The organism is Methylobacterium sp. E-005 (assembly GCF_022829725.1).
Taxonomy (GTDB): Bacteria; Pseudomonadota; Alphaproteobacteria; order Rhizobiales; family Beijerinckiaceae; genus Methylobacterium.
Map to the genome: position 1 here is coordinate 1 of NZ_JAKSYG010000099.1, position 57,671 is coordinate 57,671.

Genomic DNA, 57,671 nt, shown 5'->3' on the forward strand with positions numbered 1-57,671 from the left:
TGTCGGGATCGAGACGATCGGGGCGGCCCTCTCGGAGCCGCGGGACGCGATCGAGGACATCATCGAGCCCTACCTGATCCAGCGCGGCTTCGTGCAGCGCACCCCCCGCGGACGCGTCCTCACCCGCCACGCCTACAAGCATCTGGGGCTGGCCATGCCGGATCGGGACGAGGCCGCTGCAGCGGCGTGAGGCTAGGCGCCCCCGGTTTCGGCCTCCCGGAAGGGCTGGGACAGGTGGGGCGGCAGGCCGCTGAGGCGCAGCGACCGGGACAGGGCGTCGACCAGCGCGGTCAGGAGCGCCGTGGCGACGATCCGCAGCACGGCGACGTCCAGGCGCAACTCCGAGATCGCCGCATCGACGGAGAAGCCGAGGGTCGCCACGCCCAGGATGCCGAAGATGGCGCTCTCGCGCAGGATCAGCCCTCAGCGATCCAGCAGGGTGGTTTCGAAAGGTCGAGACCCAGCGCTCTTCGTCATCGCGAGCGCAGCGAAGCGACCCAGGGCAGCTCGACCGTGGTCGACGTGGCGCTGACCGGATGGCTTCGCATACGCTCGCAAAGACGGCGGCCGCGCGCGTGGTCCGATCAGTCGCGACCGATGTGAAGTCAAAATCAATCTGGCGGGTCTGAGAGGCCCCTTGACGGGGTTGGATTCAGCTTTCGAAAGTTTAGAATTATCGGTTTGACACGCGTTCCGATACGGAAAATCTTCGCGTTGCTTCGGCGGTCGCCTCCGGACGGCGCAAGAGCTTGACAAAATCTTGGGGCTTCATTCATTGGGCGCCTGATCGGGAAGGCGGAGGGCGCTGGGATTCCGCCGGGACGGGGGGAGCGACACGCATGGCTTTCGTGGCGCTCACGTCCTGTTCCTCGGCCGCTGTTCAGAATCGCGCCGCCACCCGCTGAACCGCCAGCCACCGGAGCTTTCATCCGTGTCCCTGTCCCCCGCAACGCGTGCGATCTACCCGAGCCTCCGCGACCGGCGGGTCCTGGTGACCGGCGGTGCCTCGGGCATCGGCGAGGGGCTGGTCGAGGCCTTCGTGTCCCAGGGCGCGCGCGTCGTGTTCTGCGACATCGCCGACGAGGCCGCCGCCGGCCTGATCGCGCGCCTCACCCCCTGCGCGGTGCACGCGCCGCTCTACCGGCACTGCGACCTGACCGACGTGGAGGCCGTCCGCGCCCTGGTGGCCGGGACCGAGACGGCGCTGGGGGGCATCGACGTCCTCGTCAACAACGCCGGCAACGACGACCGCCACACGGTCGACGCGGTGACGCCCGCCTACTGGGACGATCGCATGGCGGTGAACCTGCGCCATATGTTCTTCGCCGCGCAGGCGGCGGTGCCGGGCATGCGGCGGGCCGGCGGCGGCGTCATCCTGAACTTCGGATCGATCAGCTGGCATCTCGGCGCGCGCGACATGCCGATCTACCAGACCGCCAAGGCAGCGATCGAGGGGATGACCCGGGCGCTCGCCCGGGACCTCGGCCGCGACGGCATCCGTGTGGCGACGGTGGTTCCGGGCAACGTCCAGACCCCGCGCCAGGAGAGGTGGTACACGCCGGAGGGCGCGGCCGAGATCGTGGCGTCCCAGTGCCTCGACGGGCGGATCCAGCCGGCGGACGTCGCCGCGCTGGTGCTGTTCCTGGCCTCGGACGACGCCCGGATGTGCACGGGGCACAATTACTTCATCGACGCGGGCTGGCGCTGAGCCCTACGATCCGCGGATCGGCGGCCGTTGCAACCCAGGGGGCCGGCGGACGACGTGTCATCCGTCGCGCGATTGCCGGCGGACAGCGGCGACACTCCGCGACTCCATGACCAAGGTTCTGAGCCGATCAATTCTCGGTCTTCGTCACGTCGCTCAGGGGCAAAGCGGCCTCGCCGTCCCCATATGGATGCGAACGTGACGTTACGGACGAGGAATGACGATGCAAACCGAAAGGGCAGTGCTGGCGGGCGGATGCTTCTGGGGCATGCAGGACCTCGTCCGGCGCCAGGAGGGGGTGGTCTCCACGCGCGTCGGCTACACCGGCGGCGACGTGCCGAACGCGACCTACCGCAACCACGGCACCCATGCCGAGGGGATCGAGATCCTTTACGATCCGAGCCGGACGAGCTTCCGGCGCCTGCTGGAGTTCTTCTTCCAGATCCACGATCCGACGACCCCCAACCGCCAGGGCAACGACCGGGGCCTGAGCTATCGCTCGGCGATCTTCTACACCGATGACGAGCAGCGCCGGGTCGCCGAGGAGACCATCGCGGACGTCGATGCCTCCGGCCTGTGGCCCGGGAAGGTCGTGACCGAGCTGGCCCCGGTCGGCCCGTTCTGGGAGGCGGAGCCGGAGCACCAGGATTACCTGGAACGCCGGCCGGACGGGTATACCTGCCACTTCGTCCGGCCGGGCTGGGTCTTGCCCGCGCGATCCGCCGCCACGCAGGACGCCTAGGCGGCACGTTCCGGGTAACCCGGCGCCGGGTTTGGCCGCGTCGGATCGGCTTCGTATTGGTCCGGGCCCCGGTCAGATCGTCCAGCCGCCGTCGATGGTGACGGCCTGGCCGGTCGTGTAGGTCGCCCCCGCGAGGTACACGGCGAGGTCGGCAATCTCGTCCGGGGTGCCGAGCCGCCCGATCGGCTGGCGGGCGATGAAGGCCGCCCGGGTCTGCTCGTAATCGCCCTGCGCCCGGATGCGCTCCTGCAGCGACGGGCTCTCCACGGTGCCGGGGCAGATCGCGTTGCAGCGGATGTTGTGGGCGACGTAATCGGCGGCCACCGATTTGGTCAGCCCGATCACCGCCGCCTTGGTCACCCCGTAAGCGAAGCGGTTCGGCACGCCCTTCACCGAGGAGGCGACCGAGGCCATGTTGATGATCGCGCCGTCGCGCCGTTCGACCATGCCGGGCAACACGGCGCGGATCGTGCGGATCATCGCCTTGAGGTCGAGGGCGAAGTCGAGATCGGCATCGAGCATCTCTAGGATGGTCCCGCCATGGACCACGCCGGCGCAGTTGAACAGGATGTCCACGGCGCCGATCCGCGCGACCAGGGCCTTGACGGCGGCTTCGTCCCGCACGTCGAGGGGGGTGGTGCTGAGGTTGTCGGCGTGCAGGTCCTCCAGCGCCGCCGCGTTGATGTCGGTGGCGTGCACCGTCGCCCCGGCGCGCGCGAAGGCGAGCGCGCTCGCGCGCCCGATGCCCTGGCCGGCCGCCGTGATCAGGACCGACTTCCCAGAGAGATCTGCCATTCCTTGCTCCTTGAAGCGCATGGTCCGGTGCGGGGATGGTCGCGTCAATCGCAATGGAGGATCTCGATTGCGCCTGATGAAAGTCATCGACGATGCGCCGGACCTCGCCGCCGGGGCCGCCTGCGGCCGCGCGGTTCAGACGGCGGCTTGCATCGGACGTCTGGTCACGCAGGGCGGGCCGTCGCCCGACTCCTCAGGCCTCCATCCGCAGCCCTGACGCTTGGTCGAAGACGTGGAGATGCGCGGCGGGGAAGGCGACCCGGATCGTGTCGCCCATCGGAGCGCCGTTCGCGAGCTTGAGCGTCAGCGCCGCCTCGCCCGGACGTCCGGCATGGACCAGCATCTCGGACCCGAGCAGTTCCACCACCTCGACCGGCCACGCCATGCCCGATGCGTCGAGCACGACATGCTCCGGGCGGATGCCCAGGACCACGGGGAACCCATCGGGCCGGTCGAACCGCCGGGATCCGAGGTCGATGTCGGCACCCGCGACCGTCACCATCGTGCCGTTCCGCCCGAGCCGGCCGGGCAGCAGGTTCATCGCGGGTGAGCCGATGAACCCCGCCACGTAGGTGTCGGCGGGGCGCTCGAAGACCTCCGTCGGCGTCGCCAGCTGCACCGGCACGCCCCGGTGCATCACGAGCAGCCGGTCGCCCAGCGTCATCGCCTCGACCTGATCGTGCGTGACGTAGAGGCTCGTCACCTTCAGCCGGCGCTGCAGGCGGCGGATCTCGCCGCGCATCTGCACCCTCAGCTTGGCGTCGAGGTTCGACAGGGGCTCGTCGAAGAGGAAGAGCTTCGGGTCGCGGACGATGGCGCGCCCCATGGCGACCCGTTGGCGCTGGCCGCCGGACAGCTGACGCGGCTTGCGCTCGAGCAGCGCCTCCAGGCCCAGCAGGGACGAGGCCGCATCGACCTTGGCGCGGATCTCGGCCCGGGGCAGGCCGCGGATCTTCAGCCCGTACGCCATGTTGTCGAACACGCTCATGTGCGGGTAGAGCGCGTAGTTCTGGAACACCATGGCGATGTCGCGCGCCGACGGGTCGAGATCCGTGACGTCGCGCCCGTCGATCCGGACACGGCCCATGGTCGGCGTCTCCAGACCCGCCACGATGCGCAGCAGGGTGGATTTTCCGCAGCCCGACGCGCCGACGATCACCAGCATCTCGCCATCCGCCAGGGCGAGGTCGACCCCCTTCAGGATCTCGGTGGTGCCGAAGCTCTTGCGCAGGCCGTCGAGTTCCAGGCCCGCCATCACTTGTCGCCCTCCGTCAGGCCCTTCACGAACCACCGCTGCATCAGAAGCACCACCGCCACCGGCGGGATCAGCGCCAGCACCGCCGTCGCCATGACCTTGTTCCATTCAGTGGCGGTGTCGACGCCGATCATCTTCACGATGCTGATCACCACCGTGTCGAGCTTGGGATCGGTCGCGACGAGCAGCGGCCACAGGTACTGGTTCCAGCCGTAGACGAACAGGATCACGAACAACGCCGCGATGTTGGCGCCCGAGACCGGGATCAGGATGTCCCGCAGGAAGCGCAGGGGGCCGGCCCCGTCGATCCGCGCCGCCTCGACGAGCTCGTCCGGGACCGCGAGGAAGGTCTGGCGGAACAGCAGCGTCGCCGTCGCGGAGGCGATGAGGGGAATCGTCAGCCCCGTGAAGCTGTTGATCAGATCCAGCGACGACATGACCTGGAAGGTGGGGATCAGCCGCACCTCGACCGGCAGCATCAGGGTCAGGAAGATCAGCCAGAAGGCCGCCATGCGGAACGGGAAGCGGAAGAAGGTGACCGCGTAGGCCGAGGGCAGCGACAGGGCGATCTTGCCGAACGCGATGGCGAGCGCCATCCCGGCCGAGACCAGCAGCGCGCGCCAGACCGGCCCGGCCCCCGCCGAGCCGTCCATCAGCACGTCGCGATAGACGCCCAGGCCGGAGAGGTTCGGGACGAGCGAGACCTCGCCGCGGGCGATCACGGCCGAATCCTGCGTCGAGCCGGCGATCGCGATCCAGATCGGCAGGGCGAAGAGCAGGATCGCCAGGATCAGGACGGCGTGGGGGATGAGATTCAGCGCTCTCCGGGACATCAGGTGACGGCCTTCCGCCCGAGGAACCGGAACTGCAGGGCGCAGAGGATGATGACGCCGGCCATCAGCACCACGGATTGCGCCGAGGACGCGCCGACATTCGCGTTGACGACGCCGTCGAGATAGACCTTGAGGACGAGCGTCTGGGTCGACTGGCCCGGCCCGCCGCCGTTCACCGCGTAGACCGTCGCGAAGGTGTCGAAGGCCGCGTAGACGAGATCGACGACGAGCAGGAAGTAGACCGTCGGCATCAGCAGCGGCAGGATGATGGTGCGGAACCGGCGCAGGCCCCGGGCCCCGTCGATGCGGGCCGCCTCGATGATCGTCTTCGGGATGGCCTGGAGGCCCGCCAGGAAGAAGATGAAGTTGTAGCTGATCTGCTTCCAGGCGGCCGCCAGGATCACCAGCGCCATGGCCTGGGTGCCGTCGAGCTTGTAGTCCCAGGCGATCCCGATCCGGTTCAGCCACGCGCCGACGAGGCCGATCTGCGGGTGGAACATCAGCACCCACAGCACCGCCGCCATGGCGGGCGCCACCGCGTAGGGCCAGATCAGCATCGTGCGGTAGAAGGCGCGGCCCCGGATCTCGGTATCGGCCAGGACCGCGAGCACCAGCGCCACGCCCATCGAGAGAGCGGTCACGCAGGCACAGAACACCACCGTCCGCCCGATCGCCGCGAGGTAGAGCGGATCCGCGAACAGGTCGGTGAAGTTGTCGAGCCCGACGAACTCCGTGCTGGTGCCGAAGGCGTCCTCGCGCTCCAGGCTCGACCGGATCGCCTGGACGGCCGGCCACAGGAAGAACACCACCGTCAGCACGAGCTGCGGCAGGATCAGCAGGGCCGGCAGCAGCCGGCCCGGGAACAGCGTCCGTCGTTCCATGCTTGGGGAAGCCTTCCGGTCCGCCGCGTCAGCCGCGCGCGGATTTCTGGAAGTCGCGCAGCACGCGGTTGCCGCGCGCGGTGGCGCTGTCCATCGCGGCCTGCGCGGTCTGCTGGCCCTGGAGCGCCTTCTCGATCTCCTCGTAGAGGATCGCCCGGATCTCCGGCAGGCGGCCGAGGCGCAGGCCCCGCGAGTTCGGGGTCAGTTCCCCCCGGGAGAGCTGCCGCGCCGGCACGTCGGTGCCGGGGTTCCTGTCGAAATAGCCCGCCTGCTTGGTGGCCTCGTAGCCCGCGAGCGTCACCGGGACGTAGCCGGTGTTCTGGGCGTAGAGGGCGACCTGCTCGGGCTTCGCGATGAAGGCGTAGAAGGCCGCGACGCCCTTGTACTCGGCCTCGCTGCGCTTCGGCGCCGTCATCGCCCAGAGGCTGGCGCCGCCGATGATCGAGTTGTTCGGCCGCGGGTTCAGGGCCGGCTCGGTCGGCAGGAAGGCCTCGGCGTAGCGGAACTTGGCGTTCTTGACGATGTCGGCGCGGCCCGAGGACGAGCCGAACCCGATCGCGGCCTGGCCGGAGTAGAAGACCGCGTCCGGCGCTCCGTCGCGGCCGGTATACTTGAAGGCTCCGTCCTTCGACAGGTCGAGGAAACGCTGGAGCTGGTCGACGAAGGGCTTGGTGCTGATGAGCAGTTCCGCCCCGAGGCCGTCATAGCCGTCATTCTCGGTGGCGTAGGCGAGGTTCTGGATCGCCGCGTATTCCTCGAACTGGATCCAGGTCATCCAGGCCGACGTGCTCGCGATCGGCGTGGGCGCCTTCGACGCGAGGGTGCGGGCCGCCTTGGCGTAGTCGTCGTAGGTGGCCGGCGGCGTGTCGGGGTCGAGCCCCGCCTTCTCGAAGGCGTCGCGGTTGTACCACATCACCGCCGTCGAGGAGTTGAACGGCATCGAGGCGAGCTTGCCGTCCGGCAGGCTGTAATAGCCGCGCACGCCGGGGATGTAGGCCTTGGGATCGAGGCCGAATCCGGTCTCCTCCGCGAGCTTCCAGGCCTGCTTGATGGCGGGGCCGGCCTGCAGCATCGTGCCCGTGCCGACCTCGAAGATCTGGACGATGTGCGGCGCCTTGCCGGCCCGGTAGGCGGCGATCGCCGCCGTCAGCGTCTCGGGATAGGAGCCCTTGTAGACCGCCTCCAGCGTGACCTCGGACTGGCTCGCGTTGAAGGCGCGCGTCAGCCGCTCGACCTCCTCGCCGTTCGCGCCCGACATCGCGTGCCAGAGCACGATGGGCGTCCTGTCGCCGGCCGCGGTGGAGATTGACGGGCGAAGCGCAGTCCATGCGGCGAGACCGCCGACGCCGGCCAACAGGACGCGACGATCCATCCAAAATCCTCCCTGCGACGGGATCGACGCGCCCGTTGATATCGGGTTTGCGACGAGAGCCCGCGGAAGCACCTCGTCCGAGGACACGATGCTCATTCTTCCATCATGCACGGACGTGACAGCGGAATAAAGCAGTCGGCGAAAGGACGCTGTGGCCAGTCCCCGCCTGGGACGGAAAACGCGGTTCCTGCGCGCCAACCGCGTCGGCGTTCACGCGGCGGATCGCTCGCCCTTCCCGGGACGCTTCAGATCGCCCTGAGCCAGAGCCCATCGGAGGCCGATTCGATCGCGAACAGGCGAAGGGCACGAAACGACCAGCCCGGTGAGACGGTGCCATCGCCAAGGTCGAAGGAGGCGAAATGCCTCGGCCAGGGCAGCCCTCACGGGCGCATCGGCCGAGACCCAGGTCCGCCCCTCGCGGGGGCAGGCCCGCTCGGCGGCTGGGATCCGCCTCCCGTCGCGCACGAGTAGCCGGTGGTGTCCGCCCACGGTGATCGGCACCAGGTTGAGGACGACGATGCGGTCGGGGACCTCCCTTATCATCGGCATGTCGTGCTCGACGAGCAGGAGGGGGACGCCGCTCGCCCGGATCTGCCGGATCAGACGTACGAAGACCCGTATCCCGGAGGCGTTTAGCTCCGAGGCCGGCTCGTCGAGGGGCCGCATGGTGGGCTCGGTAGCGGGCGCCAGCGCTACCCCGACACGAGGCGCTCCCCGTCGGCGATCCGCCGACCTTCTTGTGCGCCCGGCCGGCGCGCCCAACCCCGTCGGGCGCGCTTCGGCTTGGGCACGCAACGACCTGTCGCCGGCCGCCGCGCGGCCGAGAAGAACGACGAGAACCGGCCCGCGGCCCGCCGCGGCGCCCATCTTGGGGGCCATTCCACAGACGGGACCGGGGAGCGCGCCGTCCGACGATGCCGTTGAGCACGCGCCGGTCGCACACCCGCTTCTTAGCCTCCCACGCCCGTCGGCAGGACCAGCGCGATCGCTGTCCGCTCCGCATCGGTCAGGTCAAACCGTGCCATCCGAGATCCGCCCGTTCCCAGGGACCAAGGCCGACGCGACCCACCTGTACCAAATTTCATGAGGTCACGATTTGATCTGTAAAACATCTCGGCGGACAATAATGATTCTGCCAAAAGCCAGTTTTATTTTTGATATGATAATTTATAACATGATATATTTTTATATTGTATCAAATGATTGGGGGACTTTGTCTTTGCTTTGATGAACTAATGGGCGGATTATGGAAGTGGCCAAATTTAATGGTGTAATGGCAGTTTATGATGTGGACGTAGGTAATATCACACGCTTGGATTCCGAACGAACAGGCATTTTGTCGAGTTTTTCGCCGATATCGGCCCTTTTTATTTTATCCTCCTTGATAAATTCGAAGCACGTCCGTCGGTCAAGAGCTGGATAAAGCATAGCGGCGCATATCCCGCCCATGGATCCGCCAATGAAATAAACATCGACTAGATACATCACGCCGAAATCCATCGCGTGACCCAGGGCGAAGAGTAAAAATCCCATGCCGAGTGTGCTGCCGATACAAGTCATGAGTAAGATGCGGCACATGTTTTCCTCCCTTTGTGGCACAATGCCGCACAATCCAATATTGGGCAACTGGCAACAGAAGAGACGACGGACTAGGTCTTACGGACTAAGCATTCCCTTTCCGATCTAGGCCAGAGCGGGCAGGGATATAACCCGCGCGTTCGCGACGAGCGCGTGAGAGAGCAGCATTGCCGTCGGCTCCGGTACTTGAACCTCTGACAAACGAAGGGACGGCAAACCACCCGTCTGAGACACTCAGGTGAGCGCTCGGTGGTCACATAGGTTCGCCGGCAGCGGATCATCGACGTCGAGGCCGCGGACGTCGAAGCGCAGGCGTTCAGAGCAACGCATGAGCGTAAAGCAAGCTATTCTCTCGTATGCCGGATGTTTCGACCCTCGGAGGCGTTCTGCAACCGCGTCGACGCGCTTGGCGGGTCGCCAGATCGTCAGCAGCTTCGGCCCATGAGGGACCGGAGAGACGGCGCGCAGAAGTGACGGCCGCAATCCGGACGGATTTCCGGCCTGTCGGCCCCCATCGGAACGATGGTGTCACTGGTGCCGGCTCGCCTCAGCGCCAACGCCGGTCGGCCCATCAAGCAAGTGTCTCACGCGCCGGGCAAGCTCGACCCGTCCATAGGGCTTGTCGATGACGTCGAACCCTGGGTTGCCGATGGTGGGGCCGCCCGGTGAGGCTTCGGCCGAGCCTGTCGTCAGCAGAATCTTGATCGTCGGGCGACGCGCCTGCGCCGCCCGCGCCAGCATTGCGCCGTCCATGGCGCCGGGCATGATCAAGTCGGTGAATAACAGGTCGATCGACTCATTGCCCTCGAGCAGGTCCATCGCTTCCCTGGGATCACTCACCACGAGGACGCGGTAGCCGAACCCCGACAGGATGGCTTCCGCCGTCGCCGCGACGTCTCGCCTGTCATCCACGACGAGGATGGTCTCGCCGCCGCCGAGGGTGAAGGACCCTCCGGCCGGTTCCCCGTCCTCGACCGCCATTCGATCCGAGGCGGGGAACAGGAGGCGGATGGTGGTGCCGCGGCCCACCTCCGAAGAGATCCTGACGGTGCCGCCCGACTGCTCCACGAAGCCATAAACCATCGCGAGCCCGAGGCCGGTGCCCTTGCCTTCGCCCTTCGTGGTGAAGAACGGCTCCATCACCCGTGCCGCCATCCCCGGCGGCATGCCGGTGCCGGTATCCGTGACCGACACCATGACGTAGGCCCCCGGGGCGATGCCCTCGGACAGGGGCTCGTGGCCCGCCTCGACCATCACGTTGCCCGTCGCCAGCGTCACCGTGCCCCCGGACGGCATCGCGTCCCGTGCGTTGATCAGCACGTTGAGAAGGGCGACCTCGGTCTGGGTCGGGTCGATGCGTGCCAGCCAGAGGTCGGGCGCGAGATCCGTGCGAAGCTCGACGGCATCGCCAAGCGCATGCCCCGTCATCTCACCCATATTCGCCACGAGGCTGTTGAGGCTCAGGACGCGTCCCCCGAGGCGCTGCTTGCGCGAGAAGGCGAGCAGTTGGTGTGTGAGCTTGGCGGCGCGGTCGGAGGCGGTCCTGACTGCCTCTCCGGCCCTGCGCACGCGGGCGATGTCGATCGAGGATTGTTCGATCAGGGAGAGCATCACCTCCGTGTAGCCCGAGATGACCTGGAGCAGGTTGTTGAAGTCGTGGGCGATGCCGCCGGTCAATTGCCCCAGGCTCTCCATCTTCTGTGCTTGATGAAGCCCCTCCTCGGCCTCGCGACGGCGCGACACGTCGAGTTGGGAGGCGAAGAAGTAGACGAGCCGCCCCCGCCGGTCGAACACGGGCGAGACGAACAGGGCATTCCAGAACGAGGAACCGTCCTTGCGGTAGTTCAAGATCTCCGTCGACACCTCGCGCGGCCCGGCGATGGCGGAACGGATCGCGTCGATGGTGCCGGCATCCGTGCCGGCCCCCTGGAGGAACCGGCAATTCCTGCCGACGACCTCGTCGCCCGCATACCCGGTCATCTTGAGGAATGCGCGGTTCGCGAAGACGATGGGGTTGTCCGGCTGGTGCGGGTCTGTGACGATCATCGGCATGCGGGTCGTCTCGACCGCGGCGAAGAAGATGTCGTGGTGCCTGTCCTCGACCCCCGATAGGCCTCCACTGTCGACGGCCATAGGCGGTCCGCCGAGATCCGGCTTCTCGGGTGCGGTCATCGCTGCCGCGGCCCGGAGCCCTTCCGATGCGGAGGCGCTCCGTGTCCGCAGGGAATCGCGACCGACGCCCCCGTCCGCAGGAGCCCCGTACCGCTCACGCGTCGGTCCCCGGCGACCCCGAAATGGGTGACCGCGACAGGTCGTGGAGCCGCTCGCGAGCCCGGCTTACCCTGCTCTTGACCGGGCCGACCCGGCCGCCGAGCCGCTGGGCCGCCGCCTCGTGGGTGTATCCCTCGACCCCGACCATGAGCGGCGCCTCGCAGTGCGGCTCGGGTATCGGGGCCGGTCTGGCACGAAGACCGGTGCGTGCGACCACGCCCTCCTGCGCCGGTCGCTCGGCTGATTGGCTGGCGTGCTCGCCGTCCGCGTCCTCGACCTCGCGCGTGTGCCTGCGCATCGCGGTGTGGAACTGGTTGCGCAGGATCGTGGACAGCCACGCACCCAGGTTTGTCCCCGGCCTGAAACGCTGGCCGTTCGCCCACGCCCTGAGCAGGGTCTCCTGAACGAGATCGTCCGTGCGCGCGACGTCCCCGCACAGCGCCATCGCGAAGGCACGCAAGGCCGGAACGGAGGCGAGCAGGTCCTGGCGGAAGGTGGCATCCGGCAGCCATTGCCCGCTTCCGCTGGCCCAACCCGGGACCGGGTCGGCTGGGGCGGGGATGTCAGCGTCGTGAGGCTCCGGGCGTCCCCTCGACATCTCCGGAGACGGGTCCATGATGGCTGTGGCCGACATGGTGCGGGTCCGTCATTGCGCCGAGGATGCCGTGGACAGCACACCGTCCCTGCTCACGTAGATGCGTGCACCGACGAATGCCGCGACGTCATCGATCCGCGTCTCCCGGACGTAGCTCCAACTCGCCCCCTCGGGAACGGAACCATCGACCCAGCCGCTCCCGAACCACTCCGCGATGTGCAGGCAAGCCTCCACGAACCTGTCGCCGCAGGCATCGACGATGGTCCGGGGAGCCCCGAACAGCACCCTGCCCCGCATGTCGATGACGAAGAGGTCAGGATCCTCTCCACGCCCTGCAGCATGCCATTTGTCGAGTAGGGCGAAGGCCCCCCGCCCCCGCTGCATGAGGACCTCGGCGATCCTGTCGACGAGGTCCTCGACCGCCGCCGGGTGAAGGGGCACCGTAGCGATGTCGTGCCCCGTGGGAGGCACGTTGCCGACCGCCGCCATGACGGCGAGACAGACAGGGACCATCTTGACCATCGCACGCTCTCCCGGTGGTGCCGCCCTTCGAGGATGCGCGAACCGCGCGTCAAACGGCGCGGCCGTCGCTGTTGGAGACCCTCACGTGAATTCGATTCGGCCCGTGCCTCGGCCGGCGGGATCCTCGGTTTGAAGACCCTTGCGCGCCGGACACGCCGGGGGTGGCTCGGTTCCAGGGAAGCGGCCTGTGCGCCGCGATCCGGCCGCGCAGGCGCTTCAGCGCCTTGACGTACATCGCTGCCCGCAGCTGACGCATAGGGGGCGACCCCGCCGTCGCCGGGTCGCGAAGCGCGCCCTCCGCGCCGTGGACGTACTGGTCCGCCTCATGGGGGTCCCTGCCCAACATCCCGTCGTCACCCATCGTCCCGACCTCCGACGATCCAGGGAAATCGTGATTCTGCCCTCCTGACCCATCGTGGCGGCGGCCGGGTGCCGCGGGGCCGAAGGGATCCCCGACACGTGTCTTGCCCCGCACGTCTTGCCCGACACGTCTTGCCCGACACGTTTTGGCGCCTCCGCAGAACGCCTCGGCGCACGCCTGGGATGCCCCGTTGCGAGAGACGCTGTCGTTCGGCAGGATGATCCCCGGTCTCGCCCCCAGGTCTCGTCCGGCTCGGTGACGCGTCCGGTTCGCCCTCCTGGTTCGACGCCGGCAAGCTAGGACGAAGGCGGCCGTGGCGCCATTAGACCGGCTGTCAGAGTTCCATGGTTGACGGACGTCATAGGCCGATCAAACGAGAGGTGACGCGCGATATGCCAACGGCCAACGTGACTTGGAGCGAGGCTATCGTCGCCGACGACGACCCCTTCTTTCGCTTGGCACTGGCCAGCGTGCTCGCCGATCATTTCGGCGTCCGCCGGGTGCATCAGGTCGGCTCGCTCGACGACGCCCTGGAAGTCCTGGCGGAGAATCCCGCGGTCGACCTCGCCCTGTTCGACCTCGCAATGCCGGGCATGGCGAGCCCTGCAAACCTCGCCGCCGTGCGCGAATGCCATCCCGATACGACCACGGTGGTGGTCTCCGCCTCGATCCTGCGCGATGACGTCTTCCAGGCGCTGTACGCGGGCGTGCATGGCTTCATCCCGAAGGCCACAAGCGTCGAGGCACTCGTCCAAGCCCTCGGCATGGTCCGGGAGGGTTTCGTTTTCGTCCCATCCTTCGTCACGCGGACCGAGGCCATTCCGGCAGGCGGCCCCGGCGTCGGGATGGCCGGGCGGGTGACGACCGGCACCCTCACGCAGCGTCAGCGCCAGGTGCTCGACCTGATCGCGGCGGGCCAGTCCAACAAGGCGATCGCCCGCTCGCTCTCGCTCGGCGAGGGGACCGTGAAAGTCCATGTCACCGCTGTGCTGAGGGTTCTCGGCGTGCCGAACCGTGCCGCCGCCGCCGCCTGGGCCATCACCAACGGGGCCACTGCCCTGTCGCCGACATAGGTCGATCGGTCTATCGGGGCAGTTTTCACCTCGTCCGTTCGGACGACCGCCCTGTGGACGAAGTGACACGCCTTCGCGGCCATGGCGTAGTGTGACGATTGTCCTTGCGGGGGTGGGGCGGGACCCCGCACCAGCTCCGCCCCTCGGAAGCACCCGAGAGGGTGTCGAAGCCTCCTCTGCCCTCGATCCACGTTTTGCCCATCAGGCCGTCGCCGGCGCTGCCGCAAAGGACCGTCGCCGCGCCCGGCGAAAACCTCGACCGGATCCGTCGCGTGCGTGATGAAGTCCTGGCCGCCGCCGAACAGGATGTCGAGGCGGGGGCCGCTGGAGCGGGCATCGTTGCCCCGCCGCCCCGGATGAACGCGTCGCCGAACGGATCCTCGATCACGTCGTCGCCCCCGCAGATCTGGTCCGACTCGATCCCACCGCTGAGAGTGTCGCCACCGTCGCCCCAGAGGGTATCGATGCCCTTGTCGCCGCACGGGCGGTCGCTGCCCGCGGTGCCACCGAGCACGACGTGCTCGCCGCGTTGGCATGCCGCTCGGTTCGAGGGAGTCGCTGATCGATGGCCCATTGAGCATGTCCTGGACATGAGCAGAGGGGCGACTTCGCCCGTCCGAGCGTCCGGTCACGGGCAAAGACATCATGCCCGGGTCAAGGCGCAACAGCGGAGAAATCAGCTGACGATACCCTGAAAAACATCTGCGCCTGTAGATTTTTTCTGCGCCTCTGAGCCGGAATCACAGTCTCAAACCCGTCGACGCTGTCTCCGGACCGACTTTCGGAGCAGGTATCCCGTCATGGCGGACGTCTCGCGCCCGCAATAGAAAAAATGAATCTCTGCGGCTGGCTGGAGATGCGTCAATAATAGCACTTCGTCGGCGCTACTCTTGTTGAGTAGTATATCGGAGAATGTCGGCCCGGAGGCCGTAACCCGGTACCACTACGGTGGCTCGGGGAAGCGGTCCGGCGATGGGGATCAACCCCTCTCGGATGCCCCCGGAGCGTTGGGAGGAGCGATGACCGGGCGCTTCCGTCGCGAGGTCAAGACCGCGGGACTTCGGACAGCTGGGTTCAGGCAGCGGCCCGTCCTGACGGTGATAGCCGTCGCCATCGCGGGGATGCTGGCGGCGGCAGGTGCGGCCGAGCTGATGACGGTCCGCAACGACGGCATCGCACGCGCGCGACACGCACAGGCATCCGCGCGTGTCGCGACACTCATCACGGAGCGTATGGCGATCTACGAGAAGGCGTTGCGGGGGTTGCGCGGCGCCATCGCGGCAGTCGGTCCGAACGCGGTAACCCGCGACGCGTTCGAGCGGTACGCGCAGACGCGTGACCTCAACACCGAGTTTCCCGGGATGCGGGGCTACGGGTTCATCCGGCGGGTCGCCCAGGTGGACGAGGCGGCCTTCGTCGGGCGGGCCCGGTCGGAGAGCGAACCCGGCTTCACGTTCCGGCAACTGACACCGTGGGACGGCGAGCGCTACGTCATCGAGTTCGTGACGCCGTCGGACCGCAACGCGGCTGCGGTCGGCCTGGATGTCGCCTCGGAAGCCCACCGGCGCGAGGCCGCCGAGACGGCCATGGATACCGGGCGGGCGACCCTGTCGGCTCCGGTCACGCTGGTACAGGCCACCGGGATGCAGGGTCGAGGCTTCCTGCTCTTCCTGCCGGTGCTGAAACCGGGCGCGCCGCAGGGGACGTCTGCCGACCGACGCGCCGCCACCGTCGGCTGGACCTACGCGCCTCTCGTCATCGATGAGATCCTGGCCGGTGTGGACCTCGGCGGCGAGGGTCTGGAGGTGATCCTCCGCGACACCGCGTCGGGCGAGGGCGACGTCTTCGTCAGGCAGGCGGTGGACGAGGGCTCCGGACCGGTCCTGTCGCGGACCACAACGCTCCCGGTCTACGGGCGGGAATGGCAGGTCGAAACGCGGGCGGGGCCGGCCTTCGTCGCCGACCTCGGATTGCAGCGGCCTGCCACCGTCGCGCTCGTCGCCTTCGCCCTGGCCGGCCTGATCGCATCGCTCCTCGCGATCCGGTCATCCGCGGACCGTCTTCAACGCGAGGCCGCGGCCGAGAACGGGCGGCTGGCCGCCATCGTGGCCAGCGCGCAGGACGCCATCATCGGCAAAACCCTCGACGGGGTCATCACCGAGTTCAACCCGGCGGCGGAACGTCTGTTCGGCATCCCGGCGGACGAGGCGCTCGGTCGAAGGGCGGCCGGTCTGATGATCCCGGAGCATCGCTGGGCCGAGGAGCGGTGGTCCCTGGCACGGGCTGGGCTCGGCGAGCCGACGCCGCCGCAGGCGTCCTGGCGGAAGAAGGCCGACGGCAGCGAATTCCCCGTGCAGGTCAGCGTGGCACCGATCCGCTCACCCGGTGGCCAGGTCACGGGCGTCGCGACGGTGATCCGGGACGCGACCGAGCAGGTTGCCGCCGACAAGCGCATCCATGCCCTGAACGTTTCGCTGGAGGGTCAGGTTGCGGAGCGGACGGCCGCCCTCCAGGCCAGCTCCGCCCTGCAGCGGGCCGTCATCGCCAATGCCGGCTACTCGGTCATCGCGACGGACCTCGAGGGAACCGTCACCCTGTTCAATCCCGCTGCTGGACAGCTGCTCGGCTACACGGAGGCGGAGGTCGTCGGCCGAATGACCCCCGCGACGTTCCATGATCCCGATGAAGTCGCCCTCCGGGCCGAAAGCCTGTCGGCGGAGATCGGGCGGCCGGTGGAGCCGGGAATCGACGTCTTCGTCACCTGGCCAAGGCGCGGCCGACCCGAGACCCGCGAGTGGACCTATATCACCCAGGGCGGCCGGCGGCTGCCGGTGCTGCTGAGCGTCAGCCTTCTGCGCTCCGACGACGGTCGGGACCTCGGGTATCTCGGCATCGCCATCGACCTGAGCGAACGCTATCGCCATCGGGCCGAGATGCGGGCGGCCGAGGCCGGGACCTGGAGCTACGACGTGGCCACCGGACGGGTGCTGTTCTCGGCCGAGTGCGCCCGCCAGCACGGGCTGCCCGAGCGGGAGATCGAACTCGACGTCGAGCGCGACTGGCGGCCGCTCGCCCATCCGGACGATGTGCCCCACGTGCTGGCGGACCTCGCGCACGCCGTCGCGCACGGCGGCAGCTACACGACCGAGTTCCGCGTGCCCCTGCCGGACGGGGGCGTTCGATGGATCAACGCGCGTGGTCGCGTGGAGTCCGATGCCGCCGGCCGGACGGTCCGCGTCCTCGGGCTGACCCTCGACACCACCGCGCGCAAGGAAGCCGAGATCGCCCTGACGAAGGCCAAGGCCGAGGCGGAGCGGGCGAACCGTGCCAAGACGGATTTCCTGGCCTCCATGAGCCACGAGATCCGCACCCCGCTCAACGCGGTCCTCGGCTTCACCGACCTGATGCTCAGTTCGGGACGGCTCGATCCCGGCACCCGACGGCAGGCGAACCACGTGCGCTCCTCGGGGGCCGCCCTGCTGACTGTCGTCAACGACATCCTCGACTTCTCGAAGGTTGAGGCTGGGGCGGTGGAGCTTGTCGAGGGGCCCTTCGCCCTGCCCGCGCTCCTCGACAATTGTGTCGCCATCGTGCGGGGGGCCGCCGACACGAAGGGGCTCGAATTACGATTGCGGCTCGACCCAGCGCTCCCGCGGTGGGTCAGGGGCGACGAGAGCCGGTTGCGGCAGGTGCTCCTCAACCTCCTCAACAATGCGGTGAAGTTCACAGCGGTTGGCTCGGTCACGCTCGACGTGGCGCCCGGCCTCGCGGACGACGCGGTTCGGATTCAGGTCATCGACACAGGCGTCGGGATCCCGGCCGACAAGCGCGATCGGCTGTTCCGCCATTTCAGCCAGGTCGATGGCTCGATCCAGCGGGACTACGGCGGCACGGGGCTTGGCCTCGCCATCTGCAGCCGGCTCGTCGGCCTCATGGGCGCCGCGGTCGAGGTGTCGTCCGAAGCCGGTATTGGCTCGACCTTCGCCTTCACCGTACGCCTGCCGCCGGCCGAACCAGTCTTGGAAGGACCGACCGTCGTACCGGCGCGGCCCGGCAGCCGCGGACGGATCCTCCTCGTCGACGATTCCGGCGTCAATCGGGAGCTCGCCGAGGCCGTGCTGACCGGCGCCGGGCACCGCGTGCAGACCGCCATCGACGGGCAGACGGCGGTCGAGGCGGTCAAGGCCCGGCGTTTCGATCTGGTGCTGATGGACGTTCAGATGCCGGGCATGGACGGGATGGCGGCCACGCGCGCGATCCGCGCGCTCGGACCGCCCGTCGCGGCTGTCCCTGTGCTGGCGATGACGGCGAACGTCCTGCCCGAGCAGATCGATGCGTACCACGCCGCGGGGATGAACGGCTATTTGGCCAAGCCCTTCGACCGCGCGGTTCTGCTCGCGACCGTGGCACGCCTGCTGCCGGCCACCGGCGCCGAAGATACCGTGCTGCATCCCGGCCTCGACGAGACGGTGTACCTCGCGACGCAAAGGGGCCTTTCGCCAACGCATCTGCGCCAGGTGCTGGGCATCTTCGCGACCGAGCTGAAATCGAGCTTCCATGGGGACTCAGACGACCCGGTATCCCGAAGGGACCACCGCCACCGCGCCCATACCCTCTGCGCGTCCTCGGCAATGATCGGGTTCACCGGATTGTCCATCGCCTGCCGTGAGGTCGAGGGCTTCGACGAGGCGCGGGTCGAGCGTGAAGGCGTGACCGCCTTCGCGACGAAGATCGCGGAGGCGCGCCAGTTGGCCTTGAGCGCGCACAGCACCGTCGAGGATCTGTGCGCCGAGGTGGGGCCAGGACAGGCCGACAAGGCCAGGCTGACCGAGCGAGGCCTTGCCGGGTGACTGCTTTCGAGCCCCTCCTGCCGTCAGCCCGAGGCTGCCGAGCGGCCAGAGCCTGTCACAGATCGTCGAAAGATTGGCGCAGGCAGCGTCTTCCCGGTCGAAGTGTCTGCCCTTTCATCTCTGACTCTCGAAATGCACCAGATTCTGGCAGGTACTATGTCACTCGACGTCAAAAGCCAGTTCGACGCGGTGGCCCATCGTTGCCGATCGCCTGAGCGGGGTCTTCGAGACGCGCGAATGCCGAAGAGGCAATGACTGGTCAAGTGCATCGCTTTTGGGGCCAGCAGTATAGGGGGAACCAGTCTTTTAAGTACTGAAAACAAGGTTTATGACATGGGACTTGCCATGACCGATGCGCCATTGCCGGAGTGGGAGGAAGAACGGGATGCCCACACGCGCGCTGATGCGTCCGCAGGCGATGCGGGAGGAGGGCTTGGTCGCGCGCGCCTTCTCCTCGCGCCACTTCCTCAAGCTCATCGAGGACACCGGCAAGGTCGGCTTCTGGTCGGCGGACCTTCGTGCCGAGCGTCTCGATGCCTCGCCGGGCCTGTATCGCATCCTGGGATTGGACCCCGCTTCCGAGGTCACCTTCGCGCTCGGCCTCGCCATGATCCACCCGGAGGACCGCGCCGAACATGGCGACCAGATCGCGCTGCTGCGCAGCGGCCAGCCGATCAACCGCGAGTTTCGCATCGTCCGGCCTGACCGGACCCAGCGGTGGGTCCTCCACCAAGCCGAGGTGATCATCGGGACGAACGGACGTCCGGATCACGGCATGGGGGTGGTCTTCGACGTCACGATGCAGCACGAGGCCATGAATGCGCTGATGCAGCGCCACGACCGCCTGAACGCCTTGATCGCCGCAACGGCCGCCGTCCTATGGGGGACCCAGGCCAACGGCGAGCCCACCGAGATGGCTCAGTGGATGGCTTTGACAGGCCAGAGTTTCGCCGACATCCAGGGTCTTGGCTGGATGAACGCCATCCATCCGGAGAATCGTCCGCGCACACGGGCAGCCTGGACGACCGCGGTCGAGCATTCGGCAGCCTACAACACGGATTACCGCATTCTGTGCAAGGATGGCATCTACCGGTGGTTCAATGCCCGGGGCGTACCCGTCTTGAACAGAGACGGCTCGGTGCGCGAGTGGATCGGGGTCTGCCTGACCATCCCGGGCCGCAGCCGCTTCGGCGCCCTTGCGCCCGAGCCGTCCCGGCCGGCGCCGGCGGCCGCGCGGCCGGAGCCGGTTGAGGATGTCCTGATCCCGAGCCAGATCCGGGCCGCGCGCGCGATCGTGGGCCTGTCGAAGGATGAACTCGCCAAATTGTCAGACGTCTCGGTTTCCACCTTGAACCGGCTGGAGGACGATCGCTCCGCCATCCGCCCACGACACGACACGCTTCTTACCGTGCGTCGTGCCCTGGAGCAGGCGGGTGTGGAATTCACGTTCGAGGCCGGAGCCAAGCCCGGCGTGCGCGAAGCCTGAAAGCGCACCCGATGGCGCGTTCCCTGTCGCTCCATCGGCACCGTTTTGCCGTCAGGCCTCCGGCAGAGCGCGCGGCGATGCGTCTGCGAACCGCAACACGATCTGAGCAGCCCGTCTGACCCTTGCGACGGCATCGAGAAGCCGCAACGCCGTCGGGTCGTCCCCCGATAAATGTGCCGCGGCACACGGGAGCACGTCCTCAAGCTCCCGCACCGAACGAAGCAGCGCGTCCGACAGGCACGAGATCTGTGCCTGTCGCGGGCCGAGGTCGATACCGCTTCGGGACGCGGTCTCCAGGGCCAGATAGAGGCGCCGGACACCGTCAGGCGAAAACTTGAGGGGTAGGACGAAGATGTCTGCCATCGTCACAGCCTACGCGGCGCGTATCTTGGACAGGAAGCGGGCGACCTCGCCGCCGAGGTGCTCGGATTGCTGCGACAGGTCCGAGGCTGCAGTCAGCACCTGCGAGGCTGCAGCACCCGTCTCTTCGGCTGCGGTCGCCACGCCGGCAACGTTGCTCGTGACTTCCTCGGTCCCCATCGCGGCCTCCGTCACGTTGCGCACGATCTCCTGCGTCGCCGCGCCCTGCTGCTGGACCGCAATGGCAATCGAGGACGCGACGCTGTTGATCTCCTGGATGCGGCGTCGAATGCTGTCGATCGCGCCGACGGCGCTGCCGGTCGCGCCTTGGATGCGCCCGATCTGATTCGTGATGTCCTCCGTCGCCCGGGCGGTCTGGCCCGCCAGTTCCTTCACCTCGGCGGCCACAACCGCGAAGCCGCGCCCTGCCTCGCCGGCCCGGGCTGCCTCGATGGTGGCATTTAGCGCCAGCAGGTTCGTCTGGCTCGCGATAGCCGAGATCATCGCGACCACATCCCCGATCTTGCGCACAGCCTCGCTGAGCTCCTGGACCAGCGCCGCCGTCTCGTCGGCCTCTTGCACCGCTTGACCGGCCAGATCCTCGGACCCGGAGACCTGCCGGCCGATCTCGCTGACCGAGGCCCCCAGTTCCTCTGCCGCTGCCGCCACAGTGGCAACGTTGGCGGCGGCCTGATTGGCGGCCGCCGCGACTGTCGTGGATTGCCGCGCGGTCTCGGTCGCGATGCCCGACATGCTCGAGGCGGTCGCTTGCAATTCAGTCGCCGCGGACGCCACAGAGCCCAGGACCGCGCCGACCGTCTGCTCGAAACTGTCCGCCAAACGCGCGAGCTCGGCCTTGTGCCGTGCCTCGGCCTCGGCCCTCTCCCGGGCGGCCTCCTCCTCGATGCGGCGGACCCGCTCGCGCTGCTCGACCTGCGCGGTGACGTCGATGGCGAACTTCGTGACCTGAACGGGCCGGCCGTCCGCGTCCAGGACCGGATTGTAGCTTGCCTCAATCCAAACTTCCCGGCCGCCCTTGCCGAGGCGGCGAAACTGCCCGGCTTGGTATTCGCCCCGCCGCAGCGCTTCCCAAAAACGCGCGTACTCCGCGCTTGCACGGTATGCGGGGTCGACGAACAGGCCGTGGTGCTGCCCAACGACCTCCGCGGCCGTATAGCCGACCGCGTTCAGGAAGTTCGCGTTGGCCTCCAAGACACGCCCATCGAGGTCGAAGCTGATCACCGCCTGCGATTTGCGGATGGCGTCGACCTGGCCTCTGAGCGCGGCGGTCTCGACGGTCTGGGCGGTGATGTCGGTGGCGTACTTGATGACCTTGGCGACCTGTCCGGACTCGTCGCGGATCGGATTGTAGGAGCCTTTGATCCAGACCGACTTGCCGCTCTTGGTGATGCGCTTGAAAGCGGCGATCTCGGCTCGGCCGGCGCGTAGCCCGTCCCAGAAGGCGGCGTAGTCGCGGCTGTCACGGTAGGCGGGCTCGACGAAGATGCCGTGGTGGCGCCCCCGCAGATCGTCCAGACGATAGCCCATGAGGTCGAGGAAGGTTGCATTGGCCGACACGATGGTGCCGTCGGGCAGGAATTCGATAAATGCCTGCACGGCCTCGACCGCGGCAAGGCGGCGTCCTTGCTCCTCGCGTTCCAGACGCGCAGCGGCGTCAGCCCATTCCAGGATGTAGCCGGCGAGCCTGTCGCCGCTGAGGAGGGGCGTCACGACAACGTCGACGCGGTATTCGCCAAGTAATGCGGTCACGGCGTGGCGCAGTCCGGATTGCGGCACAAGGCTTCGGTTTCCCGCATCGCGGCAGAGGTGATCGATGTGGCGATGCCCATGGCTTCCCCGGGCTGCGGGGAGAACGCAGGCGCACCGCTCCAGCAACTCGCTCATGGCCCGGTTCGTCGCGGTGATGAGCCCGCAGGCGTCGAGTGTCATCACCGGCGTGCTGAGGGCTTCAAGGGTCGTCGCGGCGGCTTTGACCTTGTGACGGTCGCGCCAGAGATCGAGCATGAGTGTCTCCGTTCAGTCTCAGGGGGGCACGGAGCCGAGATAACTTGTCATGGCGCCCGAGCGAGTTCCATAGCTTGGGCTCTGCCACTTGCGATTGTCTGAATTCAACCAGTGGCCTGCTCGATGAAAAGCGTCATTCGCTCTCTTAATTGGTTAATATTGGCTGATTTATTGATATAAACCTGGGAAATGGAATGAAATATGGCATGGTGCTTGTCGACACAGTGAGGGTGTTCGCCGAGCCGCTCGATCCGGCGATCGCCGGGACATGGCGGCGCTCACCCGGGCGAGGGCGTAGGTCGATGCGGCGATGCGCCAAGTTCGTGAGGCGGTCCGCGCTGCCGGCGGAACACGCGCCGGGCCTGTCGAACCAAGACCGGATGCATCACGGCTGGAGCTGCGATCACGGTCCTGTCCGCTCGATGTCTCGGCTGCTCAGAAGCCGGGAGTCTCAAGCCGACCCCGAGCAGGCATCCCGCTTCCGACCCGACGCAGCCGCCCGGATCGCCATCGGCGCTTCTCCGAAGCGGTCATTCGTCAGCCCTCCGGCAACAGCGGCGCGGGGCGGGTATCGGCCTTGCTCAGCGACAGATCCGATGTCTGTTTCGCGGATGAGAGGCGACACTGCGCGACCCGACGCGGCAGCTCCCGCAGGAGGGCGGAGCGTCGGTAGGGCGAGAGCGTCCGCCACGCCTTGATCTCCGGGACGGTCCGACCGCAGCCCACGCACCATCCCGTTCGCCCATCCCACCGACACACCCCGACGCAGGGGTCATCCTTCTTCATGGTAGGAGGCCTTTCCAGCTCTGCGGCGATACCCGCACTGGACGAAATATAGGGTACCCCCCTATATGATCAAAAGCGGAAGGACCCGCGATGTCTCACACCGTTAAGGACAAGACCAAGCTGCTGGCGCGGGTGCGCCGGATCAAGGGGCAGGCTGAAGCCGTCGAGCGGGCCCTGGAGGCCGAGATCGGCTGCACGGATGTTCTGATGCTGGTCGCCTCGATGCGTGGGGCCATCAACGGACTGACCGCCGAGCTGATGGAAGACCACATCCGCCACCACGTCGTGAACCCGGACGCCGAGCCGGACGCCGACCGCGCCAAGGGTGCTGCCGAGCTGATCGAGGTGGTGCGGACCTATCTCAAGTGACGAGACCAGATGACCTCATTGCCCGACCTGCTCGCGCAGGGCTCCGCGCACGCTTGGCTGTTCGTGCCGACCGCGATCCTGCTCGGTGCCCTGCACGGGCTTGAGCCCGGCCACTCCAAGACGATGATGGCTGCGTTCATCATCGCCGTGCGTGGGACCGTCACACAGGCGGTGCTGCTGGGGTTGGCGGCGACCTTCTCGCACACGGCGGTCGTGTGGCTTATCGCGCTGGGGGGGCAGTATGTCGGCCGGGCGTATGCAGGCGAGGCGTTCGAGCCCTACTTCCAGCTCGCCTCCGCGGTCCTCATCGTCGGCATCGCAGCGTGGATGCTCTGGCACACATGGCGCGAGCAGCATGCCGGGCAGGACCCGCATCATCACGACCACGACGCGGTGAAGCACGTCGCCACGCGGGACGGGATCTTCCAGCTTACGGTGTTCGAGGACGGCGTGCCGCCGCACTGGCGGCTGAGCCGGGAGAAGGGTGTGCTGCCGCCGCCGCAGCAGGTCATGCTTGAAACGGTGCGCCCCGACGGTTCACGTCAGACCTTCGGCTTTGTGCGCGACGGCGACTTCCTCGCAAGCCGGGAGGCCATCCCGGAGCCGCACGCCTTCACCGCACATCTGCGCATCGCCGGCACGAACGGTCCGGAGACCCACGCCGTCGTGTTCGAGGAGCACGACCACGATCATATGAACCTCGGCGACGCGGATGACGCGCACGCCCGGGCGCATGCGGCCGACATCCGCAAGCGCTTCACGGGGCGCACCGTCACCACGGGGCAGATCGTCCTGTTCGGCCTGACCGGCGGCCTGATCCCGTGTCCGGCGGCGATCACAGTCCTGCTTCTGTGCATCCAGCTCAAGCAGCTCTCGCTCGGGTTCGTGCTGGTTGTCTGCTTCTCGATCGGGCTGGCGCTGACGATGGTCTCGGCCGGTGTTTTGGCCGCGCTGAGCATTCGCCATGTGCAGACGCGCTGGTCCGGGTTCAGCGACTTCGCCCGGCGCGCACCCTACATCTCAGGCCTGCTGATCGTGCTCGTCGGCCTCTACACGGGGTGGCTCGGCTATCAGGGCATCCAGCGCGGCTCAGGCGAACACGCGGCTGATGCGGCTGTGCAGGACGGCTCTATGATCGCTTCTGCGAAGTGAGAGCGGTCATTCGATGATCGAACCGCGTGGGAACGCCCGGGGTCCGGAGCGTGCGGAGCAGCCACGTCGTCCCACGTAAGCGGATGGACTGACATCGACTCGGTGCGGTCGTCGGCCTCTGCATCGTGGATAGCGCGGAGGCGGGCCTTTGGAGGTCCTGCACGGTCGCGGCGTCTCTGATCGCCCCGTCACCGGCCGGATGCTACCGGAAGGTGCTGTCGAGACTGCTCGGGTCAATCGACATGTGATCGGCCCCGGGTGGCGTCCGGGGGGCGTCATACGATCGGTAAAGGCTGCCAGGACGGGCCCTTGCAGGGCCGTACGTTGCTGTCCTGGTCAGCGGTCGTACCCAAGCGGCAAGACGTTCGCCGACCTTCTTGTCGTTTGGGTGAGCCGCGCAGCCACCGCGAGCCCGCGCCGGATCATAGGATAGCGGACGCTGGCCCCTTGAAATCGCGACGGCCGGGAAGCCCTGTGCAACGAGATCCGGATACAGGGGAAGGACCTGAATTCACCCCAGTTGACCTGCGGCTGCCGTATGCGCAAAGGCTGATTTTAAATGTGCCGGGAACCAATTGGAACCAGGATTCCTGATCGTTTCCCGATGAGCGTCCGTAGGACACCCTTCGCTCTCTGCACTTCCAGTAATAAACTCGAAATTGAAACGCACGATTTTTAGTATCGAAGATATTGATCCAAATTTGGCAAATTTTATACCATGAGACGCGATTCTGTTTCTTGCAAACACCACGCGCCATGAAGGAATGGCAATCGATACCGCTTCATCGGCCTTCTGTAAACGCCAGGGCCTTGATGAAGGACTGAATTTCTGCCCGTAGGGAGGTATGGCGCTGAAGCGTCAAACTGATCTTTGCGGATCGAAAGGCTTTTGGGTCGGCGCGAGATGGCCGGGCGCACGCGCTATCGCGTCGAGTGCGCTGCGCTCGGCCGTTTTGAAGTCCACGAACATGCCCGAGGTCCTTGTGTTCGAAACAGCGCCGATCAGTGCGCGATATTTGTGTTTGCGCACGAGACAGAAGGGGACGGCCGGCAAAGGAACTAAACAGGCTCTGAGCCGCGGCGCGAACTCGCACGCACCACCCCATGCGTGAATCCTCCTCCGCGTCAGTGCACTGGGATGGGCGCCAAGCCGAATGTCCGGTTCTGCACGCGATGGCGATCCAGCATGACGTAGTTTGGCCGGGAGCTGCCGCGCCGCTTCAGGGCGGTGCTGCCGGAAAAACGGACAAGCTCCTTCCGATTCGATCCAGCTGATTAGGCCGCCGTCGGCACGTCTTCATCGCGGACCTCCGTAAAGCAGTCCGGCAACGTCGGTTTCGGCCAGGGGCGGTCCTTAGGCGGCCAGCGCAGAGCAAAGCGTGCGGCGAGCGTCTGGCATCCGCGCTACCCTTGGCGCTGGCCCGGAGACCTTGCACGGACATCCTTCAAAGCCGCATCGCCTCAAAAGTTTTAAGCCACAAAGTGTCTTGAGAAAGACGCAAATCCTAAGTTAAAAAACAGCTTATAGCGGACTTTTGAGGCTGAATATCGTACGGTCGACTATTTAAATCATGCAGAGCCTACTAACCTTCTCGTCGAGAAACTTGAGATCGGAGGGCGCGATCCTGCACATTTGCCACTAGCAACGGTCGTTTGGTTATTGACATATTTTCTCTGGAAGTAACCATCAATCAGCTGCGGCAGTGGTCGCATCACGCGCTTTAATCAGTCAAAGTTGTGGAAATTTAACATCAGGTGCGGATGCGAGGCCAATAAGGGGCCGGGCATGACATCGGTAGGAACGTTCAGAGTTTGCGAGCCGGGAAGGTTTCCGATCTGGGAAGCGTTCGCCGAGGCGATCGCCCTACCATCCGTGCTCGCCACGATGCTGCGCAGCCTGATCGAGGCATAGCCGGATGCCGTCTACGCGCAGCCTCTCGTTACCACGCGCTTTCTCGGCCGACGGACGACCTGTGTCTGCGATCCGCGCCACATGCACAGCCTGCTCGTCGATCACGCCGGGTCGCTGGAGCGGGAGCCGTTCATGCTCCGCGCCCTCGGCCCCGCCCTCGGGGTCGGGATCCTGACCGCCGATGGACACACTGGCGCGGGCAGCGCAGAACATCGGCCCCGATGTTTCGGCCCGATCGCGTGCGCGGCTTTGTGCCGGCCATCGCCGAGGCCGCGCGGGCCACGCGCGAGCGCTGGCTTGGGGGGCGGCCTGCCGGGAGCACGACATCCTGCCGGAGATGATGCGGACGACCTTCGACACCATCGTGGCCCCGATGGTGTCGGGGGACAGCGATCTGAAGGTGGAGCCCTTCGGGCGCGCGATCGACACGTATCGCGGGCAGACGAGCGGGAAGATCGCGCTCGCAATGCTGAACGGCCCCGACTGGGTGCCCCATCCCGGCGCCCGTGCCGGCGCCGTGGCGGTGCGCTATCTGCGCGGCGAGGTGGCCCGCACGGTGGCGCGCGCGGGGGGAGTCAGGCAATGACTGGCTCGGCCTGCTGCTGCAGGCGAAGGATCCGGAGACGGATCAGGCTCTATCGGACGACGGCCTCATCGACAATCTGCTGACGTTCGTTGCCGCCGGCCACGAGACCACAGCCCTCGCGCTCACGTGAACGTTGCGGATGCTGGCGGAGCATCCGGACGTCGAGCGACGGGTTCTGGAGGAAATCTCCGGCCTCGACACGGATCTGGCCGCCTCCCCAGAGGCCGTCGACCGGCTCGTCTACACGCGACAGGTCGTGCTCGAGGTGATGCGCCTGTACCCACCGGCACCGCTGATCGTTCGGCGGGCAACAGCTGACATTCGCCTGGGCGACCGGGTTGTGAAGGCCGGCGAGTCTGTTCACGTCCCGGTCTGCGCGGTTCACCGGCACGTGCTGCTGTGGGATCGGCCGCAGTTGCTCAATCCCGACCGCTTCGACCCGGAGGCCGCCGCGTCCCGCGACCGATACGCCTTCCTGCCCTTTGGGGCCGGTCCGCGCGTCTGTATCGGCATGGGCCTCGCGCTGACGGAATGCCTCGTGATCCTTGCCAGGCTCCTGCCGGCATTCCGCTTCGTGCCCGCGACGGTCGAGATGCCGACCGCACCGTTCCGCGTCACGCTCCGCCCGAAGGGCGGCATGCGCATGAAGATCGTCCCGCGATATGGGCTCTGAACGTCTCTCCGAATGACCGGACGTGATCGGGGCTCTCAACAAACCGACCGGCAAGGCCACCTCTCTCCTAGACAGCGTACGGCACATGGACGCGGTCGACGGCTTGCCAACCCGCTACCGCCTTCAAGTGCGCGCGGGTCTTCTCGACGAGACCTTGAAGCTCGTGAACTATTCGGCCGTGACGCACCTGATCATCGCCGAGGCGGTCACGTGGTTCTTCTGGAGCTCGGCATCGCACGTCTATCTCGTCGGTCTCCTCGCGGTGATCGCAGTCACGATCGGCGCGACGATCCATACACACTGGCTCTATCGCCCTGCCTGCGCGGAGGCGGTCTCGGAAAAAGGCGTCTCGCGGAGCTACAGGGTCGCCGGGCTGCTGGCGCTCGTCTTGGGACTGGCCTGGGCGACCATGCCCATCGTGCTGTTTGTCCGCCGTCAGCACACCTGAGACAGATTGAGGGCCTTCACGAACGGAGGATGTCTGGTTCATCGTAGCCCCCAGGAGCGAAGATGAACCAGACATCCGGGCCGGCGCGGAAGCCGGCCGAAGCCGTGATCAAGGACATCCGTCGCGCCACGCGCCGGCAATTCTCGGCCGAGGAGAAGATCCGCATCGTGTTGGAAGGCCTGCGCGGTGAGGACAGCATCGCCGAGCTGTGCCGACGCGAGGGTATCGCCAGCTCGATGGACTGCGGCTGGTCCAAGGCGTTTCTGGAGGCTGGCACGAAGCGCCTGGCCGGCGACAGGGCCCGTGCGGCCACCGCGGATGAGGTCAAGGAGCTGCGCCGCGAAGCAGGCGCGCTGAAGGAGGTCGTGGCCGATCTCGTGCTGAAGAACTGCCTGGTCAAAGAAAGCATGAGCGGGCTGTACAGATCTTTCTGTAGATGAATGATTTCCATGCTTTTTAAGCCCAAAAATGAAGTATTAATCTAAAAAATCTGTGCCTGGATAAGTTTTCTTCTAGACTTCGTTCGCGGAACGAGCATCCGTTCCTCACAGGAATCTAGCTCGTCTGCGCTTGAAAGCACAGGTTGAAAATTTATTGGTAAGCCAGTGGCCCGACTTTCATGCTTGGTATGCGCCGCGCCGGGCTGACCCACGTTTGCCGACGGCGACGCGTTGCGCCTCCATCGAAGCAACGGCACCGCCTAGGGCTCTCCGGCGACCGGCCGCGTCCATTGAGGCGCGGCCGGTCGCCGGCACGTTCAACCCTTGGCGATCAGGTCCTTGATGCGGGTAGCGAGCGTCTCCAGCACGAAGGGTTTCGTCAGCACCTGCATGCCCGGGTGCAGGTAGCCGTTCCCGAGCACGGCGTTCTCGGCGTAGCCGGTGATGAACAGTACCTTGAGGTCGGGCCGCCGCTCGCGGCCGGCATCCGCCATCTGGCGCCCGTTCATGCCCCCCGGCAGGCCGACGTCGGTCACGAGCAGGTCGATACGAACGTCCGACTGGAGCACCTTCAGCCCGGAGACGCTGTCGGCGGCCTCGATGGCGGTGTAGCCGAGATCCTCCAGCACCTCGGTGACCAGCATGCGCACCGAGGGTTCGTCGTCGACGATCAGCACCGTCTCGCCCTGGCCCGCTTGTTCCACCTCGGCGAGCCTGCGCGCGACCTCGTCCTCGTCCGCCTCTCCGTAGTGGCGCGGCAGGTACAGGCAGACCATCGTGCCCTCGCTGACCTCGGAGTAGATCCGGACCTGCCCGCCGGACTGCTTGGCGAAGCCGTAGACCATGGACAGGCCGAGGCCGGTGCCCTCGCCGGTGGGCTTGGTCGTGAAGAAGGGCTCGAACACCTTCTCGATGAGGTCCGGCGCCATTCCGGTGCCGGTGTCAGTCACGCAGACGCTCAGGTACTGGCCGGGGGCGAGATCGTGCAGGCGGCCGCCGGCCTCGTCGATCCATCGGTTGGCGGTCTTGATGGTGATACGGCCACCGTCCGGCATCGCGTCCCGCGCGTTGATGCACAGGTTGAGCAGCGCGTTCTCCAACTGGCCCGCATCGATCAGCGCCGGCCACAGCCCGGCAAGGCCGACGAACTCCAACTGGACGGCCGGACCCACGGTGCGCCGGATCAACTCCTCCATGTCCTTGACCAAGCGGTTCACGTTGGTCGGCTTGGGGTCGAGGGTCTGGCGGCGGGAGAAGGCGAGCAGGCGGTGGGTAAGCGCTGCGGCGCGCTTGGCCGCCCCTTGCGCAACCGTCATGTACCGGTCGAGGTCGCCCACGCGGCCTTGCGACATGCGGGTCTGCATCAATTCCAGCGACCCCGAGATGCCGGCGAGCAGGTTGTTGAAGTCATGCGCGAGGCCGCCGGTCAATTGGCCGACCGCTTCCATCTTCTGGGACTGCCTTAGGGCCTCCTCGGTCCTGGCCAGGACCTCGGCCTGCCGCTTGATCTCGCTCACGTCGCGCACGGACGAGTAAATGAGCCCGTCCCGCGGCACGGCGTTCCAGGACAGCCAGACGTAGCTGCCGTCCTTGCGGCGGTAGCGGTTCTCGAACGTGAGCTGGGCCTCCCCGCGCGACAGCCCACCCGCCGCCGCCATGGTCGACGCGACGTCGTCGGGGTGGACGAAGTCGAGGAACGGCCGCGCCTTCATCTCCGCGTCGGTCCACCCGAGGGTTTGCGACCAGGCCGGGTTGAGGCCGACGAAGTAGCCGTCGAGGTTGGCCACGCAGAGCAGGTCGGACGAAGCCTGCCAGATCTGGTCGCGCTCGGCGGTCCGGGCGGCGACCTGGCGGGCGAGGTCGGCCTCCGTCTGCACCCGGACGGTCACGTCCTGCACGAAGACGTGGAAGCCGTCGACGCGGCCGTCAGCGTCCCGGCGGGGCAGGTAGCGGATCTCGGCGACGCGGTGGCGGCCGTCGCGGTGCGGCCAGTCCGTCTCGAAGGTGACGGGCTCGCCCCTGAGCGCCCGGTCGATGAAGGGCCGCCGCACCGCGTAGGAGGCCGGGCCCAGGAGCTCGCGGACGTCGCGCCCGACGACCTCGCCCGGCGCGTCCGAGAACCAATCCCCGTAGGCATCGTTGGCGAAGCGGTAGATGTGGCCGGCGTCGATGAACGCGATCAGCACCGGCAGCGCGTCGGTGATCAGCCGTAGCTCGCGCGCGCTTTCCTCCGCCCGCAACTCGGCGTTCCTGCGCGCGGTGATGTCGCCGAAGAAGACCGCGACGCGGTGGTCGCGCGGGTCCCCGACCCGGTGCGCACGCACGTCGAACCACCGCCCGAACACGGCGGCATAATTCTCGAAATGGGCGGGCTCCCCGGTCAGGGCGACGTGGCCGTAGCGGTCGAACCAGTGCCGTTCGAGGTCGGGCGCGAACGTGCGGACCCACCGGCCGGCGAGGTCGGCGCCGGTCTGCCGGGTGAAGGCCGGGTTGGCCTCCTCGATCAGGTAGTCGACCGCCCGTCCCTCCGCGTCGAACCGCATCCGGATGATGCAGAACCCGACCTCGACCGTCTCGAACAGGGTCCGGTACCGCGTCTCGCTCTCCTGCAGCGCCTCCTCGGCCAGGCGGCGGTCGTCGATGTCCTCGACCACCCCGTACCACGCGACGATGCCGCCGGCCTCGTCGCGGCGGGGCTGCGCCCTGGCCCGCATCCAGCGGTACGTGCCGGTCGCCGCGATGTTGATGCGGTAGTCCACGTCCACCGGATCGCCCGAGGCCAGGCAACGGGAGAACACCGCGACAGTGTGCGGGACGTCGTCCGGATGCAGGGCCTTCATCCACCCCGCGCCGTCGGGCTCCCCTGGGGCCTGTCCCGTCAGTTCGAGCCAGCGGTTCGAGTACGAGGTGATGTTGCCGACAGGGTCGCAGGTCCACGGGACCTGGGGGTTGAGTTCGACCGTATGCCGGAAATGATCCTCGCTCTCGCGGAGCTTCGCCTCATTCTCCCTCAGCGCCTTCCCGGCCTCGTGCTCGGCCGTGCGGTCGCGGGCGATCTTGGTGAACCCGATATGCTCACCGACTTCATCGAGCAGCGGCATCATCTCGCCGGACGTCCAAAACCGGGGGCCGTCCTTGCGAACGTGCCAGCGCTCGTCGGAGGCCCGTCCTTCGTCCCGCGCCAGCCGCATTTCGGTCGCTGGCCGCCCTGCCGCACGGTCCTCGGGCGTGAAGACCCGGTCGACGGTATTCCCGCGCATCTCCTCGGCCGTCCAGCCGAAGATCCGCTCCGCGCCGGTGTTCCAGTCGGTGACGAGGCCGTCGCAGTCGGTAACCACGATGGCGAAATCCACGGCGCTGTCGAAGACGGCCCGCTGGCGCCGCTCGGTCGCGGCGAGCCGCCGCCCGGCGTCGCGGTACCGCGAGACGTCGACCTGGCTGCCGAAATGGTAGAGGACCCGCCCTTCCCGATCCAGGATCGGGCTGATGAAGAGCTCGTTGAGGAAGGGCGTGCCGTCCCGCCTGTAGTTCAGGATGTCGATGGCGGTGTCGCGCCTTTCCGCGAGGGCGTCGCGGATGCCCTGGACCTGTGCGGGGTCGGTGCCCGGCCCTTGCAGGAAGCGGCAGTTGCGACCCAGCAGTTCTTCGGCCCCGTAGCCCGAAAGCTCTTGAAACGCTCGGTTGGCGAAGACGATGGGATCGTCCGGCAGGTTCGGGTCGGTGAGGATCATCGGCAGGCGGGTCTTCTCGACCGCGGCGAACAGCCAGTCCCAACCCGCGGTCGTTGAGCGCGATTCCAGACCGACCGCCTTGCCTTCTGCCTCCGGCGGCCGCGACCGCAGGCGCATCACCTCCGCTTCGAGTTCCTCCCGCGACAACGCCTTGACGTCAAACTCGACCAAAACCAACGTCTCGCGATTGGCCGAGGTCAGGCCTCGACGTTGTGCATCCCGGGGGGCCAAAGCCATCGGAACTCGGCCGGTTCCGCCGCTGCGCGCTCACGTCCGTGCTTGGCCAGGGCCGCGGTGACCGCGGGCAGTCCCGTCAGGTGGTGAACTGGAACTCGGGAAGGCGGGTCCTGAATGCGCAGCGCAAACCCTGCGGCGCATGGTCCATGGCAGCGTTTCGCCGTCCTGGGCGGTCAGGCTGCCACCTCGTCCGCGCCCCTCTCCTGCATCGCGGCAAGGGGCGCTTCCAGCCGGCAGGTGAGCCCCGTCGGCGCGTAGGTCAGCCGGACGTCGCCGCCGACCTCGGCGGCGAAGCTGCGCTCGATCAGGCGGGAGCCGAACCCGCGCCGGGTTGGCTGCGCCAGGATCGGCGGGCCGCCCTGCTCCAACCAAGTGAGGGTGAACCGTGGCGCCCCGTCCTCGTGCACGACGTGCCAGCGCAGGTCGACCGTCCCGGCATCGTTCGAGAGTGCCCCGTACTTTGCCGCGTTGGTGGCGAGCTCGTGCAGGGCGAGCGCCAGCGCGAGGGCAGGCTTGGCCGCCAGGGGCACATTCGGGCCGCTGTCGCGGATGCGGGACGCCGTCCCGTCCCGGTGGACCGAGAGCGCGCCGTCAACGACCTCGGCGATGGGGGCCTGCGTCCAGCTCGACTGGGTCAGGATGTCGTGCGCCCGCCCGAGCGAGATCAAGCGCGCGGAAAAGGCCTCGCTCGCGGCTTCCACATCGGTGACGTTGCGGAACGTCTGGGCCGAGATGGCCTGCACCATCGCCAAGGTGTTCTTCACCCGGTGCTGCAGCTCGCCCGTGAGCAGGCGCTGATGCTCCTCAGCCCGCTTGCGCTCGCTGATGTCGAACATGGCACCGATCATCCTGACCGCGCGACCTTCCGCATCCCGAATGACGTTGCCCCTGTCCAGGATGTCGGCATAGGTGCCGTCGGCCCGGCGGAAGCGGTACTCGTCGCTCCAGGCCGTCCCGGTCCCGTCGATGACCGCATGGATCGAGCGGTCGATGCGGGCGCGGTCGTCGGGATGGATGTGGTCGATCCACCAGTCCCCGGTCGGCTCGACCGCGTCCGGGGCATGCCCGTGGGCAGTGTGGAGCGCCTCGTTCCACCGAACGTGGTTCGTTGCGAGATCCCAGTCCCAGATGGCGTCATTGGTGGCCCGTGCGGCCAGCCTGTAGCGTTCCTCGGTCTCGCGCAGGGCCTGCTCGGCGTGTCGGTTCTCGGTGACGTCGCGCGTCGTGCCGATGAACCGGACGGTGCGGCCATCCTCGAAGTAGGCCTGGCCTTTGGCTGCGACCCAGCGCTCTATGCCGTCCTGTAGGCCGATCACGCGGAACGTGATGTCGTAGGTGCCGGGCCCGGTCGGGTCGATGGCGGCCCGGACCGCCGCATCCACCCAGCCGCGGTCGTCCGGATTGAGGCCGGCCAGGAAGGTGTCGTAATCCACCGGCGCGTCCGGCGGCAGCCCGAACAGGGCGCGGGTGCGGGCGTCCCAGACCAGGCTGTCGGCGACGAGGTCGTAGTCGAAGATGCCGGTCCCGGTCGATTCGACGGCCAGGCGCAGTTGCTCGCGCGCCTGCCGCAGGTCGTCCTCGGCTTGGCGGCGGTCTTGGATGTCGCTGTCGCTGCCAAGCCAACCGACGACGCGCCCGGCTCCGTCGCGCATCGGCTCGGCCCGGATCAGGAACCAGCGGTATTCCCCGTCGTGCCGGCGCAGGCGGGCCTCGGTGTCGTACAGGGTCGCGCTGGTCCGGGCATGCTCCCAGGCCCGCAGCAGGCCGGGCAGGTCGTCCGGGTGGATGACGTCGCCCCAACCGAGCGGCAGCGCCTGCTCCGGGGTCTGCCCCGTGTAGGCGTACCAACGGTCGTTGAGGTAGCTGAGGCTGCCGTCCGGATTTCCTGTCCAGACGATGGCCGGCGCCAGTTCGGTCAGCGTCTGGAACCGCTCCTCGGCGACCTTGCGCTCATGGATGTCGATGGAGGTGCCGATCCAGCTCGTCAGCGTCCCGGCCCCGTCCCGGACGGGACGCGCCCGGGACAGAAACCAGCGGTATTGCCCGTCGGCCCGGCGCAGGGGGAACTCGACCTCGTAGGGCTGCTCGGACCGCGACGCGGCCAACCACGCCGCGCGGGTAGGCTCGCGGTGATCCGGATGGATCACCCCCATCCAGCTCGCCTCGCCGGTCTCACCCGCCGGCAGGCCGGTGAAGTCGTACCAGTAGGCGTTGCAGTAGGTGACCTCGCCCGCGGCGTTGCCGAACCAGACCACCTGCGGGCTGACCTCGACCAGGGACCGGTAGCGCAACTCGCTGGCTTCCAGCGCGGCGCCGACCTCGCGCTGGTCGGTGCGGTCGCGCAGGATCTTGAGGAAGCCGACCGTCTCGCCGTCCTCTGTCCGGAGCGGCATCATCTCGCCCGAAGCCCAGAACCGGCTGCCGTCCTTGCGCAGATGCCATCGCTCGGCCGGCGCGCTGCCGTGCTCCACTGCGAGCCGCATCTCCGTCCGGACCCGTCCGTCGGCCCGGTCCTCCGGGGTGAAGAACGCCTCGGCGCTACGGCCCAGCATCTCCGCCTCTGTCCAGCCCAGGATGCGTTCGGCGCCGGCGTTCCATCGGGTGACGTGACCCCGCGGGTCGGTGGCGACGATGGCGTAGTCCGTGGCGCTGTCGAGGATGCGCTCGTGGAGGAGGCGCTGGCCCGCATGCTCGCGCAGGGAGCGGCGCAACTCCATCTGCGCCATCGTCTGCCGGGCCAGCCGCATCAGGCCCTTGCGCTGGCGTTCGGTGAGCGCGTGCGGCCGGGTGTCGAGCACGCAGACCGTGCCGACAGGGCGTCCCTCGGGGGTCTTCAGCAGGGCGCCGGCGTAGAAGCGCAGGCCATGCCCGCCGTGGACCAGGGGATTGCCCTCGAACCTCGGGTCGAGGGTCGCGTCCGGGATGCAGAGGAAGTCGTCCTGCAACAGGGCCTGCCGGCAGAACGAGGTCTCCAGCGGCGTCTCCCGCACGCCGAGCCCGACCTCGGCCTTGAAGAACTGGCGCCCGCCGCCGACAAGGTTGACCACCGCGATGGGCGTCTCGCACAACTCGGCAGCAGCCTCGGCGATCTCGTCGAAATCCTGCTCCCGCGGGGTGTCGAGCAGGCGATAACGGTCCAGCGCCCGGAGGCGTTCGGTCTCGACGGCGGTCTCGCTGCTACGGTCCATCGGTTGTGCAAGCTTCGGGGAGCAAAGTGGTTTCACGGGGCGGGAGGTTCTTCCCGCGCATTACCGGCCGGCCGCCCCGCCGGGCATGGGCCTACCCGCGCCGGTCCGGGTCGCCTGTCGTGCCATGCCGGGTGTCAGCCCCCGATGGACCGCCCATCGTGCTCATGCGGATGCGGCAGGATGGCCGCGGAGCCGCGCAACTCCATCGCCCGGATGCGCCGGCTGCGTGCGAGAACCCACAAGGTCGGAACGTGCACGTCCATGGGCCTGGACGCCGCCAGGGTCGCCAGCGCATCGGCATGGGCCTCGCGCCCGATGGCCTCGTCCAGGATGCGGCGCCTCATGGCGTATATCCCGTCGCGCATCTCGCTCAGCCTGTCGTGAAGCCCAGGCTTCGCCGGGGACATCCCGCTGAGACCGCCGCCGGTCAATGAGGTGCCGCGTCGGCAGGCCCTGTCGTCGCCGCGCTATCCGGGGGGAGCGTACGACAGCCCCAGGACCGCAGGCTGGGATCGCGCGGCTCGAACCATCGCACCCAGTCCGGATCGACTCGCCCAGGGGTGGAACTCCCGGTCGATAAGGTGCATTGGACCCGCCGTGTCAGGCGCACGCGACACCGACGTTGCTGGCGTGCCCAGCTCCGCAGCTTCCCCAGGCTCGCACGTAGGGTGCCGGCTCAACCCGCGAGAAAGGTCGTACCCGTGCCGAACTCCCGGCAGCCGTTGCAGTCGAAGGCCGCCGCCAACACGCCCCTGGAAAGCCTGCGGCGCGGGAGCGGGCAGCTTTTCGAGACTGAGCGCCGTCTCAATGCGGTCCTGAACAACGCCTCCGTCTCCATATTCCTGATGGATGACCGCCAGCACTGCATCTACATGAACCGCGCCGCCGAAACGCTCACCGGCTGGACGCTCGCCGAGGTTCTGGCCCGCGACTGCCCGCTGCACGACATCGTCCACCACACCTACCCGGACGGTCGACCGTTCCCCCTGGAGGAATGCGCCATCGACCGCGCCTTCCCCGAGAACAACCAGGAGCGCGGCGAGGAGGTGTTCGTCCATCGGGACGGGCATTTCTTCCCGGTCGGCTTCACCGCCAGCCCGATCCGGGACGATGCCGCGAACATCATCGGGACGATCATCGAGGTGCGGGACATCAGCGAGGAGAAGGCGGCGGCCGAGCGCCAGCGCCTGCTGATCAACGAACTGAACCACCGGGTGAAGAACACCCTCGCCACCGTGCAGTCCATCGCCGCGCAGACTTTCCGCGGGCAGACGGAACAGGCGGTGCGCGCCGTGTTCGACGCCCGCATGGCCGCCCTGTCGAACGCCCACAACGTGCTGGTCGAGGACAACTGGGAGAGCGCCAGCCTGTTTCAGGTGATCGAGCGGGCCTTGGCCCCCCATCTTTTGGCGGAGGTCGACGTTAACCGCTTTCGGCTAGAAGGACCGGACGCGCGGTTGCACCCCAAGGTGGCGGTAACGTTAGCGATGGCGCTGCACGAGCTGATGACCAACGCCGCCAAGTACGGCGCCTTGTCGGTCCCGGAAGGTCAGGTCGCGGTAACGTGGTCCCTGCATGACGTGGACGAGGGACGCCAGCAGCTCGACCTGTCGTGGGAAGAGCGAGGCGGACCGGCCGTCGCCCCGCCGACCCGCAAGGGGTTCGGCTCCCGCCTGATCGAGCGGCAGCTGCCCATGGAATTTGATGGCGCCGCCGTGATCACCTATGCCCCAACCGGGGTCACCTGCCGGCTTGAGATCCCGCTGACCACTCTCGGGTGGGTCGGCCAGGAAGCCGTCGAGGGGCGGCGCGCGCCATGACGGTGCTGCTCGGACGCCGGGTCCTGCTGGTCGAGGACGAGAGCCTCGTCGCGATGCTGGCCGAGGACATGCTGCTCGACCTCGGCTGCGAGGTTGCCATCGCCATGCGGCTCAACAGGGCTATCGACCTGGTCCGGTCCGAGGCCTTCGACCTCGCCGTGCTCGACGTGAACCTCGGGGACGCACACAGCTACCCGGTCGCCGACCTGCTCTTCGAGCGCGGCACCCCGTTCCTGTTCGCGACAGGCTACGGACAGCAGGGACTTGAGGGAACCTACCGAGGCGTGCCGGTCCTGCAGAAGCCCTACCAAGCCGAGCCGCTGGAGCACCTGCTTGCCCGCCTGCTGACCGGTGGGATGCCCCTGCGTGAGGGTGGCACGGGCCTGCCGCCACCATGCCGGTGCCAGGACACGCAGGCCGGCGGCAACCGGTTTCGCGCCGATCAGGTCCTCTAGGCACCGCCAGCCGGATCCGCCCGTGAGGACTGCCCGGCCGTGCGCAATCCTACCGGAGTGTCGGGAACTCGCCCGGCTGTAGGTGCCGGTCGCCACCGTCCGGCTCCCCCGGCGAGACGTGGTCGTTCAGGCGATTCAGATGTTCAAAAACATGCTCGAAGGTGGCGGTGACCGCCTTCTCGAAACTGCCGTCGGCCTTGCCCTGGGCATCCCGCAACGCGCCCGGCAACTCGCGGTGCCCCTCGGTATCCGTGGACACGGCGTTCCTTTCGACGGGCCTGCCCCGGGGCCGATGGGAAGCCCCGGCCGACGACGGCGGTTCCTGGCATCGCGGTCGCCCGGCCGGCAGCGCCGACGCGGCCGCGACAGAGGCCCTGGACGGCGACAAGCCTTTCGGGAAGTCCCCCTTTCCCTCCAGTACCATCCCCCTCAAACTCCCTGAAGGGGATGCAGCCGCGAGGTTTCCGTTCCACCTTCCCGGACGGCCACGGAATCCGTCACCGCGAGCCCACGATGGGCCGGTGCGACCCTGGAGGGCGGGCGGCCAAGGGACCCCGCAGCTCGGGCTCCGACCGCGGGAACCTCCCCACCGCTCCACTATTGCCGCCTCGACATCCACGGAGCAGACGTATGGCAACGAGCAGCACCCAGCGCACTCACCAGACCCGCAACAACACCAATTCCAACGCCAAGAGAGTGTCCATCGAGGCGCTGAACGCACGGCTGGCCGACGGCATCGACCTCGCCTTGGCGATCAAGCAGGCCCATTGGAACCTCAAGGGGCCGCAATTCATCGGCATCCACCTTATGTTGGATGGTTTCCGCGCCGAGATCAGCGACCTGAACGACAAGGTGGCCGAGCGGGCGGTGCAACTCGGCGGCACGGCCCTGGGAACGGCGCAGGTCGTGGCGGGATCGACCAAGCTGCCCGCCTACCCGACAGGCATCTACGCCATCGCCGACCACGTCGCCGCGCTGATAGACAGCTACGCCGCCTACGCCAACGCCGTACGCGAGAACATCGACGAGACGGACGAGGCGGGCGACCCCGGCACGGCGGACCTGTTCACCGAGGTGTCCCGCGCCGTCGACAAGCAGCTCTGGTTCCTCGAGGCCCACGTCCAGGAGCCGACGGGCCCGATGCGGGACGGCGACGCCCGCAACTAAGGAAGGTCTGCCCCTCCGTACCCAACCGGACGGAGGGGCGCCGGAGGTGCCGTCGCCCCCAGATGTCAGGGCGACCAAGGTACCTCGAGCAGCCACGAGGTACATGTCCCCGCACGCATGAGCGTCGGTCCATAGTCGCGCCTCAGGCTGGGATGCTTTCCGCCGCGAGGGTATCCTCGGCGGCCACGCCGTTCTGCCCGTGCCGGAAGTCGCTCAGCGCCTGGTAGACCTGAAGGCGCGCCCGCATGACCGACCCGAGGGGTCGGTGCGCCGCGAGGCTGTGCGCCGGACGGAAGGTCATCACCTCGTCGAAGTAGCGCACACGCTTCGGCGAGCAGGCGTCCTGGCGCGTAAGGCGCATGGTGGCCACCGTGCGATAGGGGCTGACCGAGACCGGCCAATCGACCGAGGCATCCTCGATGGGCTGTTTCTCGGCATCAGCCCAGAGCTGCGCCTTCAGCTCGAACACCACATCGTTATCGCGGAAGAAGTCGACCGTCGCGTGCCGGAAGCCGTCCTCGTCCTGGTTTGGATCGAGCCGCCATTCGGAAAGCGTGCGCTGTGCTGCGGCCGCCGGCACCGCCCCGAGCTTGGCCACGTAGTCGCCAAAGCGCATGGGGGCCTGGCTGAAATAGCTGTCGGCCAGTGGATGGCTGAAGGGGTGGCCGAAGAAGTCGGCCATGGCGCTCTCAGTACCGAAGGCGTGCAGCACCTTGTTGAGGTTGCGCGCGGTCGAGGAGACGGCGCTCTTCACCCCCTCCGGCAGCCCCGTCGACTTGCCGATGACCGTGCCGTCGCGCAGAAATCCCGCCGCCGTGCCGGACGGGAAGGTCGTGCCGGTGGCGAGCACGAAGTCCTGGGTGTCGACTGCGTGCCCGGGCAGTTTCTCGCCCGGCACGTCGAAGACCTTGATGGACATGCCGCGGTGGGTGGACACCCGATCCCCCAGAGTTTCGCCCGGACCCTGGGCGAAGCGCACGGCCACCTTGTGCGTGCCGGGCCGGGCGAACAGCCCCTGCGCGAGCTCCGGCGGCAGGCCCTCGGGAATAATCAGGTCTCCCATCACGCAGGCGGAGCTCTTGGCGTGGCTGGCGCGCACCGCGTGGTGCTCGCGCTTCTCGACCATCTGCGACTGCTGGATCATGCCCTGGATGATGCCGTCGATGGTCCCCTGCTCGTCCGGAACGGGCCGCTCGATGTCGGGCGCGTAGCGCAGGTAGATCATGCTCGTCTCCGGGCGGTCCTGTCGGCGTCGTCGAAAGGCATCTCCCCGCAAGCGGCAGGGTTCCTGGTCGCTCAAGGGGACCGCCTCGATGGTTGGACGACATCGGACGCAGGCACCTGGGTCGCGGCCATGCGCGATGGGAACGTCCCTGATCCCAGCCCGAGGCTCCTTGTGCCCTCCGGCGGAAGCGGTTCGTCCCCGGACGGCAAAGCTGGTAGCGGCCGTATGTCGGCTCGGGCCGCCGCGGCAGGGCGTCTACCGCCGGCCCAACGGGAGCCGCACATGGATCCGCAGGCCGTCGGCGTCGAAGTCGATGTCGACTTCGGCCGAAACCTGCGCCGTGAGGATCTTGTTCAGGAGCCGGGTTCCGAACCCCTCCCGCGTCGGCAGCGTCGGCGGCGGACCGTCATGCTCGTTCCAGGTCCAGGCAAGCCACGGACCGGACGGGTCGTCCTCGATCCGCCACGTCACCACGACCATGCCGCCCGGGTGGCCGAGCGCCCCGTGACGCAGAGCGTTGGTGGTCAGCTCGTGCAGGGCCATGCTGACCGGCACCGCGAGGTCCGACGGCAGCTTGAGGCGGGGACCGTCCAGCGTGATCCGGCCGCCCTCGTCGTAGGCATCGAGCTCGGCCCGCAGCAGCCCCTCGAACGAGGCGACCTGGGCCTCGTCCTCGGTGATCAGTGCGTGGGTCCGGGCCAGAGACAGGATGCGGCCGCCGAAAGCCTTGGAGAACTCGGCCATCGTGACTGACGAGCGCATCGTCGCGTTCAGGACAGCCTGGACCGTGGCCAGCGTGTTCTTCACCCGATGGTGGAGCTCACGCACCATCAGCGCCTGGCGGTCCTCGAACGCGCGCCGGTCGGTGACGTCGCGCTGGGCCGAGACCCAGTTGGTGATGCGGCCGCCCGCATCCCGGACCGGGGTGATCAACCACTCGACCTGGTAGGTCGTGCCGTCCTTGCGGTAGTTGAGTGCCTCGCCCTGGAAGGCCTCGCCCGCTTTCAGGGCTGCGCGTGTCCTGTCCAAGGCCGCCCGGTCGGTGGCCGGACCCTGCAGGAAACGCGGGCTGCGCCCGACGACCTCGGCCGCATCGTAGCCTGACAGCTTGGTGAAGGCCGGATTGGCGTAGACGATGACCGGCCCGGGCTCGTCGAGGTCTGCGGTGGTGATGAGGATGGCCTCGCCGGTCGCCTCGACGGCGGCCCGTAGCAGCCTGAGGTCGATATCGCCCACCCGGTCATTCCCTGTACGCGACACTCTCAACGACTCCCTGGACGCATTTCCGGCTCAGGGCCTCATACAAGAGGCGCCGGGGACCGGGACGCCCGCATGGGATACAATCCGTCCGGGCGAGCTCGGTTGCCGCCGGCGAACCGCATACCCGATGTGCCGCGGATACCGGGCGCTTATGCCGGCGCCGGACGCGAAGCTGATCCATGGGATACGGTGCTACGCGAGCGCGTGCAGCCTGGCTTCGGCCTGTCAGTGATTCAGGCGACGCGCTAGCTATATACCTGCCAGCAAGCCTTGCTGTGCATTTTTGCCGGCCGTGCCTTCCTCACCACGGATAGGGTCGCCCTCTTGTCGCGTTTGTACGGCGTGCGGGCGCGCGCACGCTCTGCCGCCTGCCCTGTTGAGAGAACTGATTGCCTATGCCCGCTGACGCTGAACCGAAGGCCGCGCCCAAGGACAAGGCGAAGCTCGGTATCGCCGGCCTGGACGATGTGCTCGGAGGCGGCTTTACCCGCAACCGCCTGTATCTGCTGGAGGGCAACCCCGGCACCGGCAAGACCACAGTCGCGATGCAGTTCCTGCTCACCGGCGCGGCGGTCGGCGAGCGTGGCCTGTACATCAGCCTGTCCGAGACCCAGGAGGAGCTGCAGGAGACCGCCCGCTCGCACGGGTGGGACCTGCCCACCGGCCTAACGATCTACGAGCTGATCCCGCCCGAGAGCCTGCTCGATGCCGAGCAGGAGCAGAGCCTCCTGTACTCGTCGGACCTCGAACTCGGCGAGACGACCCGTGCGATTTTCGAGCAGGTCGATGCGGTCAAACCGTCCCTCGTCGTGCTCGACAGCCTCTCCGAGATCCGCCTCCTGGCCGGCGGCTCCCTGCGCTATCGCCGGCAGATCCTGGCGTTGAAGCACTATTTCGCCCGCCGGGGCGCCACCGTGCTGATGCTCGACGATCTCACCGCGGATGCGCTCGACAAGACCGTCCACAGCGTCGCCCACGCGGTGATCCGGCTGGAGGAACTGGCACCCGACTACGGCGCCGAGCGGCGACGGCTGCGGGTGGTGAAGTACCGCGGCCAACGCTTCCGTGGCGGCAACCACGACTTCTCCATCGATACCGGCGGTGTGCAGGTTTTTCCGCGTCTGATCGCCCTGGAGCACAGGACCAAATTCAGCCGGGACCGGCTCACGAGCGGCGTCGCGGAACTCGATGCCCTGCTCGGCGGCGGCATCGACAGCGGTTCGAGCACGCTCATCCTCGGGCCAGCCGGGACCGGCAAGTCGCTGTTGGCGATCCAGTACATCGTCGCCGCGGCTGCGCGTGGCGAGAAGGCGGCTCTGTTCGTCTTCGACGAGGAACTCGGCCTGATGCTGGAGCGCATGCGGGCGATGGGCTTCGACCTCGCCGCCCTGCGCGACCAGGGACTGCTGACGATCAACCAGATCGATGCCGCCGAGATGTCGCCGGGGGAGTTCGTCAACCTCGTGCGTCAACAGGTCGACGAGGCACAGGCCAAGACCGTGGTGATCGACAGCCTCAACGGTTACCAGGCCGCCATGCCCGACGAGACGGCGTTGATCCTGCACGTCCACGAGCTGCTGCAGTACCTCAATCGTCAGGGCGCGAGCACCTTCCTGACGGTCGCCCAGCACGGGCTGGTTGGCGACATGAAGAGCCCGGTCGACATTACCTATCTCGCCGACACCGTTGTGCTGCTGCGCTACTTCGAGGCGCTGGGGAAAGTTCGCCGCGCGATCTCGGTGATCAAGAAGCGTACAGGCGCACACGAGGATACGATCCGGGAGTTCCGCATCACCACCACCGGATTGCAGGTCGGCGAGCCGCTACAGGGGTTCCAGGGCATCCTGCGCGGCGTGCCGGAACTCGTGCCACGCGACGGTGACACGGGGCTGCTCGACGGCGACCGGTCGTGAGGTCGCCGCACGCCGCGTCATCCGAGCAGATCCTGATCCTGGCGCCGCACGGACGTGACGCGAAACTGGCCCAGGCGCTGCTCGCGGATGCCGACTTCACCGCGGTGGTCGTCCGCGACCTGCCCGAGTTGGTCGACGCTCTCGGTAAGACCGCTGGGGCGGTGCTGATCACAGAGGAGGCGGTACGGACCGCCGACCTCGCCGGGCTCAACCGTTGGATCGCCGGGCAGCCGGCGTGGTCGGACATGCCGTTCATCATGCTCACCCGGCAAGGCGGCGTGGACCGAAACCCGATTGCGACCCGGCTTTCGCGCATCCTCGGCAATGTCAGCTTCCTTGAGCGACCGTTCCATCCAACGACCCTGGTCAGTGTCGCGGCGACCGCCCTGCGGGGTCGCAGGCGGCAATACGAGGCACGGGCACGGCTCGAAGAGTTGGGCTCCCGCGAAGCCCAGTTGCGCGAACTGAACGCCACGCTTGAGAGCCGGGTCGCCGAGGCCATCGAGGAGCGGGCCATCGCCGAGGAGGCGCTGCGCCAGTCTCAGAAAATGGAGGTCGTCGGCCAGCTCACCGGCGGGGTGGCGCATGATTTCAACAACCTGCTGACCATCATCCGTTCGTCGGTGGACTTCCTGCGTCGCCCGGATCTCCCCGAGGTCCGCCGTCGACGGTACATGGACGCGGTCTCCGACACCGTGGATCGCGCGGCCAAGCTCACCGGCCAACTCCTGGCTTTCGCCCGCCGGCAGGCGCTGAAGCCGGAGACCTTCGAAGTCGGCGATTGCCTGCGCAGCGTCGCCGACATGGTCGATACCGTCACCGGGGCCCGCATCCACGTCGCCGTCGATCTGCCCGAAGGCACGTGCTTCATTCATTGCGACCGCAGCCAGTTCGAGACGGCGCTGGTCAACATGGCCGTCAATGCCCGCGATGCGATGGATGGCGAGGGCACCCTGACGCTGCGGTTGGCCTGCGGAGCGCCGATGCCGGCGATCCGCGGCCATGCCGGCTCGCGCGGTCATTTCGCTGCGGTATCCCTTGCCGACACTGGCACGGGCATCGCGGCCGAGCAGATCGACCGGATCTTCGAGCCGTTCTTCACGACCAAGGAGGTCGGCAAAGGAACGGGGTTGGGCCTGTCCCAGGTGTTCGGGTTCGCCAAGCAGTCCGGGGGCGACATCGACGTGGCGAGCGCGCCGGGGGCGGGGACCACCTTCACGCTCTACCTGCCCCAGGTGGCTGCGCCGGCTGAGCCCGCCGCCGAGCCGCAAGTCCTCGACGCATCGACGGACGGGGCCGGCCGACGCATCCTAGTGGTCGAGGACAACGTCGAGGTCGGCCGCTTCGCCACCCAGATCCTGCACGATCTCGGCTACGCGACGGAATGGGCTGCCAACGCCGAGGCGGCGTTGGACCGGCTCGGGGCGGACGGCGACGGATTCGATGCCATCTTCTCGGACGTGGTGATGCCAGGCATGGGCGGGATCGCGTTGGCGGAGGAGCTGCGCCGCCGCCTGCCGCACCTGCCGGTGGTGCTCACCTCCGGGTACAGTCACGTCCTTGCGGAGGAGGGGAGTCACGGCTTCGACTTGCTGCACAAGCCTTACTCCGCCGAGCAGCTTTCCCGCGTGCTGCGCCGGATCGGCAGTCGGTCACGCCTGAATGCGCCGGCCTCCCGTGACCGACACCCCCAAGCGCGTCTTACCTGATGCCGGCACTTACGGGACGTCTGCTCGCGTAAGTCGTACGTCCCCGCACACCACGAAGCTTTACCGTACGATAGCGATGCGAGCCGCCCGGACCGCCGCTGGCGCTTCATCGAAGCCACCATTCCGCATCCGGCCCGATTCAGACAATCGCAGGGCGTCCGCTTATTCAATTCTGCGCCCGAAAGCAGGCCGGCAGAAATCCACCCAACCCGGTCGTACAAGCAGCTACGAGGGCAGTCCGAAAGCGAACATAGGCTGGGGTGAAGTTCGACGATGCAAATTGACCCGTTGCGGATCTTCCGCCACGCTTAGTGCCTGTCGTCACCTGAACAGACTGGCGGGGTTTGTGTTTTCCTCTCTCCAAGACAGGAGGGATGATGCTGGGCGACGCGCAACGGTCTGAGCTGGAGCCGCTGGTCGAGGCGTGCCGGCCGAAGGCCAAGACGCCACCGCAGGATCTGCAACGCACGCTCTCGGCCCTCCTCTGGCGGCATCAGAACGGGGCCAAATGGCGGGCCATTCCGGAGGATCTGGGCCCTTGATGGCGGGCCGCACGGATCTTCATCCGCTGGTCCCGTGCTGGCGTCTGGGAACGTCTCCTCAGCCTCATGCAGGAGCGCGGGGTTCAGCTCGGGATGGTGTTCCTCGACGCCACGACCAGACGCGCGCACCGGAAAGCGGCCGGTGCCGCCAAAAGGGGGATCTGGGGCCGAGCGAGACACTCGTGAGGCTGTTGACCGCTCGCGTGGCGGCTATGGCACCAAGGCATGCGTGATCGCCGACGGGCGGGGCCGCGCCGTCGCCTTCCGGCTGGCACCGGGGCAGGCGCACGAACTGCCCCATGCGGTGCCGCTGCTCGACCAACTGCCCGGTGTGCCCAAGTGGGGCGTCGGAGACCGCGGCTACACCAGTCACGCCTTCCGCAAGCACATCTGGGACATGGGTGCGCCCCGCGATCCCGCCTCAGCGCCACGAGGCCCCCGTCGCCTGCCCGGACTGGATCTACAACAACCGCACTCAGGTCGAGCACCTCCGGGCGAGGTTCAAGGAATGGCGTGCCATCGCAACCCGCTACGAGAAAACCGCCGCCAGCTTCATGGGCGTCCTTGCCCTCGCCGCAGCCCGCGACTAGCTCAAGCGATAACACGCCCTAGGTGCATGGCCTTGTAGGGCGTCGAGCACAGCCGGATCGATGCCTGCTCTCCGCCCAACGGTCTTGAAGCGATGTCGCCAGCCATGATTCGGATCGACCCCTAGATCCGTCACGCCGGGCGAGCGCACCCATGCGGCCAGCCGCTCGCCGACTTTCTTGTAGATCGGGCGGGCTTTGGAACCGTCGCGGGTTCGGGCCGGATCGTAGAAAAGCGGTCGCGAACCTCTCGAACCCGCGAACGAGGGAAAGCCCTGAGCGACGAGATGCGGATGCAAGGGAACGTCCCTCCAGCGGCCCGGCTTGACCGACCTGGCCTCGGGCGTGATCCGGACGATCCAGATCCCGTCTACTTGTCGGACGCCGCTCCCACGCAGCTGGGTCATCTCGTTCATGCGGGCGCCGTCATAGGCGCAGAGCCACGGGACCCATCTTCGGGCAGCGGCATGCTCGATCGCGAGCTTGGCGAGCGGCTCCTCTAGGGAGCCGCGCAGGATCGTCAGGGCTTCGTCGTCGGTAAAGTCCCGGTCCCGCGATAGCACCGGCCTCGGCGTCCTCACGACCACGCCTGTGGCCACGTTGGCTTCCAGGCGACGCCCGCGACGCCGTAATTCATGATGGCTTTCACCGCACTGAGGTACAGCGTGCGGACCGTATTCGCCGATCGACTGGAACCGAGCAGCTTCTCCTTCCAGTCGATGAGATCACGGCGGGAGACCGAGGCGAGATCGTCGCGGCCGAGAGCGGCTTCCAATTCGGCCATCACGCCCGACCATCGTTCCACCGTGGCGGGCGCAAGATTCGCTTCGGCGGCATGGGCCGCAAGCAAAGGGCGAAGGTACGGGCGGGCCCGTGCCGGTGTCGCGTGCGGCCGACATTGATGCGGTCGGCGACGAGGCGCCGGGTTCCGGCCGCCTCGAGCATCGGCTGGCGATACCTTCGATCCGCCGTTCGCGATTGTGAGGAACGCTTGGTGGGGTCGCCTGCTCGAAGGGATGGCCGCTCCTCAGGTTGGACCAGGAATCTTCGACCTCGCAGGCCTTCCGAAGGATTCGGACGCGCGCCAGCCGCGGGTCCTTGGTTCTGAGGGACGCCTTCACTTCGCTCCTTCGAAGGAGCGGCTTCAGATCCTTCGGAACGCGACGCCGATACCAGTAGACGCCCGACTTCGGATGCCGCCAGGGGCGGGACAGCGGAAGAGCCATGGTGTACCACCCGGCGCTCCGCAACTATCTCAAGCAGATAAGCTTTTTGGGTTCGAGCGACTTGCGGGGCAAGTGGCGGAGACGGAGGGAATGTCCCGCTACGCCACAAAATCCTGCAACGACAATGGTTTAGATGGACGCCTCTCGAGCAGTGTGTACCACTCCAGTGTACCGCTGTCGAGGTCCGGCCACCCTCGGCGCCGCGCCAAAGACTGTCGCACGACCTGCGCAAAGGTCGAGCCGGTTCGAATGCGATATGGGGCTTCGAACCCATGAATCGTCGGACCGCTTCGCTCGCTGTCCCTACCGCCTCGGTTGGGAGCTGGCAGCTGGAATCGCAAACATCACGGGGGACGCTGTTGTGTCCCGGCCTATACCATCTGTACTCCGTCGGGTGTGCAGGGACTCACTCGGCGGGTGTGACTTTGGGTGCAGCCACACTCCATACCCTTCAGTCACAAATGACAGGACGCTCGGGTTTATCTGAGATTGCAACGTTACTCACCGGTTAGAGTAAGATGCCCCCGCCCAAAGAGGCGCTGACCCCGTTCCGCCCGCTTAAAGCGCTCGGCATCGGCTTGGAACGGGAACGCCCATGCTAGCAAAGCGCGTCCGGGATCCAAGGCTCCGGTCGGCAGGCCTCAGCGAACCTGTGCCAGAGGTGGCGTGCTGGCCGGCAAGCGATGAGGCCCTGTTGCCTGCTCGTAGGCGTAGGCGAGGCCCAGAAGGCGCCCCTCGTCGAAAGGACAACCGAGGAGATCCATGCCGACCGGCACCCCCAGCGGCGCCGTTTCCGTCGGGGCCGAGAACCCAGCGGGGACATCGATGGCCGGGTAACCGGTCAAACCCGCGATGATGCCGTTGCGATCGGCCTGGTTCAGCTCGGTGGTCGGCACCACCAGCCGCTTCTGGAGCGGGTAGGCCAACGCGTCGAGCTTGTTCTCGTTGAACACCGCCGCGAGGTGGTCCTTGAACGCCGCGATGCGTTGCAGACGAGCCTTGTACTCCGGCTCGTTCATGCCATCCTCGCGCGCCTGCGCGGCGAGCAGGAATTTCTCCAGGGCCGGTTTGCTGTACTTGCCGGAGGCGATGATGCCGGCGAGATCCTTCTGCGGGGCGTTGGGTACCGAAGCGAGGTAGGCGTTGATGAGCGCCTTGAACTCGTAGGTTTGGACGTCGTCCTCCGCACCCAGCCGGTCAGCCTCAAGGGCCGGGTCGTCGATGTCGACGAGGACGGCGCCGGCCGTACGAAGCCGGTCGAGTGCCCCCTGCATGACCCGATTCACCTCGGCATGCTCCGGCTTTGTGCCGAACAGGACCTTCACCACACCGATGCGGGCGCCCTTGAGGGCGTCGGGCCTGAGGTCGGCAGCGTAGTTCCCCTTCACCTTGTCCGGGTCAGTCATCACCTGCAGCATCGCCGCCGCATCGGCGACACTGCGCGTGATGGGACCGATGGCATCCTGGGTCTTGGAGACGGGCATGATGCCGTCGAGGCTGATCAGGGCTTGGGTGGCGCGCAGGCCGACGAGGTTGTTGGCCGAAGCCGGCGAGCGAATGGAGTTCACCGTGTCGCTGCCGGTGCCGGCGAGCGCCATGCCGCTCGCCACCGCTGCTCCGGTCCCGCCGCTGGAGCCACCTGGCGTCCGGGTCAGATCGTAGGGGTTGAGCACCTGGCCGCCGAGCGAGCTGATTGAGGTGCCACCCAAGGCGAACTCCTGCATGTTCGCCTTCGCCAGGATGATGGCGCCGGCCTTGCGCAACCGGGCGACGACTGTGGCGTCCTCCTTCGGCTGTGCGCCCTCCAGCGAAGCGGACCCTCCCGTCGTGGGCATCTCGGCGGTGTTGTAGTTGTCCTTCAGCACCAGCGGGACGCAGGCGAGTGGGCGCGAGGCGAGGTCGCCGTGGGCCTGATCGATGGCATCGGCCTGCTTGAGAGCGTTCCGGTTGATGTCTCGGATGGCGTCGAGCTTCGGGCCGGCCTGATCGTAGGCAGCGATCCGGTCCAGATAGGCCTGGACGAGGCCGCGGCAGGTGATTTGGCCGGCAGAGATAGCTTTGTGGACCTCGGCGATCGTCGCCGTTTCGGCAGCGAAGCGGTCCTGAGCCTGTGCGGGTACCCCGAGGGAGACGAGGATGGCGGCAGCCATAACAGCGTTAGTCGCCCTGGACATGAACAAACCCGTCAGGGTGGAACAGGCTGCCCTTCTGAACGGCTTGACCGGTTCGGACAAGCACTACGCTCCGATGAGGCTCCCGTCGGGGTGCCGCAGGCGATCAGCCCGACTTTGGCCTCTCGAGGAAGGGCCAGGGGTGTGCCTGCTCGTACGCGCGTGCAGCCCGGAGCACGAGGTCCTCCCGGAGATAGGGGCCGACGATCTGCAGGCCGACGGGCCGGCCATCACCGGTGAACCCGCAGGGTACCGACGCCGCAGGGTGCAGGCTGAGATTGAATGGGTAGGTGTAAGGTGCCCAGTTCAGCCAATCGTCGCCGTATGCCCCGCCCGGCGGCGTGTTGTGCCCGGCCGCGAAGGCCGGGACGGCAACGGTCGGGGTGAGCAGTAGGTCATACCGCTCGTTGAGCCGGGCCATGGCAGCGTGCAGGGATGCCCGCGCCCCGAAGGCTGTCGCGTACTCGGCACCGGAGACACCTTGCCCCTTCTTGGCCAGAGCAAGGAGGCCGGGATCGAGTTCGCTCCACTGCTTCTCGGGAATCATTCGGACGGCGGACCACGCGATCGTCAGCCAGATCGGTTCGAGGATCGGCATCGGGTTGGGGAACCCCGGATCCGCATGATCCACTGTGGCGCCAAGCTGCGCAAACGCCTCAGCGGCCCGTCCGACGATGGCCTCGACCTCCGGATCGAGCCGTTCGACGTAACCGAGCCTTGGACTCCACGCGATACGCAGACCCTTGACCCCCTTCTCGAGCGACCCGACCAGATCCGGCATCGGTGCGTGCGACGAGGTGATGTCGCGGGGGTCGGGACCGCTGAGCGCCTGGAGCGCGACGGCGGCATCGCGAACCGTGCGGCTCACAGGTCCGAGGTGCAGCGTCGGGGCGGCCGGGACAGCCGGGATCCGGCCGAGGCTCGGCTTGATGCCGAAGACGCCGCAGAACGAGCTCGGGATCCGGATGGAGCCGGCGCCATCGGTTCCGAAATGCACAACGCCGAGGTTGAGCGCCGCCGCAGCGGATCCCCCGGCCGTCGACCCTCCCGTGGTCATCAGCGTGTTCCACGGATTGCGCGTCAGCCCCGTCAGCGGGCTGTCGCCGACCCCCTTCCAGCCGAATTCCGGCATACAGGTCTTGCCGATGACGACCGCGCCGGCGCGCAACAGGCGCTCTGCCAGAGGCGAGTTCTGGAGGGTCGCCGCATCCGAACCGGTACGGCTACCCTTACGCGTGGGGTGACCGGCCCAGGGAATGTTGTCCTTGAGCGTCACGGGGACGCCATCCAGCGGACCCAGCGGCTTGCCGTCCCGCCAGCGGGACGCCGATGCCTCAGCGGCATTGAGGGCTCCATCCCGATCCAGAACGATGAAAGCGTTGACGGCTGGGTTCAGCGCATCGGCACGTTTGAGGACCGAGGTCACGACCTCCGTCGGTGAGCAGGACCGATCGCGATATGCCGCCTGAAGCTTTGCGCCGTCGAGGAGGGAGGGATCGGGCCCATTTTCCTCCGCTGAGGCGCGGCGGTGGAGGGGAGCGAGCGCAAGGGCGCCTGTGATCGCTCGCCGGGTCAAACCTCCGGAGTTGGCCCCATCGTCACGGTCTGACAGGTTCGCCTCGTTGCGCTCGCTGTCCGTACGGCCGGTCATCCTTGTGCTCCCCGTGCGTCAGCGTGCCAGGCCCGCGCTCGACGACGCGCAGGCCGTCGGTGACGCTGGCGCCACCGTCCTCCGTAGAGCCAGGCCGACACCGCTTAGCGTCAGGACGAAGGCGAGCATCTGTCGAGATCCGATCGTCTCATGGAGCGCGAGCGCAGCCGCCGCCGTGCCGATGATCGGCACCAACAGCATGCCCGTGGTCGCCATGCCTGTCGGCAACCGGCGCAGGGCGGCCTGCCAACTGAGGTAGCAGAGCGCGAGCGGACCGATCGCCATGTAGCTGATGCCGGCCAGGCTCGGCAGGCTCAGGCCCCTGATCTCGGAGGCCTCGGTGAGCAGGCTGATCAGCGTCATCGCTAGGCAGCCGAGCCCGACCTGCCACGCGGTGAGGGCGATCGGTGGCAAGTCGATCGGCCTTCGCTCGAGGACCGTTCCCAGCGCGAACAGGATAGCCGCGGCCAGGGCGAGGGCGATGCCGGGCGCCTTCCGGAGGATCTGGCCGGTGCCGGTGCCGTCGACGAGGACGCAGATCCCGAGGATGCCGAGAGCGAGGGCCGCGAACCCGCGCAGGTCCGGACGCTCGCCGCGCAGAACCCAGGCGAGAAGCACGGCCCAGACCGGCATCGAGTACGCCAGCAGCGCGCCCTCCGGTACGGTGAGCCATCTCAGGGACAGACCGGTGAAACCCATCCAGGCGAAGACGTTGATCGCGGCGGCGAGACCGAGCCGTCCGAGAAGCGCGCGCGGCACCGTCAGGCGCTCGCCGCGCCCGTAGGCGAGGAGGCCAAGTCCTGAGGCTGCGATAAGGCCTGCGACGCCGCGCGCGAACAGCGGCGGCCAGTCCTGAAGGACCAGCTTGAGCACCGGCCAGTTCAGGCCCCAGCCCGTCGCCGTAGCGAGGAGGAAGAGCCGTCCGGCCTGCGTGCGTGTCACGTGGGGGAGGCGCACGAGATCCGGGCTCCCTACTTCTCGACGAAGGCTTTCTCGATCACGTAATGGGCGGCCTCGCCGTGATTGCCCTCCTCGTAACCGCGCGAGGTCAGGAGCTCGCGGGTGTCGCGGATCATGTCGGGGCTGCCGCAGAGCATGAAGCGGTCGTTCTCGATCGACATCGGCGGCAGGCCGATATCCTCGAACAGCTTGCCCGAGACCATCAGGTCGGTGATCCGGCCGCGGTTGCGGAACGGCTCGCGGGTGACCGTCGGGTAGTAGATCAGCTGGCTCGAGATCATCTCGCCCAGGAACTCGTGGCGGGGCAGGGTCTCCGTGATGGTCTCGCCGTAGGCCAGCTCCTGCACCTGACGGCAGCCATGGACCAGCACGACCTTCTCGAACCTTTCGTAGGTCTCCGGATCCTTGATGATCGACAGGAACGGCGCCAGCCCCGTGCCGGTGCCCAGCAGGTAGAGGTGCCGGCCAGGCAGGAGGTTGTCGAGCACCAACGTGCCGGTGGGCTTCTTGCCGATGATGATCGGATCGCCGACCTTGAGGTGCTGAAGCTTGGAGGTCAGCGGCCCGTCCTGGACCTTGATCGAGAAGAACTCCAGCTCCTCCTCATAATTGGCCAAGACCACCGAGTAGGCGCGCAGCAGCGGCCGGCCCTCGACCTCCAGGCCGATCATGGTGAACTCGCCGTTGCGGAAGCGGAATGCGGGATCACGGGTGGTGCGGAACGAGAACAGGTTGTCGGTCCAGTGATGGACCGACAGGACGCGCTCCTCGTGAAACTTGCTCATGACTCTTTCGTCCTCACTCAGGCGACCGCCGGATCCGCATTCCCGAACGCTTCGAGCAGCTTGCCGTCGCGGCCGTCCCACGCCGCCGCGTCGCCGGCCGGCTCGGTCTTCTCGGAGATGTTGGGCCAGAGGTCGGCGTACTTGGCGTTGAAGGCCTTCCAGCCTGCCGTTCCCGGCTCCGTATCGGCCTTGATGGCATCGGCCGGGCACTCCGGCTCGCACACGCCGCAGTCGATGCATTCGTCCGGCTTGATCACCAGCATGCTGTCGCCGACATAGAAACAGTCGACCGGACAGACCTCGACGCAGTCAGTGTACTTGCAGCGGATGCAGTTCTCGGTGACGACGTAGGTCATGGCTTCACCCGTTGGCGCGGAGCTCAGAGTAGCGCGGCGAGATCCTGGCCCTCGACATCGATGGCCAGGCCCTTCATCGCCTCGGCGCTGACCTCCCCGCCCATCGCGCGGATGCTCTCCTCGCGGATCAGCGACATGAGCCCCCGGCGCAGGCCCAGGAACTCGGAGGACAGGGTCAGGGCTGGCTGCCGCGGTCGGGGCAGCGGCACCACGATCTCGGCCTTGATGCTCCCGGGGCGCGCTGTCATCACGTAGACGCGGTCGGAGAGGAAGATCGCCTCGTCGATGTCGTGGGTCACGAACAGCACCGAGATCTTCAGGCGCTGCCACATGTTGGTGAGGATCTGCTGCATGATCAGCCGGGTCTGCGCGTCGAGGGCGCCGAACGGCTCGTCGAGCAGGAGGATGCGCGGACCGGTGGCCAGCGCACGCACGATGCCGACGCGCTGCTTCATCCCGCCTGACAGCCGGTCGGGGTAGTGGTTCTCGAACGGCGTGAGACCGGCGAGGCCGAGGAGCGTGCGCGCCTGTCGCTCGCGTTCGCCGCGCCTGAGTCCCTTCATCTTCAGGCCGAACTCGACGTTCTCGCGCACCGTCTTCCATGGGAAGAGTGAGTACTGCTGGAAGATCATGCCCCGGTCCGCGCTCGGCCCCGAGATCGCCTCGCCGTCGACGGTCACCCGTCCCGACGATGGTTTCAGAAAACCGGCCAGGGCGTTGAGCAGCGTCGACTTCCCGCAACCGGATGGGCCAATGATCGATACGAACTCGCCCGGCTGCACCGTGAGTGACGTATTCGAGACGGCCTCGACGGCGCCTTCCATCGTCTCGTACCGCAGGCAGAAGTCGCGGACCTCGATCAGGCCCCGGCTCGGCTCGGGCATGGCAGGCTCCTCGATTGATGGGGGCGGGCATCCGCCGCGTGAGGCGGCGCACCACGGAGGGAGGCGCGGTCGTCGGGCTCGTCGGCTATCCTACCGGGCGGAAGCCCAGGGCATGACGAGGCGGCCCACGAGCCGGATCGCGAAGCTCGAGCCGAGCCCGAGCAACCCGATCGTGATCATGCCGAGCGCGATGTCTGGGTACTGGACCAGGGAGTAGGCCTCCCAGGTGAAGTAGCCGATGCCGAACTGGCCGGAGATCATCTCGGCGGCGATCAGCGAGACCCACGCCACGCCCATGCCGACCGTCAGCCCTGTGAAGATCTGCGGCAGCGAGGCCGGCAGGTAGACCTCGCGGAACACCGCTACTTCCCTGGCTCCGAGACACCGTGCAGCACGCACCAGCACCGGGTCGACCTGCACCATGCCCTGGAGGGTGTTGATCAGGATCGGGAAGAACGAGCCGAGGAAGGTGATAAAGATGATCGAGCCCTCGTTCGTCGGCCAGAGCATGATCGCCATCGGAACCCAGGCGATGGCCGGGATCGGCCGCAGCACCTCGCAGATCGGGAAGGCAATCTCGCGCAGGAGGTGATAGCGGCCCATGAGGAGGCCGAGTGGGACGGCGACACCGCCGGCCAGGAGAAAGCCGAACAGGATTCGGCGGCAGGAGATGAGTACGTGATCGCCGAAGACTGGATTGTGCAGAGCGATCACCGCCCGGCCCACGACGTCCATCGGCGTGGGTATGTTCAGGAACCGCACGTAGAGGGTGACGCGGTTGGCAGTCAGATACTGCCAGAGGGCGATGAACAGGATGAGCGACGCGATCCCGATCAGCGCGGCTCGGAACTCACCACGGTGCAGGCGAAGCCAGCGGCGGGTGCGGCCGGTCGTGGGTTGGGCCGGCGCGGGCGGGGGCGCGAGGGTCGCCGTTCGCGGCGGCTCGGGCTCGGCGGTGGACCGGAGGGCGACAGCTTCCATGAGGGTCTAGCCTCCCGTCACAGCGGCCTTGAGGGCCTCGTCGTAGGGCATCACCTTGCCACCGCCCTGAGCCGCGGTTTCGGCATCCTGCTTCAGCAGGAAGGGCGCGATGCCGCCCTTGCCGTCGACCACGTAGAAGGCCTCGCGGGCGAACAGCTTGATGCCGCGGGCGGTGTCGAAGACGTAGGCGACGTCGACGGGCTGCCCCTTGGTCTTCATCTCGTTCAGCGCGCCGAGCGTGCAGGCGGCGCTGGAATAGGGCTTAATCGCGCCGCCTTTCACCCAGATCTCGCCGGCCTTACGCGGCTCGGTGATCGGCTTCTTGCAGAACGTGTCCTCGCCGCTCACCTCGTAGTTGGCGGTGCTCGCGCGCTGCTGCTCGTAGTCGAGACCGCGCTCGGCGAAGACCTTGCGCAGATACGCGTCGTCGACCCACGGGCCGACGTCGAACTCCTTGATCCGGTCGAGCTTCTGCAGGACCTTCACGTCCTCGCGTGCGGCGTCGATCAGCTGCGGCTTGATTGTGGGATCGATGGTCATGATCCCACCGGGCCCGAGGAAGATGTAGACCACCTCCTTGTCGGTGCCAGTCCACGTCGCGATCTGCTCGGCGGCGCGCTTCGGGTCCGCCTTGACCCAGGCGTCGGCGTCGAGGACCGCCTTCACGTAGGCCTCGACGATCTCGGGATACTGCTTGGCGAAATCGGTGCGCACGACGACGCCATGCCAGGTCGGCAGCTTGGTCTCGACACCGTCGAACACCTTACGGGCGAAGCCGCGGAACGGCAGCAGCTCGGCGAAGGGGACGAAATCGGCGTGCGCGTCGATCTTCTTCTCCTGAAGGTTGGTCGAACCGACCTCCGGGCTCTGGCTCACGAGGCGGAAGTAGGTGGCCGGGTAGCCCTTGTCCTGTAGCGCCTTCAGAACCATGCCGTGGGCGGCAGAACCGAAGGGCACGCTGACGACCTTTCCCTTCAGGTCCTCGAAGGAGAAATATTCGGAGTCCTTGTTGACGACGATGCCATTGCCGGAACCATAGAGGTTGTACGCCGCGACCGCGATCAGCTGCGACTTGCTCTCGGGATTATTCTGGAAGGTGGCGCCGTTGACGACCAACGGGTAATCGCCCATGGCGCCGAACTGAAGCTTGCCGGCCATCATGCCGTTCGTGACCGGCGGCCCAGAGGTGAAGTTCTGCCAGTCGAGCTGGATGGTCTTGTCGGCGTACTTCCCGGTCCTGGGCAGGTACTTCTCCAGCAGCTTGAGCTGTCGGATAACCACCCCCACGGTCGCGGTGTTGGTCGTTGTGTCCTGCGTGCCGATGCCGACAGTCAGTGTCTCAGCGCGGGCAGGCGTACCGATCCCGGTGCCGGTGAGTGCGAGAAGCGCGAGAGCGGATACCGATCCGAGCCCGGGGAACCCTCTTGCCATCGCCCGCTCCGTCATGTCGGTTCGATGCCGCAACGACATCGAGGGCATGATCGGACTTGGCGACGAGTTCGATCAAACACTGAGAGCGCGCGCGGGTCGATTAGTTGCGCAAAAAGGTTGTGTCGGCCCGGATGTGCTGTCGATTTGAGCGGGAAGCTTCGGATTTAAGCGCATTCCTCGCCGCCACGCATCTGCGCTAGGATCTCAGGGCGCAGCACGACGATCTGCGTGCGCCGTGTCGCGACGACCCCTTGCTCCGAGAGCCGCTTCAGGCTGATCGTCACCCATTGCCGGGTGGCGCCGACCATGTGTGCGAGGTCTG

The 57,671-nt window shown here is 67.3% G+C and carries 49 protein-coding genes and 2 pseudogenes (1 of these 51 running past the window's edge); 20 read left to right on the top strand and 31 right to left on the bottom strand.

The window, feature by feature from the left end; all coding sequences use genetic code 11:
- Nucleotides 1–190: Holliday junction DNA helicase RuvB C-terminal domain-containing protein (locus MKK88_RS11810; RefSeq protein WP_279602249.1), on the top strand; the 190-nt coding region annotated here is incomplete at its 5' end.
- 2 nt (nt 191–192) lie between these two features.
- Here MKK88_RS11810 and MKK88_RS11815 read toward each other — a convergent pair.
- Complete coding sequence (locus tag MKK88_RS11815) at nt 193–381, bottom strand: hypothetical protein (RefSeq protein ID WP_243999864.1); 189 nt, start codon at nt 379–381, stop codon at nt 193–195.
- A 550-nt stretch (nt 382–931) separates the two neighbouring features.
- Between MKK88_RS11815 and MKK88_RS11820 the strand changes: the two genes are divergently transcribed.
- Both MKK88_RS11820 and msrA read left to right on the top strand, forming a co-directional pair.
- On the top strand, nt 932–1,708 hold the full coding sequence (locus MKK88_RS11820; RefSeq protein ID WP_313902311.1) for an SDR family oxidoreductase: 777 nt from the start codon (nt 932–934) through the stop codon (nt 1,706–1,708).
- Nucleotides 1,709–1,922: 214 nt separating this feature from the next.
- The gene (gene msrA, locus MKK88_RS11825) at nt 1,923–2,447 is read left to right on the top strand and encodes a peptide-methionine (S)-S-oxide reductase MsrA (RefSeq protein WP_313902312.1); all 525 of its coding nucleotides are present in this window, start codon (nt 1,923–1,925) and stop codon (nt 2,445–2,447) included.
- Between the two features lie 72 nt (nt 2,448–2,519).
- Here the strand turns inward: msrA and MKK88_RS11830 are convergent, their stop codons facing one another.
- The 10 genes from MKK88_RS11830 to MKK88_RS11875 all read right to left on the bottom strand — a co-directional run bounded on the left by MKK88_RS11830 (nt 2,520) and on the right by MKK88_RS11875 (nt 12,549).
- Nucleotides 2,520–3,242 carry an SDR family oxidoreductase gene (locus tag MKK88_RS11830; protein WP_243999868.1) on the bottom strand — a complete coding sequence of 241 codons (723 nt, stop codon included), beginning with the start codon at nt 3,240–3,242 and terminating at the stop codon, nt 2,520–2,522.
- Between the two features lie 193 nt (nt 3,243–3,435).
- Nucleotides 3,436–4,497, bottom strand: a complete 1,062-nt coding sequence (locus MKK88_RS11835) for an ABC transporter ATP-binding protein (protein ID WP_243999870.1) — start codon at nt 4,495–4,497, stop codon at nt 3,436–3,438.
- Nucleotides 4,497–5,333: a sn-glycerol-3-phosphate ABC transporter permease UgpE gene (gene ugpE / locus MKK88_RS11840; protein ID WP_243999974.1), complete on the bottom strand. Its 837-nt coding sequence runs from the start codon at nt 5,331–5,333 to the stop codon at nt 4,497–4,499. The genes MKK88_RS11835 and ugpE overlap by 1 nt, the downstream gene beginning before the upstream one ends.
- Complete coding sequence (locus tag MKK88_RS11845) at nt 5,330–6,211, bottom strand: ABC transporter permease subunit (protein WP_243999872.1); 882 nt, start codon at nt 6,209–6,211, stop codon at nt 5,330–5,332. Before MKK88_RS11845 ends, ugpE begins: the two co-directional genes overlap by 4 nt.
- A gap of 28 nt (nt 6,212–6,239) precedes the next feature.
- Complete coding sequence (gene ugpB / locus MKK88_RS11850; RefSeq protein WP_243999873.1) at nt 6,240–7,583, bottom strand: sn-glycerol-3-phosphate ABC transporter substrate-binding protein UgpB; 1,344 nt, start codon at nt 7,581–7,583, stop codon at nt 6,240–6,242.
- A 210-nt stretch (nt 7,584–7,793) separates the two neighbouring features.
- Nucleotides 7,794–8,249 (bottom strand): hypothetical protein, encoded by a 456-nt coding sequence (locus MKK88_RS11855; protein WP_243999875.1) that lies wholly within the window; start codon nt 8,247–8,249, stop codon nt 7,794–7,796.
- A gap of 615 nt (nt 8,250–8,864) precedes the next feature.
- Nucleotides 8,865–9,161 (bottom strand): hypothetical protein, encoded by a 297-nt coding sequence (locus MKK88_RS11860; RefSeq protein ID WP_243999877.1) that lies wholly within the window; start codon nt 9,159–9,161, stop codon nt 8,865–8,867.
- Nucleotides 9,162–9,689: 528 nt separating this feature from the next.
- Nucleotides 9,690–11,294 carry a histidine kinase famiy protein gene (locus MKK88_RS11865; protein WP_243999879.1) on the bottom strand — a complete coding sequence of 535 codons (1,605 nt, stop codon included), beginning with the start codon at nt 11,292–11,294 and terminating at the stop codon, nt 9,690–9,692.
- A gap of 133 nt (nt 11,295–11,427) precedes the next feature.
- Nucleotides 11,428–12,066 carry a sigma-70 family RNA polymerase sigma factor gene (locus tag MKK88_RS11870; RefSeq protein ID WP_243999881.1) on the bottom strand — a complete coding sequence of 213 codons (639 nt, stop codon included), beginning with the start codon at nt 12,064–12,066 and terminating at the stop codon, nt 11,428–11,430.
- Between the two features lie 12 nt (nt 12,067–12,078).
- On the bottom strand, nt 12,079–12,549 hold the full coding sequence (locus MKK88_RS11875; protein ID WP_243999883.1) for a hypothetical protein: 471 nt from the start codon (nt 12,547–12,549) through the stop codon (nt 12,079–12,081).
- 753 nt (nt 12,550–13,302) lie between these two features.
- On the opposite strand from MKK88_RS11875, the gene MKK88_RS11880 reads away from it, so the two are divergent.
- From MKK88_RS11880 to MKK88_RS11890, 3 genes are all read left to right on the top strand, one after another.
- A complete protein-coding gene (locus MKK88_RS11880) occupies nt 13,303–13,983 on the top strand; it encodes a LuxR C-terminal-related transcriptional regulator (RefSeq protein ID WP_243999885.1) in 681 nt (226 codons plus the stop codon).
- Nucleotides 13,984–15,002: 1,019 nt separating this feature from the next.
- Nucleotides 15,003–18,833 (top strand): CHASE domain-containing protein, encoded by a 3,831-nt coding sequence (locus tag MKK88_RS11885; protein ID WP_243999887.1) that lies wholly within the window; start codon nt 15,003–15,005, stop codon nt 18,831–18,833.
- Nucleotides 18,834–19,218: 385 nt separating this feature from the next.
- On the top strand, nt 19,219–20,319 hold the full coding sequence (locus tag MKK88_RS11890; RefSeq protein WP_243999889.1) for a PAS domain-containing protein: 1,101 nt from the start codon (nt 19,219–19,221) through the stop codon (nt 20,317–20,319).
- A gap of 372 nt (nt 20,320–20,691) precedes the next feature.
- Here MKK88_RS11890 and MKK88_RS11895 read toward each other — a convergent pair whose 3' ends face one another.
- The gene (locus MKK88_RS11895) at nt 20,692–22,704 is read right to left on the bottom strand and encodes a PAS domain-containing methyl-accepting chemotaxis protein (protein ID WP_243999891.1); all 2,013 of its coding nucleotides are present in this window, start codon (nt 22,702–22,704) and stop codon (nt 20,692–20,694) included.
- A 537-nt stretch (nt 22,705–23,241) separates the two neighbouring features.
- Entirely contained in the window at nt 23,242–23,490 is a 249-nt protein-coding gene (locus MKK88_RS11900) for a DUF1289 domain-containing protein (protein WP_243999893.1), read from the bottom strand.
- Nucleotides 23,491–23,580: 90 nt separating this feature from the next.
- Here MKK88_RS11900 and MKK88_RS11905 point away from each other — a divergent pair, with 90 nt between their 5' ends.
- From MKK88_RS11905 to MKK88_RS11930, 6 genes and pseudogenes are all read left to right on the top strand, one after another.
- On the top strand, nt 23,581–23,859 hold the full coding sequence (locus MKK88_RS11905; protein WP_243999895.1) for a metal/formaldehyde-sensitive transcriptional repressor: 279 nt from the start codon (nt 23,581–23,583) through the stop codon (nt 23,857–23,859).
- A gap of 9 nt (nt 23,860–23,868) precedes the next feature.
- A complete protein-coding gene (locus tag MKK88_RS11910) occupies nt 23,869–25,011 on the top strand; it encodes a nickel/cobalt efflux transporter (RefSeq protein ID WP_243999897.1) in 1,143 nt (380 codons plus the stop codon).
- 2,093 nt (nt 25,012–27,104) lie between these two features.
- Nucleotides 27,105–27,509, top strand: coding sequence for a cytochrome P450 (locus tag MKK88_RS11915; protein ID WP_243999898.1), 405 nt, complete (start codon nt 27,105–27,107; stop codon nt 27,507–27,509).
- Between the two features lie 139 nt (nt 27,510–27,648).
- Entirely contained in the window at nt 27,649–28,182 is a 534-nt protein-coding gene (locus tag MKK88_RS11920) for a cytochrome P450 (protein ID WP_243999900.1), read from the top strand.
- Nucleotides 28,183–28,267: 85 nt separating this feature from the next.
- Entirely contained in the window at nt 28,268–28,630 is a 363-nt protein-coding gene (locus MKK88_RS11925; protein ID WP_243999902.1) for a hypothetical protein, read from the top strand.
- Between the two features lie 62 nt (nt 28,631–28,692).
- Nucleotides 28,693–29,034, top strand: a pseudogene (locus MKK88_RS11930) (transposase); the annotation flags it as partial.
- Between the two features lie 353 nt (nt 29,035–29,387).
- Here the strand turns inward: MKK88_RS11930 and MKK88_RS11935 are convergent.
- The 3 genes from MKK88_RS11935 to MKK88_RS11945 form a co-directional block, all read right to left on the bottom strand.
- Nucleotides 29,388–33,038 carry a PAS domain S-box protein gene (locus MKK88_RS11935; protein ID WP_313902313.1) on the bottom strand — a complete coding sequence of 1,217 codons (3,651 nt, stop codon included), beginning with the start codon at nt 33,036–33,038 and terminating at the stop codon, nt 29,388–29,390.
- A 173-nt stretch (nt 33,039–33,211) separates the two neighbouring features.
- Nucleotides 33,212–36,226, bottom strand: coding sequence for a PAS domain S-box protein (locus MKK88_RS11940; RefSeq protein WP_243999903.1), 3,015 nt, complete (start codon nt 36,224–36,226; stop codon nt 33,212–33,214).
- A gap of 134 nt (nt 36,227–36,360) precedes the next feature.
- Nucleotides 36,361–36,570, bottom strand: coding sequence for a hypothetical protein (locus tag MKK88_RS11945; RefSeq protein WP_243999905.1), 210 nt, complete (start codon nt 36,568–36,570; stop codon nt 36,361–36,363).
- 357 nt (nt 36,571–36,927) lie between these two features.
- Here MKK88_RS11945 and MKK88_RS11950 point away from each other — a divergent pair, with 357 nt between their 5' ends.
- The gene (locus MKK88_RS11950) at nt 36,928–38,046 is read left to right on the top strand and encodes a sensor histidine kinase (RefSeq protein WP_243999907.1); all 1,119 of its coding nucleotides are present in this window, start codon (nt 36,928–36,930) and stop codon (nt 38,044–38,046) included.
- A complete protein-coding gene (locus MKK88_RS11955; protein ID WP_243999909.1) occupies nt 38,043–38,501 on the top strand; it encodes a response regulator in 459 nt (152 codons plus the stop codon). Before MKK88_RS11950 ends, MKK88_RS11955 begins: the two co-directional genes overlap by 4 nt.
- 49 nt (nt 38,502–38,550) lie before the next feature.
- Here the strand turns inward: MKK88_RS11955 and MKK88_RS11960 are convergent, their stop codons facing one another.
- Nucleotides 38,551–38,760, bottom strand: a complete 210-nt coding sequence (locus tag MKK88_RS11960) for a hypothetical protein (RefSeq protein ID WP_243999911.1) — start codon at nt 38,758–38,760, stop codon at nt 38,551–38,553.
- Between the two features lie 371 nt (nt 38,761–39,131).
- Between MKK88_RS11960 and dps the strand changes: the two genes are divergently transcribed.
- Entirely contained in the window at nt 39,132–39,668 is a 537-nt protein-coding gene (gene dps, locus MKK88_RS11965; RefSeq protein WP_243999913.1) for a DNA starvation/stationary phase protection protein Dps, read from the top strand.
- A 142-nt stretch (nt 39,669–39,810) separates the two neighbouring features.
- Here the strand turns inward: dps and MKK88_RS11970 are convergent, their stop codons facing one another.
- Entirely contained in the window at nt 39,811–40,893 is a 1,083-nt protein-coding gene (locus MKK88_RS11970) for a catalase family protein (protein WP_243999914.1), read from the bottom strand.
- 255 nt (nt 40,894–41,148) lie between these two features.
- Nucleotides 41,149–42,129: an HWE histidine kinase domain-containing protein gene (locus MKK88_RS11975; protein WP_243999916.1), complete on the bottom strand. Its 981-nt coding sequence runs from the start codon at nt 42,127–42,129 to the stop codon at nt 41,149–41,151.
- Nucleotides 42,130–42,548: 419 nt separating this feature from the next.
- Here MKK88_RS11975 and MKK88_RS11980 point away from each other — a divergent pair, with 419 nt between their 5' ends.
- The 5 genes and pseudogenes from MKK88_RS11980 (at nt 42,549) to MKK88_RS34265 (ending at nt 46,907) form a co-directional block, all read left to right on the top strand.
- A complete protein-coding gene (locus MKK88_RS11980) occupies nt 42,549–44,066 on the top strand; it encodes an ATPase domain-containing protein (protein ID WP_243999918.1) in 1,518 nt (505 codons plus the stop codon).
- Nucleotides 44,063–45,775, top strand: coding sequence for an ATP-binding protein (locus MKK88_RS11985; RefSeq protein WP_243999920.1), 1,713 nt, complete (start codon nt 44,063–44,065; stop codon nt 45,773–45,775). Before MKK88_RS11980 ends, MKK88_RS11985 begins: the two co-directional genes overlap by 4 nt.
- Before the next feature lie 377 nt (nt 45,776–46,152).
- Entirely contained in the window at nt 46,153–46,317 is a 165-nt protein-coding gene (locus MKK88_RS34255; RefSeq protein ID WP_409566647.1) for a transposase, read from the top strand.
- Nucleotides 46,318–46,546: 229 nt separating this feature from the next.
- Nucleotides 46,547–46,762, top strand: a pseudogene (locus tag MKK88_RS34260) (transposase); the annotation flags it as partial.
- Nucleotides 46,719–46,907 carry a transposase gene (locus MKK88_RS34265; protein WP_409566648.1) on the top strand — a complete coding sequence of 63 codons (189 nt, stop codon included), beginning with the start codon at nt 46,719–46,721 and terminating at the stop codon, nt 46,905–46,907. The pseudogene MKK88_RS34260 and the gene MKK88_RS34265, both read left to right, overlap by 44 nt.
- Here MKK88_RS34265 and MKK88_RS11995 read toward each other — a convergent pair.
- The 12 genes from MKK88_RS11995 to MKK88_RS12045 form a co-directional block, all read right to left on the bottom strand.
- Nucleotides 46,904–47,503, bottom strand: a complete 600-nt coding sequence (locus MKK88_RS11995) for a hypothetical protein (RefSeq protein WP_243999921.1) — start codon at nt 47,501–47,503, stop codon at nt 46,904–46,906. The genes MKK88_RS34265 and MKK88_RS11995 overlap by 4 nt on opposite strands.
- Complete coding sequence (locus tag MKK88_RS12000; RefSeq protein ID WP_243999923.1) at nt 47,482–47,688, bottom strand: hypothetical protein; 207 nt, start codon at nt 47,686–47,688, stop codon at nt 47,482–47,484. The genes MKK88_RS11995 and MKK88_RS12000 overlap by 22 nt, the downstream gene beginning before the upstream one ends.
- A complete protein-coding gene (locus MKK88_RS34090; protein WP_313902314.1) occupies nt 47,630–48,130 on the bottom strand; it encodes a DUF6538 domain-containing protein in 501 nt (166 codons plus the stop codon). The genes MKK88_RS12000 and MKK88_RS34090 overlap by 59 nt, the downstream gene beginning before the upstream one ends.
- A gap of 641 nt (nt 48,131–48,771) precedes the next feature.
- Entirely contained in the window at nt 48,772–50,280 is a 1,509-nt protein-coding gene (locus MKK88_RS12005; RefSeq protein WP_243999925.1) for an amidase family protein, read from the bottom strand.
- Between the two features lie 127 nt (nt 50,281–50,407).
- Nucleotides 50,408–51,952, bottom strand: coding sequence for an amidase (locus MKK88_RS12010; protein ID WP_279602251.1), 1,545 nt, complete (start codon nt 51,950–51,952; stop codon nt 50,408–50,410).
- Nucleotides 51,953–51,970: 18 nt separating this feature from the next.
- Nucleotides 51,971–52,909, bottom strand: a complete 939-nt coding sequence (locus MKK88_RS12015) for a DMT family transporter (protein ID WP_243999929.1) — start codon at nt 52,907–52,909, stop codon at nt 51,971–51,973.
- Nucleotides 52,910–52,923: 14 nt separating this feature from the next.
- On the bottom strand, nt 52,924–53,697 hold the full coding sequence (locus MKK88_RS12020; RefSeq protein ID WP_243999931.1) for a ferredoxin--NADP reductase: 774 nt from the start codon (nt 53,695–53,697) through the stop codon (nt 52,924–52,926).
- Nucleotides 53,698–53,714: 17 nt separating this feature from the next.
- Entirely contained in the window at nt 53,715–54,053 is a 339-nt protein-coding gene (gene fdxA / locus MKK88_RS12025) for a ferredoxin FdxA (protein ID WP_243999933.1), read from the bottom strand.
- 23 nt (nt 54,054–54,076) lie between these two features.
- Nucleotides 54,077–54,937 carry an ABC transporter ATP-binding protein gene (locus MKK88_RS12030; protein ID WP_243967298.1) on the bottom strand — a complete coding sequence of 287 codons (861 nt, stop codon included), beginning with the start codon at nt 54,935–54,937 and terminating at the stop codon, nt 54,077–54,079.
- 90 nt (nt 54,938–55,027) lie between these two features.
- Entirely contained in the window at nt 55,028–55,918 is an 891-nt protein-coding gene (locus MKK88_RS12035) for an ABC transporter permease (protein WP_243999935.1), read from the bottom strand.
- A 6-nt stretch (nt 55,919–55,924) separates the two neighbouring features.
- Nucleotides 55,925–57,349 carry an ABC transporter substrate-binding protein gene (locus MKK88_RS12040; RefSeq protein ID WP_243999937.1) on the bottom strand — a complete coding sequence of 475 codons (1,425 nt, stop codon included), beginning with the start codon at nt 57,347–57,349 and terminating at the stop codon, nt 55,925–55,927.
- A gap of 164 nt (nt 57,350–57,513) precedes the next feature.
- Nucleotides 57,514–57,671, bottom strand: the end of a protein-coding gene (locus MKK88_RS12045; RefSeq protein ID WP_243999939.1) for a Crp/Fnr family transcriptional regulator. Its footprint extends 619 nt past the window's final position; only the last 158 of its 777 coding nucleotides appear in the window; its start codon lies beyond the right edge, outside the window; its stop codon occupies nt 57,514–57,516.

What these genes read in the sequence shown, in the direction of transcription:
- MKK88_RS34255 (WP_409566647.1), top strand. Translation starts at nt 46,153, where the DNA reads ATGCTGGGCGACGCGCAACGGTCTGAGCTGGAGCCGCTGGTCGAGGCG.
- MKK88_RS11835 (WP_243999870.1), bottom strand. Translation starts at nt 4,497, where the DNA reads ATGGCGGGCCTGGAACTCGACGGCCTGCGCAAGAGCTTCGGCACCACC.
- MKK88_RS11900 (WP_243999893.1), bottom strand. Translation starts at nt 23,490, where the DNA reads ATGAAGAAGGATGACCCCTGCGTCGGGGTGTGTCGGTGGGATGGGCGA.
- MKK88_RS11885 (WP_243999887.1), top strand. Translation starts at nt 15,003, where the DNA reads ATGACCGGGCGCTTCCGTCGCGAGGTCAAGACCGCGGGACTTCGGACA.
- MKK88_RS11855 (WP_243999875.1), bottom strand. Translation starts at nt 8,249, where the DNA reads ATGCGGCCCCTCGACGAGCCGGCCTCGGAGCTAAACGCCTCCGGGATA.
- MKK88_RS11870 (WP_243999881.1), bottom strand. Translation starts at nt 12,066, where the DNA reads ATGTCGGCCACAGCCATCATGGACCCGTCTCCGGAGATGTCGAGGGGA.
- MKK88_RS11910 (WP_243999897.1), top strand. Translation starts at nt 23,869, where the DNA reads ATGACCTCATTGCCCGACCTGCTCGCGCAGGGCTCCGCGCACGCTTGG.
- MKK88_RS12020 (WP_243999931.1), bottom strand. Translation starts at nt 53,697, where the DNA reads ATGAGCAAGTTTCACGAGGAGCGCGTCCTGTCGGTCCATCACTGGACC.
- MKK88_RS11875 (WP_243999883.1), bottom strand. Translation starts at nt 12,549, where the DNA reads ATGGTCAAGATGGTCCCTGTCTGTCTCGCCGTCATGGCGGCGGTCGGC.
- MKK88_RS34090 (WP_313902314.1), bottom strand. Translation starts at nt 48,130, where the DNA reads ATGGCTCTTCCGCTGTCCCGCCCCTGGCGGCATCCGAAGTCGGGCGTC.
- MKK88_RS11920 (WP_243999900.1), top strand. Translation starts at nt 27,649, where the DNA reads ATGCTGGCGGAGCATCCGGACGTCGAGCGACGGGTTCTGGAGGAAATC.
- MKK88_RS11945 (WP_243999905.1), bottom strand. Translation starts at nt 36,570, where the DNA reads ATGAGGCGCCGCATCCTGGACGAGGCCATCGGGCGCGAGGCCCATGCC.
- MKK88_RS11970 (WP_243999914.1), bottom strand. Translation starts at nt 40,893, where the DNA reads ATGATCTACCTGCGCTACGCGCCCGACATCGAGCGGCCCGTTCCGGAC.
- MKK88_RS11880 (WP_243999885.1), top strand. Translation starts at nt 13,303, where the DNA reads ATGCCAACGGCCAACGTGACTTGGAGCGAGGCTATCGTCGCCGACGAC.
- MKK88_RS11865 (WP_243999879.1), bottom strand. Translation starts at nt 11,294, where the DNA reads ATGGCCGTCGACAGTGGAGGCCTATCGGGGGTCGAGGACAGGCACCAC.
- MKK88_RS12000 (WP_243999923.1), bottom strand. Translation starts at nt 47,688, where the DNA reads ATGGCCGAATTGGAAGCCGCTCTCGGCCGCGACGATCTCGCCTCGGTC.
- MKK88_RS11860 (WP_243999877.1), bottom strand. Translation starts at nt 9,161, where the DNA reads ATGTGCCGCATCTTACTCATGACTTGTATCGGCAGCACACTCGGCATG.
- ugpB (WP_243999873.1), bottom strand. Translation starts at nt 7,583, where the DNA reads ATGGATCGTCGCGTCCTGTTGGCCGGCGTCGGCGGTCTCGCCGCATGG.
- MKK88_RS11895 (WP_243999891.1), bottom strand. Translation starts at nt 22,704, where the DNA reads ATGCTCGATCTCTGGCGCGACCGTCACAAGGTCAAAGCCGCCGCGACG.
- MKK88_RS11925 (WP_243999902.1), top strand. Translation starts at nt 28,268, where the DNA reads ATGGACGCGGTCGACGGCTTGCCAACCCGCTACCGCCTTCAAGTGCGC.
- dps (WP_243999913.1), top strand. Translation starts at nt 39,132, where the DNA reads ATGGCAACGAGCAGCACCCAGCGCACTCACCAGACCCGCAACAACACC.
- MKK88_RS11935 (WP_313902313.1), bottom strand. Translation starts at nt 33,038, where the DNA reads ATGGCTTTGGCCCCCCGGGATGCACAACGTCGAGGCCTGACCTCGGCC.
- msrA (WP_313902312.1), top strand. Translation starts at nt 1,923, where the DNA reads ATGACGATGCAAACCGAAAGGGCAGTGCTGGCGGGCGGATGCTTCTGG.
- MKK88_RS11890 (WP_243999889.1), top strand. Translation starts at nt 19,219, where the DNA reads ATGCCCACACGCGCGCTGATGCGTCCGCAGGCGATGCGGGAGGAGGGC.
- MKK88_RS12010 (WP_279602251.1), bottom strand. Translation starts at nt 51,952, where the DNA reads ATGACCGGCCGTACGGACAGCGAGCGCAACGAGGCGAACCTGTCAGAC.
- MKK88_RS11940 (WP_243999903.1), bottom strand. Translation starts at nt 36,226, where the DNA reads ATGGACCGTAGCAGCGAGACCGCCGTCGAGACCGAACGCCTCCGGGCG.
- MKK88_RS11955 (WP_243999909.1), top strand. Translation starts at nt 38,043, where the DNA reads ATGACGGTGCTGCTCGGACGCCGGGTCCTGCTGGTCGAGGACGAGAGC.
- MKK88_RS12030 (WP_243967298.1), bottom strand. Translation starts at nt 54,937, where the DNA reads ATGCCCGAGCCGAGCCGGGGCCTGATCGAGGTCCGCGACTTCTGCCTG.
- MKK88_RS11830 (WP_243999868.1), bottom strand. Translation starts at nt 3,242, where the DNA reads ATGGCAGATCTCTCTGGGAAGTCGGTCCTGATCACGGCGGCCGGCCAG.
- MKK88_RS11915 (WP_243999898.1), top strand. Translation starts at nt 27,105, where the DNA reads ATGGACACACTGGCGCGGGCAGCGCAGAACATCGGCCCCGATGTTTCG.
- MKK88_RS12005 (WP_243999925.1), bottom strand. Translation starts at nt 50,280, where the DNA reads ATGGCTGCCGCCATCCTCGTCTCCCTCGGGGTACCCGCACAGGCTCAG.
- MKK88_RS11980 (WP_243999918.1), top strand. Translation starts at nt 42,549, where the DNA reads ATGCCCGCTGACGCTGAACCGAAGGCCGCGCCCAAGGACAAGGCGAAG.
- MKK88_RS11905 (WP_243999895.1), top strand. Translation starts at nt 23,581, where the DNA reads ATGTCTCACACCGTTAAGGACAAGACCAAGCTGCTGGCGCGGGTGCGC.
- MKK88_RS12035 (WP_243999935.1), bottom strand. Translation starts at nt 55,918, where the DNA reads ATGGAAGCTGTCGCCCTCCGGTCCACCGCCGAGCCCGAGCCGCCGCGA.
- fdxA (WP_243999933.1), bottom strand. Translation starts at nt 54,053, where the DNA reads ATGACCTACGTCGTCACCGAGAACTGCATCCGCTGCAAGTACACTGAC.
- MKK88_RS12040 (WP_243999937.1), bottom strand. Translation starts at nt 57,349, where the DNA reads ATGGCAAGAGGGTTCCCCGGGCTCGGATCGGTATCCGCTCTCGCGCTT.
- MKK88_RS11845 (WP_243999872.1), bottom strand. Translation starts at nt 6,211, where the DNA reads ATGGAACGACGGACGCTGTTCCCGGGCCGGCTGCTGCCGGCCCTGCTG.